Below are 55,832 nucleotides of genomic sequence, written 5' to 3'. Positions count from 1 at the left end.
CGCCTCGACATGCTTGCGGTAGCTGCCGTCCTTCAGCAGGGTCAGCACCAGTTCAGCCGCCAGCCTGCCGCCGCCGAAGGTCGTGGCGATCTTGAGGTCGATGAGCTGCTCGATCCAGTCGCGGGGCGCCGCGATGAAGCCGCATCGCACCGAGGCCGACAGCGTCTTGGAGAAGCTGCCGATCTGGACGACGCGGTTGAGGCCATCGAACGCCGCCAGGCGCGGGGCGGGGCTGTGCTCGAAATCGGCGAAGATGTCGTCCTCGACGATGGTGAGGTCAGCCTGGTCGGCGAGCTTGAGCAGCCGGTGGGCGGTGACCGGCGACAGGATCGCGCCTGTCGGATTGTGGATGCCGGAGTTGGTGATGTAGAGGCGCGGCCGGTGCTCGGCCAGCGCCGCGGCGAACAAGTCGATGTCCGGCCCAGATGGCGTGTAGGGCACGCTGACCACCTTGGCGCGGTGGGCGCGCAGAAGCGCGTGAAAATTGAAATAGCAGGGGTCGTCGACCAGAACGGTGTCGCCGGGCTCGATCAGGAAGCGGCACAGGAGATCGATGGCCTGGGTGCCCGATTCCGTCAGCATGATCTGTTCGGGCGCGGCTTCGATCCCATGCCCTGCCATGCGCCGCGCCAGCAACTGTCGCAGTGGTGCTAGGCCGAGCGGCGTGCCGTAATCGGCAAGCGCGACATCATCGGCGCGCGCCGCCGTGCGCAGCGCCCGGCGCAAGGCGGCCTGCGGCATCCATGCGGCCGGCAACCAGCCGCAGCCAGGTTTCAGCACCTCATCGCCGGCTTCCAGAGACTGGCGCGAGACCCAGAGCGGATCGACCTCGCGGTCGAGCCGGGGGCCGATTTCGGCCAGCGACAAAGGCGCCAACTGACCGGCGGCGTAGAAGCCCGAGCCCGGGCGCGAGCGGATCGTGCCTTCGGCGGCGAGCCGTTCGTAGGCCTCGACGACGGTGGATTTCGAAACCCGCATGGATTTGGCGAAGGCGCGGATCGAGGGCAGCCGCGCGCCCGGCGTCAGGCTGCGCGCGGCGATCCGCTGGCGGATGGTCGCCATGACAGTTTCGACAAGGGTGGTCGCGGCAAGTGTGCGCGCAGCGTCGGTTTCCAGAACGAGTGCGGTCATCTGTATTGCTCAATCGGCCATTACAGTTTTGCAGAATTGTACCGCATTGTCTCTGGCTGCACCATAGGGGTCTGCCCGATACAGGGCGAAAGAAATGAGGCCTGGAATGGACAAGACCGCGAGCGGCTGGGTGAATGGATTCGTCGGGGTGTTGATCTTCAGCGGCTCGCTGCCGGCGACGCGCGTGGCGGTGGCGGAATTCGATCCGACATTCCTGACCTCGGCCCGCGCGGCGATTGCCGGACTGCTTGGCCTGGCGATGCTCATCCTGTTCCGGCAGAAACGTCCGGAGCGCGGGGATCTGCTGTCGCTGGCGATCGTTGCGCTGGGCGTGGTCGTCGGCTTCCCCTTGCTGACGGCGCTGGCGCTCAAGCACGTCACCTCGGCCCATTCCATCATCTTCGTCGGTCTGCTGCCGCTGGCGACAGCAATCTTCGGCGTGCTGCGCGGCGGCGAGCGTCCACGCCCGGCCTTCTGGCTGTTCTCCTGCCTCGGCAGTGCGCTCGTTGGGAGTTTTGCCTTGACGCAGGGCGTCACCGCCTCGCCGGTCGGCGACGCACTGATGCTGGCCGCCATCGTCGTCTGCGGACTTGGCTACGCCGAGGGCGCCGCGCTGTCGCGCAGGCTTGGCGGCTGGCAGGTGATCTGCTGGGCGCTGGCGATCTCGCTGCCGATCATGCTGGTGCTGACCTTTGTAACGCTGCCCCCGTCCTTCGTCGGCATCGGCTCCGGCGCCTGGGCCGGCCTCGCCTATGTCTCGCTGTTCAGCATGCTGATCGGCTTCGTGTTCTGGTATCGCGGCCTGGCCCAAGGCGGCATCGCCGCCGTCGGCCAGCTGCAGCTTCTGCAGCCCTTCTTCGGCCTGGCGCTGGCGGCGACGCTGCTGCACGAGCAGGTCAGCCCGCTGATGATCGCCGTCACCGTCGCCGTGGTGCTTTGCGTCGTCGGCGCCAAGAGATTCGCCAAGCAGGAGTTGCCGAGACGCGCGGCTTCGGCGTGACGCCGGCATCCGCGCCTAGAACTTCGTCACCACGCCGATGCCGATGCCCTCGAAGCCGCCCATCGCCATCAAGGCCGCAGGCGCCTCCTCGAGGCTGATCTTCTTGCCGACCAGAAGTTCCGGCTTCAGCTTGCCGGTGCGGATCATCTCCATCATCGCCGGATAGCGGTAGGCCTGCATGCCGTGGCTGCCGAATATCTCGAGCTCGAAGGCGATCACCTTGTCCATCGGCACCTGCGGCTTGGCATGCTCGGCCAGCATCAGGCCGACCTGAACGTGGCGGCCGCGGCGGCGCAGATTGGCGATCGAATTGAACGAGGTGGTCGGGTGGCCGAGCGCGTCCATCGACATATGCGCGCCGCCATTGGTGATCTGCTTGACCGCCTTGACCACGTTGGGGGTGTTCGAGGCGTTGATCGTCGCCACGGCGCCGATCTTCCTTGCGAAGTCCAGCTTCTCGTCGGTGAGGTCGATGGCGATGACGTTGGCGCCCATCGAGCTGGCGATCATAATCGCCGACAGGCCGACGCCGCCGCAGCCATGCACGGCCACCCATTCGCCCGGCTTGACCCGACCCTGGTCGACGATGGCGCGGAAGGAGGTGACGAAACGGCAGCCGAGGCTGGCGGCGGTGGCGAAGTCCATCTCATCGGGCAGGCGCACGAGATTGGTGTCGGCATGGTCGATAGCGACATATTCGGCGAACGAGCCCCAGCCACTGAAGCCTGGCTGCGTCTGGTGCTCGCAGACCTGGTGGTTGCCCGACGTGCATTCGAAGCATCGGCCGCAGCCAACGGCGAACGGCACGGTGACGCGGTCGCCGGCCTTCCAGCGGGTCACCCGCTTGCCTGCGGCGACGACGATGCCGGCGAGTTCGTGGCCGGGCACATGCGGCAGCGTGATGCCGTCATCATGGCCCATCCAGCCATGCCAGTCGCTGCGGCAAAGCCCGGTCGCCTCGACCTTGATGACGACGCCTTCCGGCGCCGGCTTCGGGTCGGGGACGGTCTGGATCGTCGGCGCCTCGCCGAACTTCTCGAACACGACAGCTTTCATCGGCAACTCCCCATGCTCTACCCGGAATTGTGCGGCTACTCCGCGTCTGCCTGATTCTCCGGCGCCGCCTTGCGGAAAGCCGGCAGCGCCATGCAGGCGGCGTGGATGCGCGAGATCACCGGATAGGGCGCCATGTCGACGCCGAAGCGGGCGTTGTTGGTGACCTGGGCGGCGAGACAGATGTCGGCAAGGCCGGGCGTGTCGCCGTGACAGAAGGTGCCGGTCTCGGGCGATGAAGCGAGAATCGTCTCAAGCGGCTGGAACCCTTCGTTCACCCAGTGCCGGAACCAGTTGACGACATCCTGGTCGCCGGCGCCGAACAGCGTGCGCAGCGAGGTGAGCACGCGCAGATTGTTCACCGGATGGATGTCGCAGGCGATCATCTGCGCCAGCATTCTCGCGCGAGCTCGCCCAAGCGCATCCGCAGGCAACAGCGGCGGCTCGGGCACGGTCTCGTCGAGATATTCGATGATCGCCAGCGACTGCGTCAAAAGCCGGCCGCCGGCGAGAACCAGCGCCGGCACCAGCCCTTGCGGATTGACCGCGCGGTAGGCGGCTTCGAGGTGCTCGCCATGGCGCAGATGATGCGGCACGTAATCGTAGGTGAGGCCCTTCATCTCCAGCGCGATGCGCACCCGGTAGGAGGTGGAGGAGCGGTAGTAATTGTGGAGGATCAGGTCGCTCATCGCATCACGCTGCCGGCTGGCCGATGGTGATTTCGATGGCGCCGATGCCGTCGACGCCGCCGGTCATCGTTTCGCCCGGCCCGACCGCGCCGACGCCGGCCGGCGTGCCGGTGAAGATCAGGTCGCCCGGTTCCAGTTCGACCGCCTCGCTGCAGATCGAGACGATGTCTGCGAGCGGCCAGATCAGCTCGGCAAGGTCGGCATCCTGCCGGACCTTGCCGTCGACGGCGAGCCAGATGCGGCCCTTCGCGGGGTGGCCGGACTTCTGCGCCGGGACCAGCGCGCCGCACGGGGCGGAACGGTCGAAGGCCTTCGACCAGTCCCAGGGCCGCGCCGCCTTCTTGGCCTGGTCCTGCAGGTCGCGCCGGGTGAGGTCGATGCCGACGGCATAGCCCCAGACATGAGCAAGCGCCTCGTCGCGGGGAATGCGGAATCCTGCCTTGCCGATCGCCGCGACCAGCTCGATCTCGTGATGCAGGTTCGCGGTCAGCGGCGGGTAGGGGATGGTGGCGCCGCTGTCGACCACCGCGTCGGCCGGCTTGGTGAAGAAGAAGGGCGGATCGCGCTCGTCATTGCCGAGTTCCCTTGCATGCGCCGCATAGTTGCGGCCGACGCAGAAGATGCGGCGCACCGCGAAGCGTTCTTGCGAGCCCCCGACGGCAACGGACGGGGTCGCGGGCAAAGGAAGGACGAATTCCGTCATGCGTTTCTCTCAATCGTATCTCTGGTCGGCACATTCGGCCGATTTGCGCGACCCGGCAAGGGATGCGCGATGGCAAGGCGCTGGTCATACCGGCGCTTGCCGGCTGAATTTCAGCGGAACAAGGCCGCGCCGACGTTCAAAAAACCGTCGCGGCCAAAAGAAACAGCGCTGTGGGCCATTCGGCGGCATGTCGTTTACTTTCGTTTCCGGTTATGGCGTCACCTGGGCACTGCAATCGACGGCAAGAATGGCGATGTATTGTTTGCCAATAATCTGGCCATGGTTGCGGGATTATCCTATTCTGGGCGCAAGTGAAGCGACCTCATCATGACCGCAGTCAACGATCGCGCCCGGTTTCTGATCATCGACGACCATCCGCTGTTCCGCGAGGCGCTGCACAGCGCCGTGCAGATGGCCTATCCGGATGTCGATACGGTCGAGGCGCGCTCGATCGCCGAGGCGCTCGACCTGCTGGCCGGCCCGAAGCCGTTCGACCTCGCGCTGCTCGACCTCAGCATGCCCGACGTTCACGGGTTCGACGGGTTGCTGCAGCTCAGGACCCGCCATCCGCGCCTGCCGGTGGTGATCGTCTCCGGCTATGAGGAGCCGCGCATCATTTCCGAGGCGCTGTCCTACGGCGCGGCCGGCTTCATCCCGAAATCGGCGCGCAAGAGCGACCTCGCCGCCGCCATCCGCTCGGTGATGGACGGCGCGATCTATGTGCCGGAGACCTACGAGATCCAGCCGCCCGACGCCGACAGCATCGACCGCGCCGACATGGTGCAGCGGCTGGCGCGGCTGACGCCGCAGCAACTGAGGGTGCTGCAGATGCTGCGCCAGGGCATGCTCAACAAGCAGATCGCTTATGAGCTGCAGGTCGGCGAGACCACGGTCAAGGCGCATGTCTCGGAGATCCTGCGCAAGCTGAACGTCTACAGCCGCACGCAAGCGGTGATCGAGGTGTCGAAGCTCGATAATGCGGAGCTGTTTCGGGATCAGGCGGGGTTTTGAGGTTTGCAATCACCCTGCAGGTGATGACGCCGAGCGAGCACGAAAAAGTGCACCGTCACCGTAATTCATTTCCGACAGACCAACAGCCCCTAAAACGATATCGACGAAACGACTGCTCTCACTTCATAGTTCTTCATTCATAATCTCGCTTTCTTCACCAAGGCCGACATAGGTCACGAAAGCAAAATCGTTCCCATTCGACAAGTACCAAGCAGACAACGTTTCATCCGCTTTCTGAGACAATACGCCAACACTCATTGTATTTGCGAATTTCTCCTCCGAAATATGATTGGTGTCTATGAGGTTGTTGTGGCAAAATTCGATCATGAACGATCTAAGAACCTCGAAACCCGCGTTAGGTTTTTCCCCGCTCCGATATTTGGCGATAGAGAATTGAAGAGCGCCGACACCCGATGCCTTGGCTAAGGTAGGGGGCCACGCTCCAGGAACGTCGTCGGTTATGTCTTCCCATCCGGCAGCCAGGTCGAATGTGATGCCATGGAATTGTACTATCATTGCGATTTCTGGATCACTCCTGACCTACCTGCTTAAGCTCGCGGCCGTCGACAAAAAGCCGAACAAATCCCCCATCAGGGGGCCAAAGGCAAAGATGGGTTCCGGCTTCTTCGATTTCGTTCCGGCCCGCGAAAGCGGGTTCGCCGAAGAATCGAAACTCCGCTTCTGTTGATGGATCGATCAGATACTGATGTGCCCAAGGTTCCACGACGATCCGGATCGGACTGTCGGTACGGTTCCTGTACGAGATGGTCTGGGTGAGATGCATCAGCACCAGCTTCAAGCCAGCAGATGCGCCAGCAGAGCCCGCAGTTGCGCCGGCTTCAGCGGTTTGCGCATCAGTTCGATGCCGTCGGCGCGGGCGGCCTTGGCGACGACGTCCGACCCGTCGGCGGTAACGATCAGCGCCGGCACCGGGCGGCCGAGATAGTCGCGGACTTCGGCGATGGTCGCGGTGCCGAGGTCGCCGCCGTCGAGATGCTGGTCGGCAATGACGATGTCGGGCACCCAGTCGGTGTCGCCAAGCATATCCAGCGCATCGTCGGTCGAGGTCGCGGCGCGCACCTGGCATTGCCAGCGCTCGAGCAGGAAGGTCATCGCCTGCAGTACGTCGGCATCGTTTTCGACCAGCAGCACCTTGGTGCCGAACAGGCCGTAGCCGCGCGGCCGCTCCAGATCGGCGGTGCTGGCGGTCGTATCGGCCGCGGCGCCGATGCCGACCGGAACGTCGATGTGGAAGATGGTGCCGCGGCCGAGCTTCGACGAGAACGTCACCGGATGGCCAAGGGCGGCGGCCATGCGGCGCACGATGGCGAGGCCCAGTCCCAGCCCGCCGCCGGACAGCCCGGTGTCGGTGAGCGCCGTGCTGCCACGATGGAATTCCTCGAACACCGCCTCGCGCTGATCGTCGGCAATGCCGCAGCCGGTGTCGGCGACATCGATGCGGATAATATCGCCGCGATGCCTGGTGCCGACGAGCACGCCGCCGGAGCGGGTGTAGCGCAGCGCGTTGGACAGGATGTTCTGCAGGATGCGGCGCAGTAGCGTGCGGTCGGAGCGCACCAGCGCGTTCACCGGCCGGAACTTCAGCGTCAGCCCCTTCAGCTCGGCCACCGGCAGGAAGTCCGAACGCAGCGAGGAGAACAGCGCCTCCAGGCTGACATCGCCGATCTCGGGCTGCACCACTCCGGCGTCGAGCTTGGAGATGTCGAGCAGCGTGCGCAGCAGGTCCTCCATCGTCTCCAGCGAACGCTCGACCTGGCGCACCAGCTTCTTGCCTTCCTCGCTGGTCTGCACCTCGGCCAGCGCCGAGACGGAGAGGTGGGCGGCGTTCAGCGGCTGCAGCACGTCGTGGCTGGCGGCCGCCAGGAACCTGGTCTTGGAAAGGTTCGCCAGTTCGGCGGTTTCCTTGGCCGCGATCAGGTCGATGTTGGTCTGCTCGAGCCGGCGCAGGGTCGAGTGCAGTTCGTCGGTGCGCGTGCGCACCCGGTTCTCCAGCGAGATCGCGGTCTGGAACAGCGAGAAGGCATTGCCCTGCTGGTCCATCGAGCGCTCGACACGGCTGACCAGCGCGGCGTTGATCTTCTTCAGCTTTTCGAGGTCGTTGATATCCCGGAGCGGCATGGGGCGGCCCGCGCTATTCGGCCGCCAGGCGATCGCCGAAGGCGATGCCGGTGAAGGTCTGGTTGAGATGCATCGAGCGATACTGTTCGCCATAGGTGCCGAAGCCGATGACGTTGTTGACCCGGTAGAGCTCCGAAATATCCCGGAAGACTTGGCGGTTGCGCGCGTCGAGCCGCCGCAGCACGCAGTCGAAACCGAGGATCATGTCGATGCCGCCCAGCCGCTCCCGGACATCGCTGAGCGCGGCGCGTGTCGCCTCCACCATGTTCTTCGGCTGGGCGATCGAGAGCACGACGCCGTCGTCGATGGCGCAGAAGAAGGAGAGCGAGCCGTCGGCATGCATCCTCTGGATCGAGCGGCAGTAATATTCGCCGCCCACCTTCACCACCACCGGATGCGAGGCAAAGCTCAGCGGCGTCAGCGTATGCGGCAGGATCCCGACCGAGGCGGCATATTCCTCGGCGGCGTTGACGGCGTTGAATTCGCGCACGATGCGGTGATCGGGATCGGAAGCGGTCACCACCAGCTTCTCGTCGGTGGGAATGAAATTGTCGGTCTTGAAGACGTGGAAGGGGATTTCGGTGGCGATCAGCATGATGATGGCGCTGTCGGAGGCGACCTTGCCGTTCGAGATCAGCGTGGTGGTCTCGAATTTGAGGTCGTCGCCGGCCGAGCCGCCAATCAGCGGAATGTCATCCAGCCCCCAATGGATGGCCGACGTCACGGCCTCCTCGGCATAGGACAGCCCGTCGATGAAGCACAGCGCGAAGGTATCCTTGGCCCGTCCATGTCCGACGCGGCCGCGCAGCGAGCGCCTGAGCGCCGCGACCTCGCCGGTGATCCTGTCCATGCCCGACGAGGAGAGATTGTCGACCATGATGCTGGCCGTGGCGAACGAGGCGGACGGCAGGAGCAGGGCAAGGATGTGGCCGTCCTCGAGCCCCTGCGGCGTGATTTCGCCGGCGGTCGAGCAGCCGGCATAGGCAAGCGCCGGCGCGTGCTCGGTCAGCGCTTGCGACAGCGCCGCCGCATCGACCAGACTTTGGGAGAAGAACAGCAGCGCGAAACCAGCGTCGATCGCCGCCGCTTCCGCCGCGATTGCCCGGGCGAAGGCATTGGCGTCGGGCTCATCCGTGGTGAGCGCCGAGAGGCCGCATGCATAGCGCGTCCGCGAACTGGCCAGCTGCCTTCTCCTGCATTTCCTCCGACGTTGTCTTGTGCGCGTCGGGCGAGCGGCGTTGAAGGCATTGTTGTCTTCACGGCGGCGCTTTGGCAATGGTCCGCCCCCATACGGCGTGACCGAAAGTACAATATGCGACTTTTCGGGCGAACTGCATTCTCGCCCCGTGGAGGGCCCAAGCTATTTTTTTCCCGCTTTTGTGCGGCACGTGAACGGGCGAACAGCCAGGCGCCGGGAGGAAAACGGCGCCAGGACGACCAAGGTAAAATACCCAGGGAGGTTTCATGTCGGACATATCGTTGACGGTGAACGGCAGGCGCGTCAGTGGCGCCGCCGAGGACCGTACGCTTCTGGTTCACTTCTTGCGCGAGAATCTCGGCCTCACCGGGACGCATGTCGGCTGCGACACCTCGCAATGCGGCGCTTGCGTCGTGCACGTCGACGGCAAGGCGGTGAAGTCCTGCACGATGCTGGCGGCGCAGGCCTCAGGGTCCAGCGTGGTGACCATCGAAGGGCTCGCCAACGGCGCCGACCTGCATCCGGTGCAGGCCGCGTTCAAGGAGCATCACGGGCTGCAATGCGGCTTCTGCACGCCGGGCATGATCATGACCGCGACCGACATGATCGCGCGTCATCCGGAAGGCCTCGACGAGGCGACGGTGCGGGCCGAGCTCGAAGGCAATATCTGCCGCTGCACCGGCTACCACAACATCGTGAAGGCGATCCTCGCCGCCTCGAAGGCGATGGCGAAGGGGTCGAAGGGCAAGACGAAACGGGCTGCTTGATAGGGGAGTAAGGGAATAGGGGAGTAAGGGAATAAGCCAATTGGCTCTTAATTCCCTAGTCCCTTACTTCCCTACTGACCTATTCCCCTAAATTCCGGAGGAATTTCATATGGGCATTGAAGGTGTTGGCGCCCGCGTGGCGCGCAAGGAGGACAAGCGGTTCCTCACCGGCGCCGGCCGCTATGTCGACGACATGGTGGTTCCTGGCATGAAGCATGCAGCGTTCGTGCGCAGCCCGCACGCGCATGCGCAGATCAGGAAGATCGACGTCAAGAAGGCACAGGCCATGCCTGGCGTCATCGGTGTGCTGACCGGCAAGGAGCTCAAGGCCGACGGCATCGGCAATCTGATCTGCGGCTGGATGATCCATTCCAAGGACGGCTCGCCGATGAAGATGGGCGCATGGTCGCCGCTGGCCGTCGACAAGGTCCGCTATGTCGGCGACGCGGTCGTAATCGTGGTTGCCGAAACCAAGGGCCAGGCGCGCGACGCAGCCGAGGCTGTCGAGATCACCTACAAGGAACTGAAGGCGGTGGTCGACGCGACCAAGGCGCTGGAGAAGGGCGCGCCGCAGATCCATGCCGAAGCCGAGAACAACCTGATCTTCGACTGGGAGATCGGCGACGCCAAGGCGGTCGACGCGGCGATCAAGGGCGCGGCGCACGTCACCCGGATGAAGATCGTCAACAACCGGCTGGTGCCCAACGCGATGGAGCCCAGGGCAGCGCTTGGCCACTACGACAAGGCCGAGGATCATTACACCTGCTGGACGACATCGCAGAACCCGCATGTCGCGCGGCTGGTGATGAGCGCCTTCTACAACATCGCGCCGGAGAACAAGCTGCGCGTCATCGCGCCCGATGTCGGCGGCGGTTTCGGCTCGAAGATCTACATCTATCCGGAAGAGATCGTCTGCCTGTGGGCCTCGAAGAAGACCGGCGTGCCGGTGAAATGGGTCGCCGACCGCACCGAGAGCTTCCTTTCGGATGCGCATGGCCGCGACCATGTCTCGACGGTGGAGATGGCCTTCGACAGCAACAACCGGATCACCGGGCTGAAGGTCGACACGATCGCCAATCTCGGCGCCTACATGTCGCTGTTCTCGTCCTGCGTGCCGACCTATCTCTACGCCACGCTGCTGTCGGGCCAATACGACATGCCGGCGATCCACGCCAACGTTCGCACCGTCTACACCAACACCGCGCCCGTCGATGCCTATCGCGGGGCAGGGCGGCCGGAAGCGACCTATCTGCTGGAGCGCACGATGGAGACCGCCGCGCGCGAGCTCGGCGTGTCGCCGGCGGAGCTTCGGCGGACGAACTTCATCAAGTCGTTCCCGCACCAGACGCCGGTCATCATGAACTATGACGCCGGCGACTATGGCGCCTCGCTCGACGCGGCGATGAAGGCATCGGACTACGCCGGCTTTGCCAAGCGCAAGGCCGCCGCCTCAAAGCAAGGCAAGCTCCGCGGCATCGGCATGAGCTGCTACATCGAGGCCTGCGGCATCGCGCCGTCGGCGGCGGTCGGCTCGCTCGGCGCCGGCGTCGGCCTTTGGGAATCGGCCGAGGTACGCGTCAACGCCGTCGGCACGATCGAGGTGCTGACCGGTTCGCACAGCCATGGCCAGGGCCACGAGACGACCTTCGCGCAACTGGTCAACCAGCGCTTCGGCGTGCCGATCGACAGCGTGTCGATCGTGCATGGCGACACCGACAAGGTGCAGATGGGCATGGGCACCTACGGCTCGCGCTCGGGCGCGGTCGGTATGTCGGCGATCTCCAAGGCGCTCGACAAGGTCGAGGCCAAGGCCAAGAAGATCGCCGCGCATCTGCTCGAGGCCGACGAGAGCGACATCGTCATCGAGAACGGCGCCCTGAAGGTTGCCGGCACCGACAAGAACGTGCCGTGGTTCCAGATGGCTCTGGCGGCCTACACCGCCCACAATCTGCCGGCCGGCATGGAGCCGGGCCTGAAGGAGACGGCGTTCTACGATCCGGCCAACTTCACCTTCCCGGCCGGCTGCTACATCTGCGAGGTCGAGATCGATCCGGAGACCGGCTCGACCGAGATCATCCAGTTCGTCGCCGCCGACGATTTCGGCAACATCATCAACCCGATGATCGTCGAGGGGCAGGTGCATGGCGGCATCGCCCAGGGCGTCGGCCAGGCGCTGCTGGAAGGCGCCTATTACGACGCCAGCGGCCAATTGCTGACGGCAAGCTACATGGATTATACGATGCCCCGCGCGGGCGACCTGCCGTCGTTCAAGGTCTCGACCTCGAACACGCCATGCCCGAGCAATCCGCTCGGCATCAAGGGCTGCGGCGAGGCCGGCGCCATCGGTTCGCCGCCGGCGGTGATCAACGCCATCACCGATGCCATCGGCATTGCCGACATCGCCATGCCGGCATCGCCGTCCACGGTGTGGACCGCGATCCGCGCGAAGACCAAGCACTGAGGGAGGGAGCAAGCATGTATTCGGTCAACTACCACCGTGCCGCCTCGGTTGCCGAGGCCGCCAAGCTTTTGAAAAGCGGCGAAGCGAAGCTCCTGTCGGGCGGCATGACGCTGATCCCCGCCATGAAGACGCGGCTGGCCGCGCCCTCGGACCTCGTCGACGTGTCCCGGCTGAAGGAACTGCAAGGCGTCAAGGTGTCGGGCAAGACAGTGACCATCGGCGCCGCCACCACGCACCACGACGTCGCCAATGACCAGAAGCTGAGGAAGGCCTGCCCGGCGCTGGCCCATATGGCCTCGCTGATCGGCGACCCGGCGGTGCGCCACAAGGGCACGATCGGCGGGTCGATCGCCAACAACGATCCGGCGGCCGACTATCCGGCGGCACTGCTGGCGCTGGGGGCGACGATCGTCACCAACAAGCGCGAGATATCAGCCGATAAGTTCTTCAAGGGCCTGTTCGAGACGGCGCTGAAGGATGGCGAGATCATCACGGCCGTCAGCTTCACCGCGCCGGCCAAGGCGGCCTACGAAAAGTTCCGCAATCCGGCGTCGCGCTATGCGATCGTCGGCGTGTTCGTCACCAAGGGCAAGGACGGGGTCCGCGCCGCCGTGACCGGTGCCGGCGACGATGGCGTCTTTCGCTCTAAGGAGATCGAGGCGGCGTTGGCGAAAAATTTCGCGGCGTCGGCCCTCGACGGCGTGAAGGTGCCGGCGAAGAACCTGATGAGCGACATCCACGCCTCGGCGGATTACCGGGCCAATCTGATCGCGGTCATGGCCAAGCGTGCAGTCGCCGCCGCCGGCTGACGCTTGCAGTTCGCATGAAGAGAGAAGGGGCCGTTATGGCCCCTTTTTTCGCTACCGCCTGATCAGGCCGCCTGGCGATTTTTCCGTTCGGACAGGTAACGGCGCAGGCCGGCTTCGCCGCGCGGCGTCGTCCAGCGGTGGTTCCAGGCAAAGGCCTGCCTGAGCAGCGGCGCCAGAAACTTCAGGATCGGCCTCAGCACCGTGACCTGCCAGATCAGGTTGACCCGAGTGCCATTTCCCGATGGCGACAGTTCCGCCCGCCACAGGCCGTCGAAATCGCCGAAGGTCTTGACCACCACGAGCCGGCCGGGTTCGAGTTCGGCCGCCGCGATGATGAAGTTCAGTTCGTAGGGCAGGGCGCCGCGCGCCCGGGCCTTTGCCCGCGAGCCGACCACGCCCTTGCCCTTCTTGTCGAGCGGCACGACCTGCTTGTAGACGTCGCCCCACCAGAGCGGCAGCAGTTCGGCGTCGGAGAGCACATCCCACACCTCTTGCGGCGTCGCCTCTGGAATGTCCCAGCTCTCGTCGAAGCGGAAGACGTTGCTCGGCATGGCGGTTCGCCCCCGGTGGCGCAGACGGCCACTTTAGCGACGGCTTGTTTGTTGCGCCAGTGCCGCGCGCCGGCGCTCAGGCAAGTTGCCTGAGGTAGTAGCGCACGGCCTTCTTGCCGCCATGGATGACCGCGTCGCCGACCTCGGCGAATCCCAGCGCCGCATGGAAGGCGTCCGATGCCGGATTGGGAGGATCGGCATTCACCTCGCAGGTGACGATCGCCTGGCCGGAGCGCGCGACGTGCTCGAACAGATCCTCGTAGAGCCGGCGAGCATGGCCACGGCCGCGCGCGGCTGCCGCGACGACAACCCGGTCGACATAGATGAAGCGCTGGTAGCGTTCGCGGAACCAGAGGAAGTTCGGGCTGTCGTAGTCGGCGTCCTGGTCGAAGGTCATGATGAAGGCCTCGAGCGCGCCAATGCGGCGCGCATAGAAGGCCTCGCCGAGCAGGAAGGAGAGCCGCTCGGCTTCCAGCCAGGACAGTTCCGCCGCATGCTCGTTGTTGAGCGCGAGGATGGCGGGCTCGTCCCCGGGCGAAACGCGGTCGATCGGCGAGCGTCCTTCGGTCATCGCATCTTCCCAGGAATCAGGCCCTGACGGCCGCGATGGTCGCCGCCACCAATGCCCCGTCGGTCACCGTGGTGCGGTACTCGCGGTCGAGGTCGCTGCCGCCCATGCCGACGCGCGGGTTGCGGTAGCGCATGGCGCTCGGCACATCGGCAAGGGCCGCGAAATGCATTTCCTTCAGCCCGGTCCTGGCGAGCACCTCGGCGATATTGTCGGGATCGAGCCCGCCGCAGCCGAGGATGATGATGCGCTCGCCGGACTGTTGGACGAGCGCGGCCAGAAGCTCGGCGCCCTCCAGAGCGGTGTCGCGCTGGCCGCTGGTCAGCACGCGGCCGACCCCGCAGCGGACCAGCGCCTCGAGCGCCTCGGCCGGGTCGCGCGTCATGTCGAAGGCGCGATGGCAGGTGACGTTGAGCGGGCCAGCCGCGCGCACCAATTCGCCCATGCGGGCCTCGTCGATGGTGCCGTCGGCATTCAGGCAGCCGACGACGACGCCGGCGACGCCGAGACCGGCAAGCGCGCTGACATCGGCAAGCATCGAGCGGTACTCGGCCTCGCCGTAGAGGAAATCGCCGCCGCGCGGCCTGACGATGACGTGGAACGGAACGGTGGCGAGCTCAAGCGCCGCGCGCACCGTGCCGAGGCTCGGCGTGATGCCGCCTTCGACCAGGCTGGCGCAGAGTTCGACCCGGTCGGCGCCGGCGGCCTGCGCGGCAAGCAGCCCGTCAATGCCTTCGACACAGAGTTCGATCAGGGGTGGCTGAGGATTCTTGCTCAAGGTGCGGTCCGTCCATGATTTTTCGGCGACAGCCCTAGCATCGGGTCTGCTGCCGTGAAAGCGGCAATGATCGGTCCAGCGGGCGACGGGCGACCGGCATTCGCCAAGGCGTGCTTGACAATTCAATAACTAGCGAGTTATGAGTTAATTCATAGCCGACGGGTTATAGATCGAGACAGGCGATGTGGCCCAAAGGCCGTCCAGCCTGCGGCGGTGTCGGCGAACCAAAAAGCCCTGGGGAAGCCAGGACCTCCGGAAGCTGAGCGCCCGGGGCTTGTAAGGACACGACCGAAGGAGGCCATTGTGCAAGCACGACTGAAGAACCCCGTAATGCTCATCCCCGGCGCGTTGCAGGCGCTGCTGGCGCTGGACAAGTCGACCGAGGCGGCCGACGTGCCTTATGTGACGCGCAAGCTTGTCCACCTGCGCGCCAGCCAGATCAACGGCTGCAGCGTCTGCGTCGACATGCATGCGCGCGAGTTGAAGAAGGCCGGCGAGAAGGACGAGCGCATCTTTGCCGTGTCGGCCTGGCGGCAAACGCCTTATTTCACGGAGCCGGAACGCGCCGCGCTTGCGCTGGCCGAAGCCACGACGCGGCTGAGCGATCGGGCCGACCCGGTGCCGGACCCGATCTGGGACGAAGCCGCCCGGCATTATGACGAAAAGCAACTGGCCGCACTGGTGGTGCAGATCGCCCTGATCAACGCTTTCAACCGCCTCAACGCCGCCACCGAGCAACCTGTCGGCGCCTGGGGATGAGGGCGATTACTGGCGCAGCACCGTGTTCTTGGCGCCCTGCTCGACCTGGTCGATGACCAGCAGTTTCACCGGGCCGTCGCCGAGATTGGTGGCCTGGTGCCACTGGCCGATCATCTCAACGATGAAATCGCCGGTCTTGTAGGTATTGCTGTTGCCGGTTTCGACATTCGTCACCTTGAGCGTTCCGGCCTCGACATAGGCGTAGCGGGGAAACGGGTGCTTGTGGATCGGCAAGGTCGCGCCCACGGCGATCTCGAAGCTCGAGACGATGACCTCGACATTCTTCTGCGGCAGCGTGATGGGCTGGCCGGACGCCGTTTGCGTGCGATCGGCGAGCGGCGTCACGACGACAGGGTTTGCGCCGCTGTCCAGAGCGTTGGCGGCGGTTGCGGACAGCGCGACGGTTAGCAGCAGCGCCGATGCCAGGACGATTCGCATGGTTCCTCCTCAGGGTTTGCCGGACCATGGCGCGGCGGGCGTGCGGGCGCAAGATTCGTTGCCATCGGCGGCCTTATCAGTGAGAGGGCCAGCACAGCCTGTTGCGGCCGCAGCGGTGAGGAGTGCGAGAAATGCGGGAAGGCCGCTCAGCCGCCGCTTCGGCTCATTCTGATGAGCCCTTTCAACGCTTCATGAGGTCACGGCTGAACCTGACCTCGTGGCCGTACGAGCCGCTCGGCAGGTCGGCGGCGGCCTGGCGGAAACTGTCTTCTATCCGTGTTGTATAACGGCCTTCATTCTGAAGCCTGTCCCACAGGACAAAGCAGACCGCCAAGGCGATGACAATGAGTACCGGTCGCATCGGAAAATCTCCCTCAAGAAGTTCCCGACAAAGCGGCTGTATGATGAGCCTGCTTCAGGCGAAATACAAGAGATTGCTAATATATGGTTGCCAGCGCTTGGCGTGTACGCCTCTCGGTGGCGCCGCGACTTGGTGATGATCAGCTGGCCGCGCTAGCCAATGATGGCCAAGCCAATGGCAATGCCCAACCCGATGGCAATGCCCATCAGGAGCTTGCCGGCGAGATTGAGGGCGATGGCGCGGACGTTGGCGCGCACATCACTATGGGGCTGTGCCACAGCCCTTGTCAGGTCATCGAAAGTCGCTTCCACGGTTGCCACCCTGCGATCTTTTCAGGGTAAGCCTAAATCATATCCTCGGTTATGTGAATCCCCCTTTTGTTCTAGGCAGCAAGCCACAGAAGGCGCCGGGAGGCGCATCTCCGCCGCAGGCCGAACCCGCTTAGCGCGCGCTCGCCCGGCGCGCGGTGGCCGGCCCGGGACCGCGCATATAGTGGAGCTCCGGCCGGTAGCGCGGATGAACGAACTCGCGAAAAGCCGATGCCAACCGAATGAGGGCTAGCCCAAGGGCGGTGACCGAGAGCACCGCAAGAGGGCCGAACATAAGTTTGTGCGACATCATTGTCCCAACCTCAGATGCCGGTGTCGATATGGAACAGGTCTTTTCGGCCGGCATGACTGAAATTGTGGCAGCAAGAACCGTGCCACCCTTGCCCGGCGCACGATTTGCCGCCTGGGCCGACGCACGCCGGCGTCTCGGAATGGGTCATTTGCTGCTGGCACCACAATTGCACTGCCAGCAATGCCGGGTTGTTGGGACCGGCAATAGGGGCGTTTGGGGGCCTCGCCGCTCCGCGAATGGAGCGGCGAGGTTTCTGCTTTTCCGGCCGTGCCTTCGGGCGACGCGACATGTTCCGGCCGGTTGCTGGTGTCGATCGGCACTAGGAATTCGAAGTCGTTGAGCCCGTCCCCACCATCGAGCCGCCAGGCGGCGGCGTCGCCAGTCCGTAGGCCCCTCACGCCCGGCGGCTCAGAGTGGCCGGCGCTTTCGGTCGGAGCCATCGGAACAAAGAGCGCGTCTGTCTGGTTTCGGGTGAGGGAGAGAAACCTGATGCCAGATCAAACCAAAGAGCGGCCCCCGCCGAAACCCGACCACAAGAAGCCACCGGTGCATCCCCGCCACAAGGATTCATCATCGCCCGAGCCCGATCATGTCGACCCACCGCCGCGAGATGTGCGTGAGGCACCGTCACCAAATCCAAACGGGAACAAGAATGGTTGACCGGACCAGGCGATGAACGGCTGGAGCGGTTGCGGCCTTTGGATATGGACGCATCCGTGGCTGCCTAGCCGGACTGGCTGCGCAGCTTTCGCCTAAGTCTTTGAAAAAACTTGGCTCCCCGGGCCGGATTCGAACCAGCGACCAACCGGTTAACAGCCGGTTGCTCTACCACTGAGCTACCGGGGAACAGAGGCTCTTGTGTGAGTGGCGCAGCCTATAGCAAACCCGTTTCGGCTTTGCAAAGAAGCATTTCACATTTTTTTCCGCCATTTTGTGCATGGCGCTTTCTGGCAATCGACGGCCGGGCTCCTCATATGAGCGGTTCCGCAAGGAACGTAGGGCGGCGAAAGGCGTTGCGGCCTTGGGCGGCCGATGTCTTAATCGATGGGAACCGAGATCGAATGACTGCAGCAGGCGACGACGCACCGGCACGGAAAATCACGGTCTTCGGCCGTGAGTTCACCATGCCGCGCTCGCGCGGGCTCAGGATCGCCATCGGCGTCGTGCTGATTCTCGGCGGCATTCTCGGCTTCTTGCCCATCCTGGGCTTCTGGATGATTCCAATCGGATTGCTCGTGCTTTCCTACGAATTCGCCATGGTGCGCCGCCACCGGCGCCGCTTCGTCGTATGGTGGGAACGCCGGCGCCGTCCGGATTGATTTGGCCGGGCGCTTTGCCGGCCTTTCGCAGATCCCCTGGAGGCCTCGCCCGGAATCGGACCTGGCGTGAAAAAGCGTTGCGGCGCTTCACGCCGCCGCGGCGCAAGCCGGGTGGCTCCGTCACAGGCGAAGGCTGCGCGCTCATGAAAACCGATCGGAAACGGTGTCCGCTGCTCGCATGAGGAAAGCGCCGGGAATGGCGCGCGGGCGCTTGACGGCCTTTCACCGCCAACATATTGAGTCCGCTCGGAACGCCGGGAGCAACGAGGCCTCGTGGCGGAGTGGTTACGCAGAGGACTGCAAATCCTTGCACCCCGGTTCGATTCCGGGCGAGGCCTCCAGTTGCCTGGGCTCCCTAGGGGAGCAGGCGTTCCGGTCGGATTGGACCGCGGTCGTGGCGCGGCAGGCGGGCCTTGTTGGGCGGATTGGTTGGAACGATGAGCGCTGATTTCTCCGAACGCCGCGTCAAGATGGTCGATGGCCAGGTCCGCACCACCGACGTGACCAGCGCGCCGTTGATCGATGCCATGCTTTCGGTGCCGCGCGAGAGCTTTGTCGGCGCCGGCCAGCGCGATCTTGCCTATATCGATGAGGACATTCGCATCTCCAGCGGCGCCAACGGCAGCGGCGCGCGCTATCTGATGGAGCCTTCGCCGCTGGCCAAGCTCTTGCAACTGGCCGAGATCGGCGCCGGCGATTCGGTGCTCGATGTCGGCTGCGGCACCGGCTATTCGGCCGCTCTTCTGTCGCGGCTGGCCCGCTCCGTGATTGCGCTGGAAAGCGATTCGGCGCTGGCGGAAATCGCCGGATCGACGCTCTCGTCGCTGGCCTGCGACAACGTGACCGTGGTCACCGGGCCGTTGGCGCAGGGGCATGCCGCCAAGGCGCCCTACAATGCGATCTTCGTCGGCGGCAGCGTCGAGGAAGTGCCGGCCGCGCTGCTCGACCAGCTTGCGGAGGAAGGCCGTCTCGTCGCCGTGGAAGGGCAGGGCAATTCGGGCGTGGCCAGGCTCTTTTTCAAAGCAGGGGGGGTTGTAACGGGCAGACGCGCGTTTAATGCGGCAATTAAGCCACTACCTGGCTTTGAACGTACCCACGCATTTGAATTCTGAGCGTTTTTGCCTTGCAGTGAACGCGCTGTCGTGATCGCTTGCATTTGAACAATCGTTGCTGATCGCATAACCATGTATTCTCGGGGGCAGTCAGCGGGGGAACGATAGAAGCGCGGCGCCGGCTGCTCATGGATGAGCGACTGTCGTGGCGCGGTTCCCATGCAAACGAATGAGGGATATTACGTGCCGTCCGTACGCAAGACTGTTCTAGCCGCCATCCTGGTTTCCGCGACAGCGCTTTCGCCGCTGGCCGCCTCGGCGGAAACCATCACCGGCGCGCTTGCCAAGGCCTACCAGAACAATTCGCAGCTGAATTCCGCCCGCGCCGGTGTGCGCGTCACCGACGAGGGCGTGGCCATCGCCAAGTCCGGCTGGCGCCCGACCGTTACCGGTTCCGGCAGCATCGACTATTCGAGCAGCCATCTGAACGGCACCAACCAGAGTGTGCGCCTGACCACCGGCAATTTCGGCGTGCAGATCGACCAGACGCTGTTCGACGGGTTCCAGACCAGGAACAACGTCGCGGCCGCGGAAGCCCAGGTCCGGGCCTCGGTCGAAAGCCTGCGCAACACCGAGGAAAACATCCTGTTCAACGCGGCAAGCGCCTATATGGATGTCATCCGCGACCGCCAGGTGGCGGTGCTCACCGAACAGAACCTGCAGTTCCTGACCGAGCAGGCGCGCGCCGCGCGCTCGCGCTTCGAGGTCGGCGAAGGCACGCGCACCGACGTAGCCCAGGCCGATGCCTCGCGCTCGACCGCCGTGGCGCAGCTCAGCGCCGCCCGCGCCCAGGCGCTGGCCAGTGCGGCGACCTATCACCAGATCGTCGGCGACGAGCCCGGCAAGCTCAAGGCCGCGGCGCCGCTGGCCAGGCTTTTGCCGTCCAGCCTCGACGCGGCGATCGTCATCGCCTCGGCCGAGCATCCGGCTATCCTTGCCACCGCGCACCTGGTCGACGCGGCGGCGTTCGCGGTGAAGTCGCAGGAAGGCGCGCTGCTGCCGCAGCTTTCCGCCAATGCCGGCGTTTCCAGCGCCTATCGCAACACCGTGCCCGGTGCCCTGAGCACGTCGGACGGCACCACCAATTCGGCCAGCATCGGCGCGACGCTGACCATCCCGATCTATTCGGGCGGCCGCACCTCGGCACTGGTGCGACAGAAGAAGGAATCGCTGAGCCAGGCCCGAATCGAGGTCGATGTCAGCCGCGATCAGGTGCGCCAGGCCGTGACCTCGGCGTGGACGCAGTACACAGCTGCGCAGCAAAGCGTCGCCGCCAACAGGCAGGTCATCGCCGCAGCCCAACTGGCGCTTAACGGCGTCATCGAGGAGCGCAATGTCGGCCAGCGCACCACGCTCGACGTGCTGAACGCGCAGAACGCCGTCATCAGCGCCAAGATCAACCTTGCCAGTTCGGAGCGCGACGTGGTGGTGGCGAGCTATGCCATCCTGTCGGCGACCGGCCGGCTGTCGGTCGATCGCCTCGCGCTCAACGTGACGAAGTACAAGCCGGAAGAGCACTACAACGCCGTCAAGGACAAGTGGTACGGGCTGCGCACGCCCGACGGGCGCTAAAGCGTCCGCTGCAATCAAGGTTCGGCTCGACAAGACGCCGCGTGTCCAAAGGATGCGCGGCGTTTGGCATTGTCGGGCCCGATGCTCCTTCCGCCTCTGCCGCGGCCGTCCGAGAGCCTGAGGCATAAGCTAATCTGTTGAAATCCAACATCTCCCCAGAATGGGGATTCTCGGACGGCGATCCGTCGGCTACCCTGTTGCCATGATTCGGATCCGGCTTTTGCCGGGGCGAAAATCTGGAATGGGTCACAAGGGCGGCGGATGTGACAATGGCGACGGCAAGCAGCGCGCAGCGCGAACCTTCCATGGAAGAGATACTGGCTTCCATCAGGAGGATCATCGAAGACAGCGACACCGGGCGCAAGCAGCCGGGTGACGCGAACGAATTGCGCCAGGATCTCCAGCCCGCGCCGGCGGCGGTCGTGCCGGCTCCGGATGTGGATGCCTTCCGTGCCGAACTCAATGCCGGGACCGAAGCCCGCAAGCCGGTCTCGCTGGCGGAGGTGCAGGCGCAACTGGCGGCCGAACCGGTCATCGCCCGCATGGAAACGCATACGCGCGTGGATGCCGCTCCGGCGGTCGAGCTGAAGGCGCCGGTGACGCTCGCGGAGGTGAGCGCCAGGATCGCAGCCGAGCCGGGCCCAGCCGCCTCGGAGAAAGTTGTCGAAACCAGCGATACGATCGTTGCCGACTGGCGGCGCGAGATCGCCGCCGTCGGCGAGACGGCGAAGGCTGTGAGCCGGCCGGAGCGGGTCGAGCCGCGCGCGCCGGCAGTTGAACCTGAGCTCGAGATAGAAGAGGACGAGCTGGCGGACGAAGCCAGTTTCGAGCCGGCCGCCGCACATGTTGCGACGGCGCCGCAGCCCGCGGCCGAAGCGCCGCCCGCACGCACGGCGATCCTTTCCGAGCATGTCGGCCGCCAGGTCGCCGCTGCCTTTGGCGAGCTCTCCGATGCCTTTGCCAGCCGCAGCAAGAAAAGCTTCGACGAGATGGCCGAGGACATGTTGCGGCCGATGCTGCAGGATTGGCTGGACAACAACCTGCCGACGCTGGTCGAGCGCCTGGTGCGCGAGGAAATTGAGCGCGTGGCGCGCGGCGCGCAGTAGCTTTCGTAGATCAGGTCAAACAAAATGAAAGCGCCGCCTTCGGGCGGCGCTTTTTTGCCGTTGCTCAGCCGGTGGCGAAGCAGATCAGGTTGCCGTCGGGATCGCTGACGATGAACGTGCGGGCACCCCATGGCTCCGTCCGCAGCGTCTGATGAAATCTGGCGCCTGGTATTCAAGAAAACAACGGCTTGATCGCGTATCTTGTGGTGTTCGAGCGTTGGCATGGGCGCACTACGGGGTTGAGATGGCGTAGGCGGGCAATGCCCCTCCGGGCAACAGCCGATGCGCCTACAGCAGCGTGGCCAAGCTACGGGGGGGTGCCGTCCGGGACCCAAGAGCCACGCCGCTGCTCGGCTCCGGGAGTTGCCTTGATCTGTCCTGCCACTATCTAGCAGCAGTGCCGTCGGCCACGCGCCTGCGGTTGACTTGCCCACAGCCTTCCGATTTACACCGGACCCAACAAATCCCGACAGCCCGGACCGCTCCCCATGCTCGAAAAAACCTACGACGCCAAAACCGTCGAGCCGAAGATCGCCAAAATCTGGGAAGAGGCCGATGCCTTCCGCGCCGGCGCGGGCGCGGAGGAGGGGGCGGAGGCCTTCACTATCGTCATCCCGCCGCCGAACGTCACCGGCTCGCTGCATATGGGCCATGCGCTCAACAACACGCTGCAGGACATACTGGTGCGCTTCGAGCGCATGCGCGGCAAGAACGTGCTGTGGCAACCGGGCATGGACCATGCCGGCATCGCCACGCAGATGGTGGTCGAGCGCCAGCTGATGGAAAAGCAGATCCACCGCCGCGATCTTTCGCGCGAGGACTTCATCGAGAAGGTCTGGGAGTGGAAGGCCCAATCCGGCGGCGCGATCTTCAATCAGCTGAAGCGGCTCGGCGCCTCGGCCGACTGGAGCCGAGAGCGCTTCACCATGGACGAGGGCCTGTCCAGGGCGGTGCTGGAAGTGTTCGTGACGCTCTACAAGGAAGGGCTGATCTACAAGGACAAGCGCCTTGTGAACTGGGACCCGAAGCTCCTCACCGCGATCTCCGACCTGGAGGTCGAGCAACACGAGGTCAACGGCAATCTCTGGCACTTCCGCTATCCGGTCGAGGGGGCTGTCTTCGATCCGGAAGACCCCAAGACGTTCATCACGGTCGCCACGACGCGTCCCGAGACGATGCTTGGCGATACGGCGGTGGCGGTGCACCCGGACGACGAACGCTTCCGTCATCTGGTCGGCAAGAACGTCATCCTGCCGATCGTCGGCCGCAGGATCCCCGTCGTGGCGGACGAATATTCCGATCCGGAAAAGGGCTCGGGCGCGGTCAAGATCACGCCGGCGCACGACTTCAACGACTTCGAGGTCGGCAAGCGCCACAAGCTGCCGGCGATCAACATCCTCACCGTCGAGGCGGCGATCACCCTCAAGGACAATGAGGATTTCCTCGCCGGCCTCGAAGTGACGCCGGAACGCCAGGCCGTCTGGGACGAGCTCAATGGCCTCGACCGCTTCGCCGCGCGCAAGAGGATCGTCGAGCTGATGGAGGCCGGCGGCTTCCTCGACAAGATCGAGGCGCATCGCCATACGGTGCCGCATGGCGACCGCGGCGGCGTGCCGATCGAGCCGTTCCTGACCGACCAGTGGTATGTCAACACGATCGAACTGGCGAAGCCGGCGATCGCCTCGGTGCGCGAGGGCCGCATCAACTTCGTGCCGAAGAACTGGGAAAAGACCTACTTCGACTGGATGGAAAACATCCAGCCCTGGTGCATCTCGCGCCAGCTCTGGTGGGGCCACCAGATCCCGGCGTGGTACGGGCCGGATGGACGCGTCTTCGTCGAGAAGACCGAGGAAGAGGCGCTGGCCGCGGCGATCGAATACTACCTGGCGCTGGAGGGGCCGTGGAAGGCATGGGTCGAGGACAAGCTGGAGAATTTCAAGCCGGGCGAGATCCTGACCCGCGACGAGGACGTGCTCGACACCTGGTTCTCTTCCGCGCTGTGGCCGTTCTCGACGCTGGGCTGGCCGGACCAGACGCCGGAGCTCAAGACCTACTACCAGACCGACGTGCTGGTGACCGGCTTCGACATCATCTTCTTCTGGGTCGCCCGGATGATGATGATGGGCCTGCACTTCATGGACGAGGAGCCGTTCCACACGGTCTATGTCCATGCGCTGGTGCGCGACAAGAACGGGCAGAAGATGTCGAAGTCGAAAGGCAACGTCATCGATCCGCTCGAGCTCATCGACGAATACGGCGCCGATGCGCTGCGCTTCACGCTTGCCGTGATGGCCGCGCAGGGGCGCGACGTGAAGCTCGATCCGGCGCGCATCGCCGGCTACCGCAATTTCGGCACCAAGCTCTGGAACGCGACGCGCTTCGCCGAGATGAACGAGGTGGCCCGCAATGACGATTTCTGGCTGAACGACGCCAAGCTCGCGGTCAACCGCTGGATCCTCACCGAGCTGACGCGGGCGGCGCGCGACATCACCGACGGCATTTCCACATACCGCTTCAACGAGGCGGCGGGTGCCGCCTACCGGTTCGTCTGGAACCTGTTCTGCGACTGGTACCTGGAACTCCTGAAGCCTGTATTCATGGGCACGGACGAGGCGGCCAAGGCCGAGAGCCGCGCCTGCGTCGCCTTCGTGCTCGACGAGATCTACAAGCTCCTGCATCCGATGATGCCGTTCATGACCGAGGAGCTGTGGGCGCAGACCGCCGGCGAGAGCCAGGAGCGCGCTTCGCTGCTTTGCCACGCCGCCTGGCCGTCGCCGGACTTCGAGGACGCGGACGCGGCCGCCGACATCAACTGGCTGGTCGATCTCGTCTCCGGCATCCGCTCGGTGCGCTCGGAAATGAACGTGCCGCCGGCGGCGATCGCGCCGTTGATGGTGATCGGCGCCAACACGCCGACGCAAGAGCGGCTGGAGCGCCACGCCCAGGCCATCAAGCGGCTGGCGCGCGTCGGCGACATCGCGCTGGTCGACGCGCCGCCGAAGGGCTCGGCGCAGATGGTGCTCAACGAGGCGACGGTGTGCCTGCCGCTCGGCAGCCTGATCGACCTCGCGGCGGAAGCGGCGCGGCTGCAGAAGGAACTGGCCAAGGTGACCGAGGAGATCGCCCGCCTGCACAAGAAGCTGTCGAACGAGAAATTCGTCGCCAATGCGCCGGAAGAAGTGGTCGAGGCCGAACGCGAAAAACTGGCCGAATACCGCGAGGCGCAGGAGAAGCTTTCGGTGGCGTTGACGCGGGTCCGCGACGCCGGCTGAAGTCAAGATTCGCCTCTACTTGGAGGCAGGTTTCCGGTAGCTCAATTGCCTCGAAAATGGCCATGCCGTTGGGTTAATTTTGACGTAAACGGAAAGTTTTAGCCCCATTGTTGCCATAATGTAACAATGGGGCCAAATGGCCCCGAAAGACCTTGTTTTTGAGCTTTTTGTGACAGGTTTCACAGATTTTTTCCGCCGAGTTGCCTTGGCAAAGCCATTTTTCGGCTAGGCGGCGGCATGCGCCGATAAGCCCGAAAGGCGGTCGGCCAAGGTGTACATGTACGCCTTCCGAATTCATTGTTGCGCCGTTAACCCGAATTGGTTCTAGCTTGATCCACTAGTATTTCGGGGAGGACATCCATGATCAATTTGCGTTTGAAAGCACTGCTGGGGGCGGGGTGCTTTTCGCTGGCCGCGATCGGTTCCGCGCCTGCCGGCGGCCTGGAACGCGGCGGTTACGACATCGACCTGCTGTTCGATCCAGCGCAGGTCACCGGCGAGGCTTCCGCCACCTATGTGATGCCGCAACGAGACCTGAAGAATGTGGTGGATATCGACCCGACAAATGGTCCGCTTAATTTGTTGGGCGCGCCCAACTCCGCCCGCGATACCGAAAGCTATTGGGTGCCAAGCGCCGGCATCAAGATCGGCATGGGCCCTGTCGATTGCCTCGGCGACTACGGCCAACCGATCGGAGCGTTCAGCAATCCCGGCGCCAATTGGGCCGGTGCGAACGGCAATATCATAACCAAGGTAAAGAGCGAAGCGCTGGGCGCAACCTGCTCGTACAAGATGGACCTTGGAAAAGGTCAGTTTCGGGTTCTTGGCGGCGTATTTCACGAGGATGTTTCGGGCTTCAAGGAGCAGTTGGTTGCTCCTCTCCCGGCATTCTTGGGCACGGGCGTAGGACGCCTCGATCTCGAGGGAGATGGCTGGGGATGGCGTGCCGGTGTTGCCTATGAGATTCCGGAAATCGCTCTGCGCGCCAGCCTGGTCTACAATTCGGCGGTGAAGCTCGACAATCTCGCCGGAACGCTCGACCTGACCCAGGTTTCCAGCATCATCGATCCGACAAATCCGCTGCTGGGTACCGTAACCAATGTCTATGGCTCCTCTGAAGTGCCGGACTCGGTGGAACTGAAGCTGCAGTCTGGTATCGCGCCAGGATGGCTCGCCTTCGGCTCCGTCAAGTGGATGAACTGGAGCCAATTGCAGAGCATCCCGTTCTGCCCGACTGCGACGAAGGGCGCGTTTGCCTGCACCACCACCAGCGTGGTTCGCGCGACGTCATTGGATCTGCTCTACAGGGACGGATGGACGGTCTCCGGCGGTATCGGCCACAAGTTCAACGATCAGTGGAGCGGTGCGGCAGTTCTTACCTGGGATCGTGGTACCACCACCGGCCTCAGCGCCCAGACCGACACCTGGACTATCAGCGGCGGCGTGGCGTACACGCCGACCCAGAACATCGAGCTCCGTTTCGGTGGCGCGTTGGGTGTGCTCACCAGCGGGTCGATACATCCGGTCGTCGGCAGCGACGGCGTCACCTACGGCACCGACTATACCGCCGACTTCGGCAACGACCTTGTTTCCGCCCTCTCCACCTCGTTTAAGGTGAAGTGGTAAGCCATTCAGACTGGACACAAAAAGGCCGGGCGTTGCCCGGCCTTTTTTGTTGATGCCCTCAGGCGTGCGGGCGTCGCCGTAACCGCACCAATCTCGCCGCGGTGCAGATTCGCCGCACATCCCGCGCCCCTCACAATTGTGACGTTTTAGCAACACTTTATGAACAACCCCGGCGCTACAGTTCCGGCCAGGGGGATTGCCCATTTCCCGCCATAAACCCGGCGCACCTCGAAATGGTCTCGGGACACGCGCCAAAAGGCTCGGCGATGGGGCAGGCCGCACCGCCCGCGGCAAGGACGAGTATGGACGCCAGAGCTATCTCCAAGGCCAAGCTGCCCAGCCGCTACGTGACCGTGGGTCCGGCGCGCGCGCCGCATCGCTCGTACCTCTACGCCATGGGATTGTCTGCGGCCGAGATCGCGCAGCCGCTGGTCGGCGTCGCCAGCTGCTGGAACGAGGCGGCACCTTGCAACATCTCGCTGATGCGCCAGGCGCAGGTGGTCAAGAAGGGCGTCGCCGCCGCCAACGGCACGCCGCGCGAGTTCTGCACCATCACCGTCACCGACGGCATCGCCATGGGCCACCAGGGCATGAAATCGTCGCTTGTGTCGCGCGAGGTGATCGCCGATTCCGTCGAACTCACCATGCGCGGCCATTGCTACGACGCGCTGGTCGGTCTTGCCGGCTGCGACAAGTCGCTGCCCGGCATGATGATGGCCATGGTGCGCCTCAACGTGCCGTCGATCTTCATCTATGGGGGCTCGATCCTTCCCGGCAGCTATCGCGGCCGGCAGATCACCGTGCAGGATGTGTTCGAGGCGGTCGGCCAGCATTCGGTCGGCACGATCTCCGACGCCGAACTGCTCGAGATCGAACAGGCGGCCTGTCCGTCGGCCGGCTCGTGCGGCGCCCAGTTCACCGCCAACACGATGGCCACCGTCGCCGAGGCGATCGGCCTGGCGCTGCCCTATTCCTGCGGCGCGCCGGCACCATACGAGATGCGCGACCGCTTCAACTACGCCTCCGGCGAAAAGGTCATGGAGCTGATCGCGAAGAACATCCGGCCGCGCGACATCGTCACGCTGAAGTCGCTGGAGAACGCCGCGACCGTGGTGTCCGCCACCGGCGGCTCGACCAATGCCGCGCTGCACCTGCCGGCGATCGCGCATGAGGCCGGGATCAAGTTCGACCTCTTCGACGTCGCCGCGATCTTCGAGAAGACGCCTTACATCGCCGATCTCAAGCCCGGCGGCAAATATGTCGCCAAGGACATGTTCGAGGCCGGCGGCATTCCGCTGCTGATGAAGACGCTGCTCGACCATGGCTATCTGCACGGCGATTGCATGACGGTGACCGGCCGTACTTTGGCCGAAAACATGCAGCATGTTGCCTGGAATGACAGCCAGGATGTGGTCCGTCCCGCCAACCGGCCAATCACCAAGACAGGCGGTGTGGTGGGTTTGAAGGGCAACCTTGCCCCCGAAGGCGCGATCGTGAAGGTCGCGGGCATGTCGGAACTGAAATTCTCGGGTCCGGCGCGTTGCTTCGATTCGGAAGAGGAGTGCTTCGAAGCGGTCACGCAGCGCAATTACAAGGAAGGCGAGGTTCTCGTCATCCGCTACGAGGGTCCGCGCGGCGGTCCGGGCATGCGGGAAATGCTGTCGACGACGGCGGCTCTCTACGGCCAGGGCATGGGCGGCAAGGTGGCGCTGATCACCGACGGACGGTTCTCAGGCGCGACGCGCGGCTTCTGCATCGGCCATGTCGGGCCGGAGGCGGCTGTCGGCGGCCCGATCGGGCTCATCAGGGGCGGTGACGTGATCTCGATCGATGCGGTCAACGGCACGATCGAGGTGGCGCTGTCCGACGCCGAACTGGCGGCGAGGAAGAAGACGTGGAAGGCGCGCAAGACCGACTATCAGTCGGGCGCGATCTGGAAATATGCGCAGACGGTCGGATCGGCCCGCGACGGCGCGGTGACGCATCCGGGCGGTGCGAAAGAAACACATTGCTATGCGGATATCTGAGGTGTTGAGGTCGTCTGTCTTTTCGGCACTGGTCGTGTTCGCCACTTTTGGCGCGACCTTCGGCGCCGTGGGCCAGGCCGTGGCCTTCGACGACAAGGTGTTCGACGACAAGACCGGCGTGAAGCCCCAATCCAGCCCGTGGGCGGTGTTCCAGTTCGGCTTTTCCGCCTACAAGAACGGCCACAAGGACCAGGCGGTCGAGGCCTACAAATATGCCGCCGAGAACGGCCAGATCGGCGCTACCTGGAAGCTTGCGCGCATGTATGCCGAAGGCGACGGCGTGGCGCGCGACGACTACGCGGCCTTCAAGTTCTTTTCGGAGATCGTCGATCAGGACGTCGAGCCGGGATCGCCGGAGGAGAGCTATGTCTCCGACGCGCTGGTGGCGCTCGGCGACTATCTGCGCAAGGGTATACCCGGCAGCCCGGTCACCGAGAACGAGGTGGCCGCGCAGGAATACTACATGCGCGCCGCCGCCAACTACCGCAATCCGAACGCCCAGTTCGAGATCGGGCAGATGTTCCTGAAGGGCGAGGGCGGCGTCAAGGCAAGCGTCAAGCAGGCCGGGCGCTGGCTCCAACTGGCGGCCGAGAAGGGCCATGCCGGCGCGCAGGCGACGCTCGGCAACCTCCTGTTCCAGAGCGGCAAGGTGGTGCGCGGCCTGGCGATGATGACGGCCGCACTCGAACGTGCCGCACCGGCCGACCAGCCGTGGATCCGCAGCATGCAGGAAGAGGCCTTCGCCGCCGCCGGCGAAGCCGACCGCCGCACGGCCATCTCGCTCGCCGACGACATCCTGACGAAGGGCGGCGGCGACCAGTAAGCCGCGCCGCTGCCAAGTCACTCCAGGTAAATCAGTTCTCGGTCGGTTCCGTCGGCACCATGCTTGGCGCGGGCGTCGAGATCGGCGTGGTCATGACCGGCGGGGTCGTGCCCGGGCAGTCGTCATGGATCTTGGTCCACGAGGTGTTGTTGAGCACCATGTCGCAGCGGGCAAGGTGGCTTTCGCCGGCAATCGTCAGGCAGGCGGTCTCACCAATCTTGAACGATTTGCCGTTGGCAAGGCATGCCTGGGCGGCAAGCACCGGTGCCGGCGCGATCAACGCCAACACAAGGCCAGCCGAGCAAAGAACAAACCGGATCGCCATCGAACCCCCGCAGCAAGTCGCATCAAACGCGCAATTTGTGGCGATATCAGGGTTTTGCGGAGATTTGCGTGAGTAGCCCTCAGGCGGGCTGCAGCGCCAGCTCGATCGCCACCGGCACGTGGTCGGATGGCTTCTCCCAGGCGCGGACATGCTTTTCGACCGAGGCCGAGGAAAAACGGTTGGCGGCTTCGGGCGACAAAAGCAGGTGGTCGATGCGGATGCCGTTGTTCTTCTGCCAGGCGCCGGCCTGATAGTCCCAGAACGTGTAGACATCGGACGAATCGGTGACGGCGCGCACCGCTTCGGTGAAGCCGAGGTTCTTCAGCCGGCGGAAGGCCTGCCGCGTCTGCGGCTGGAACAGCGCGTCGCGCAGCCAGTTCTCCGGGAACCGGGCGTCGGCGGCTTCGGGGATGACGTTGTAGTCGCCGGCCAGCACCAGCGCCTCTTCGAGCCGCAGCCGCTCCTGCGCCCACCTCTCCAGCCGCGCCATCCACGACAGCTTGTAGGAGAACTTCTTCTCGTCGTCGATCGGATTGCCGTTCGGCAGATAGAGCGAGGCGACGCGCAGCGCGCCCCTGTCGGTCGAGAACACGCCCTCGATGAAGCGCGCCTGCTCGTCCTCGTCATCACCGGGCAAGCCCTTGATAACTTCATCGAAGCGCAGTTTCGACAGGAGGGCGACGCCGTTGAAGCCCTTCTGGCCATGGGTCTCGACATTGTAGCCGAGCGCCTCGACCTCGGCGCGCGGGAACTGTTCGTCGACCGATTTGATCTCCTGCAGGCAGACGATGTCGGGCGCGCTTTCGGTCAGCCAGTGGGTGAGGTTGCCGATGCGGGCGCGAACGCCGTTGATATTCCAGGTGACGATTTTCATGGATTGCCCTTGGGATCTTCGGACGGGAGGCGTTCGACGAGGCCGATCGTATTGCCTGCCGGGTCCTTTAGGAAGGCCATCCACTCGCTTTCCCCCGCCGGACCGAACTGGCCTTCGGTGTCGCGATGGACTAGTGCCGGCGGCGCGGTGAAGGGAATGCCCGCGGCCTTCGCCTGCGCATGGAAGGCTTCGAGGCCGGTAATGTCGAGATAGACGATGCCCGCCGGCACGCCATCGGTGAAGAACAGGCGCACGTCGCCGGCCATGATGAAGGCGATGCCCGGCGGATCGTAGCGCGCATGCACGCCCATGCCGAGCACGTCACGCCAGAAGGCGAGCGTGATGTCGAGATCGCGGCCGGCCGAGAGCGCGACCTGACGAACCGCCCCGACGGCAGGCATCCGATTTCAGCTAAACAGAAAAACTGGTGCCGCAGCCGCAGGAGGCGACGGCGTTCGGATTCCTGATCTGGAACGACTGGCCCATCAGGTCGTCGACGAAGTCGATCACCGAGCCGCCCATATAGACCAGCGACAGGTCGTCGATCAGCACGGTGGCGCCGTCCTTCTCGATGGCGACGTCGTCGTCGTTGCGTGTGTCGACGAGGTCGAACTTGTAGGAAAAGCCGGAGCAGCCGCCGCCTTCGACCGAGACGCGCAGCGCCGTCTTGCCTGGCTCGCCGGACACGATCCTGGCGATCCGCTTGGCGGCGGCGTCGGTCATCTCGACCTTCATGGCAGTCTTGGCATCGGCGCCCATGGCGTCACCTTGCTTTCGGTTTCATATGATAGGTATGAAGCGGGCGGGGCCAAGTCAACTGGTGGGTGAATGGACGAGCGGCAGGGCAAGGATGCTCTCGGCGACATAGGGTTCGGCTACCGGCCGCGCGCCGCCTATGCCAGCGATCCCGCGCGCTCGCGCGGGCGGCTGTTCGAGGAGGCCGAAAGCCCGACCCGTACGCCGTTCCAGCGCGATCGCGACCGCATCATCCATTCGACTGCCTTCCGCCGCCTGAAGCACAAGACGCAGGTGTTCGTCGCGCATGAGGGCGACCACTACCGCACCAGGCTGACGCATTCGATCGAGGTTGCGCAGATTGCGCGCGCTCTGGCGCGGGCGCTGCGCGGCGACGAGGATCTGGCCGAAGCCGTGGCCCTGGTGCACGACTTCGGCCACACGCCCTTCGGCCATACCGGCGAGGAGGCGTTGAATGAGAAGATGGCTGCCTGGGGTGGCTTCGACCACAATGCGCAGTCGCTGCGCGTGGTGACGCGGCTTGAGCGGCGTTATGCCGAGTTCGACGGGCTGAACCTCACCTGGGAAACGCTGGAGGGGCTGGTCAAGCACAATGGGCCGCTGACGGATGCCAAAGGGCAGGGGCTGAAGGGCCCGGTGCCGCAGGCGATCCGCGACTATTCGGAGCTGCATGATCTCGAACTCGACCGGTTTGCCGGCATCGAGGCGCAGTGCGCGGCGATCGCCGACGATATCGCCTACAACACCCATGACATCGATGACGGTCTGCGGTCGGGCTTCCTGACGCTGGACATGCTGGAGGACGTCACCTTGCCGGGCTCGATCCTGGCGAGCGTGCGGGAGCGCTATCCGGCGCTCGACGCCGTGCGCACCGGCCATGAACTGATGCGCCGCCAGATCACCATGATGGTCGAGGACGTGATTGCCTCCACCCACGCCAATCTCGAGCGCCTGAAGCCGGCAAGCGCCGACGACGTGCGGGCGGCGGGCGAGACGATGGTGACCTTCTCCGCCGGCATGGCCGCGACCGAGAAGGAATTGAAGGCCTTCCTCTACAAGCATCTTTACCGGCACAGCGAGGTCATGCGCGTGCGTGCCGACGCCGAAGGGATCGTCAGGGATCTGTTCGATGCCTATTTCGCCGATCCGCGCGCCATGCCCGACGGCTGGCGCGAAGGCCTCGATAGGGCGCAGGATCGCATCAAGGCGCGCAGCGTCGCCGATTTCCTGGCGGGCATGACCGATACCTACGCCCTGAAGGAACACCGTCGCTTGTTTGACCACACGCCCGATTTGAGCTAGGGCGAGCGCGATTTTGCCGGCCAACGAGCCGGATTCCCTAGCACAGCCGCCAGAGCCAGACCCAATGAACATCTTCGCCGATTTCAACGCGCGAGTCATAAAAGCCGTAGAAGCGCTTGACCTGAAAGACAAGGACGGCGCGCCGCTCGACCTGTCGCGCATCGCCGTCGAGCCACCGCGCGATGCCAGCCATGGCGATCTCGCCACCAACGCCGCGATGGTGCTTGCCAAGCCGACCGGGCAGAACCCGCGCGCGCTTGCCGAAAGGCTGGCCGAGGCGTTGCGTGGCGACGCCGACGTCGCGGCGGCCGATGTCGCCGGTCCGGGCTTCGTCAATCTCAGGCTGCATGACGGGTTCTGGCAGGCGCACCTGGCGGCGCTGCTCGGCGAGGGCCGCAACTATGGCCGCTCGACCATCGGCGGCGGCCGCAAGGCCAATGTCGAATATGTTTCGGCCAACCCGACCGGCCCGATGCATGTCGGCCATTGCCGGGGCGCGGTGGTGGGCGACACGCTCGCCAATCTGATGGCCTTCGCCGGCTACGACGTGACCAAGGAATATGTCATCAACGACGCCGGCTCGCAGATCGACGTGCTCGGCCGCTCGGCTTTGCTCCGCTACCGCGAGGCGCTCGGCGAGGCGATCGGCGAGATACCGGCCGGGCTCTATCCGGGCGACTATCTCATTCCGGTCGGCCAGGCGCTGGTAAAGGAGTTTGGCGGCAAGCTTTTGCAGATGCCGGAAGACGAGGCGCTCGCCATCGTCAAGAACCGCACCATCGATGCCATGATGGCGATGATCCGCGAGGATCTGGCGCTGCTCAACGTGCACCACGACGTGTTCTTCTCCGAGCGCACGCTGCATGCCGACAATGCCAGGAAGATCCGCTCGGCAATCGCCGACCTGACGCTGAAGGGGCATATCTACAAGGGCAAGCTGCCGCCGCCCAAGGGCGAGAAGCCGGACGACTGGGAAGATCGCGAGCAGACCTTGTTCCGCTCGACCGCCGTCGGCGACGACATGGACCGGGCGCTGGTCAAGTCGGACGGCTCCTTCACCTATTTCGCCGCTGATGTCGCCTATCTCAAGGACAAGGTCGACCGCGGCTTCGTCGACCTGATCTATGTCCTGGGAGCCGACCATGGCGGCTACGTCAAGCGGCTTGAGGCGCTGGCGCGCGCGGTCGCGGGCGACGAGGTGAAGCTCACCGTCCTGCTCTGCCAGTTGGTCAAGCTGTTCCGCGACGGCGAGCCGGTCCGCATGTCGAAACGGTCCGGCGATTTCGTCACGCTGCGCGAGGTCGTCGAAGAGGTTGGCCGCGACCCGATCCGCTTCATGATGCTTTACCGCAAGAACGACGCGCCGCTCGATTTCGACTTCGCCAAGGTGACCGAGCAGTCGAAGGACAATCCGGTGTTCTACGTGCAATACGCCTCGGCGCGCTGCCACTCGGTGTTCCGGCAGGCGAGCGAGCAGTTGGGCGAGGCCAATTTCGACCGCAATCGGCTGACGGCGTCGGTGGCTTCGCTCTCCGACGAGGGCGAAATCGGCCTGATCCGGAAGCTGGCTGAATATCCAAGGCTGATTGAGTCCGCGGCCCTTGCATTGGAGCCGCACAGGCTGGCATTCTACCTCTACGATCTGGCTTCCAGCTTCCATGGGCACTGGAACCGGGGGACGGATAATCCTGACTTACGTTTTGTTAAGGTTAACGACCGACAATTGACGTATGCCAGACTGGGGCTGGTGCAGGCTGTTTCGGACGTTTTGACGTCCGGCCTGACGCTGATTGGGGCCGAAGCGCCCACCGAGATGCGTTAGGTTTGACTAAAAAGCCTGTCACCTTTTGCCCACATTGCGCTGGTAAGGGCCAACCCTGCGCGACGTCCATGGCGTCCGACTGTGTGCGAGTTCGGGAACAATAATGGCAGACAGAACCCCGCTGAAAGTAGCCGATCACAACGACATCGCTGACGACGATCCGTTTGCGGAACTGACCAGGATCATGGGTTTCGACCCGCGCCAGCCGGTAAAGCCGCAGGTGCCTGTCCAGAAGGCTGCGCCCGCCAATCAGCCTGCCGCGGGCAGCGATTTCGACATCGACCTCGAGAAGGAGCTGATGGGCGAGTTCGGCGCCGAGGAAAGTGCCGCCGTCGCGCAGCCGCCAGAGCCGGCTTTCGAAACCGCAGCCTCCGTTGCGCTGGACGACGAGCTTGCGGCGTCGCTCGACCAGGACTTCGTGTTCGACGATATCGCGGACCATCACTTCGGCGCCCCGGCGCAAGCGGCCGCCGAGCCGCAGGCCGATGCGGAGCTCCAGGTCGAAGCGGAGTCGCAATTCGAAGCGGCCTTCGACGATGATTTCGGCCAGGCGGTCGCCAGTTCGCTCGAAGACGTCTCGCCGCTCGATGACGATCTGCCGATGGACGACGAGCTTGCCGCGTCGCTCGATCGCGAATTCCCGGGCGCCAATGAGGCGGTGGAGGCGGTCGACCACAACGTCGTCGAAGCTGCCGCGCCAGTGGCCGAAGCCGCTTTCGATGACGATCTCGAACATTCGGTTTCTCTGTCGCTCGAGGACGAGCTGACGCTAGACGGACATGGCCCTGCGGAGGATCATGCCGCGCCGGCCGTTGCTGCCGAATATGCAGCGCCTGTGCAGGCGGCTGCCGACCAGGCGATCCCCGAGGAGGACTTTTCCGGTCATTTCGACGAGGCGATGGCCGATGTCGACACGGATTTCGAAGCGCAGGCCGAAGAGCCGGCTGAAGCCACGCAGGCCGAAGAGCCGGCTGAAGCCGATGAGATGCCGGCCGTCGAAGCCCTCGCCGAGGCCGCCTATGCCGCTGACGATGCCGATCTGCGGGCTTTTGAGGACGAATTCGAAATCGATCACGCGCCGGTCGACGAGCCGGTGGCTGCCGAAGCGCCTGCCGAGGCCGCTTACGTCACCGATGCCAATGACGATGCTCCCGAATTCGTCGCGCAGGAAGCGTTCGACGACAATTTCGAGCTTGATATCGACGATGCGCCGACCGCCGAGGATCAACAGCCGGCAGCCGAAGCCGCTGCCGAGGAAATCGCTCCGATTGCGCCCGCCGTCGTCGCGGTCGAGCCGCCGAAGCCCGCCGCCGAAGAGCGGAGCCTCGAGGACGAACTCAACGCTCTCCTCGGCGCCATGAGCGCGCGGCCGGTTCCCGTCGCCAGGGAAGCCGAGCCCGTGCGTCAGCCGGTGATCGAGCCTCCCGCTCCCCAGCAACTGGCTGATGACCTCGATTGGAATCTCGACGGGCAGGAGCCAGCGTCCGGCGAGGATGCAGCGCCCTCCGCCGACATTGATTTCGACGACGACGCGTTCGATGCCGCCTTTGCCAGGGGTATCGGGGGCGATCAGGAGCCGAGCCATCCCGTGGCGTCGGCTTCCCCTTCGCAGGACTGGCTGCGCTCGGCACCGCCTGAGCCGGCGCGTTCCTGGAGCCGCGTGACACCGGTGGCAGCGGCCGCGCAGGCGACGTTCGCGGCCCAGCCGACGGCATCGGCGGCGCCGGTCTCGGCCGAGCCGTCATACCGGCAGGAGCCGGTCGTGGAGGAGGTTCCGGCCTATGCCGAGCCAGAGCCCGCGCCGCAGGACCAGCCGCAAGCCTATGACGAGATGCCCGACGTCGAAACCATCGACGTGCCGGAGCGTGTGGTGGCGCTTGCCGACGATCTCGATATTCCCGAGCTCAACTTCGAGGAAGAAAAGCCGGCGGCGCCAGCTTTTGACGATCTCGACGCGGAGTTCGCCGGCCTGCTGAACGACATGAACGCGGTCGATGTGGCGCCTGCGCCCGCACGCGCCGCCGCCTATGAGGACGACAGCTACGGCGCCGGGTTCAAGCCGGGCCACGATCACGGCGACGCGCGCGCCTATGCGGCGGCGAAGCCGGCTGAAATGCCGGCTGCCTCAGCGCCGGTTTCCCAGGCCGCCGCGACGGGCGGCTTCGACATTGACGATCTGCCGGGCAGCCGGCCGCTCGCGCAGGCCGACGATTTCGCGGTCGATGAGCTCGACTACGACCCCGAACTGGACCAAGAGATGGCGGTGCCGGGCCTTGCCGAGCGTGAGGCCGCCAGGCCGCGCGGCCGTGGCGTGCTGATCGCCGCCGTCGTCGGCGCCGTGGCCCTGGCCGGTGGTCTTGGCGCCTTTGCCTTGTCGTTTGGCGGCAAGGGCGGCAGCGAGGCGCCGGTTATCGTCAAGGCCGACAACGCGCCGATCAAGGTCAAGCCGGAGAATCCGGGCGGCACGGTGGTGCCGAACCAGGACAACAAGGTCTATGACGCGGTGGTCAAGGGTACCAAGCCGGCCGAGCCGGTGCAGGAAAAGCTGGTCACCAACACCGAAGAGCCGGTCGATGTGAAAGCCAAGGAGCCGGAGAGCCGCGTCGTCGATCTTTCGCCCGCCGATGCTGCGCCGGGCATGGACGATGTGGGCAATGCCGCCGCGACCGCGATGCCGGGCGTGGATGCGCAGGCCGGCGCGGATGCGGCGCCGGCGCCGAAATCCGAGGATCGCATAGCCCAGGTCCTGCAGGAAGCCGACAAAGGGACCAACCCGGAAGTCGTCGCTGTCGCGCCGCGCAAGGTCAGGACCATGATGGTCAAGCCCGATGGCTCGCTGGTTGCGCGAGAGGATCCTGCACCCGAGGCTGCTCCGCAGGTCGCTGCCGCCGAACCGGCCGATCCGGCGCCTCAGCATGTCGCCCCCGCGGCGCAGGCCGGTGCCGAGCAGACCGGCACCGTGGCGCCGGCGACCGATCAGGCAAGCGATCAGCCGACCGACGAGGTCGCCAGCGCCGACCAGTCCGATGCCGCTCAGCCGCTCAAGCCGGCGGCGCCGAAGCCCGAGGCCAAGGCTGAAGCCAAGACGCAGACCACCCACAGGCAGTCGGCCGACACGCCGGCCACTGTTCCGGTGGCGCCGCAGCGTCCGTCCGACCAGCCGGTCGACGTCGTCGGCGAGGTGAAGCCCGACCAGGTCGCCTCGATATCGCCGAGCGCGGCAGCGGCGGGCGGCGGTTCGTGGTCGATGCAGATCGCCTCGCAGCCGACGGTTGAAAGCGCGCAGTCCACCTACCAGGACCTGCAGCGCCGCTACGGCAGCGTGCTGTCGGGTCGCACCGCCAACATCGTCAAGGCCGAGATCGCGGGCAAGGGCACCTTCTACCGCGTCCGCGTGCCGGCGCAGTCGCGCAACGACGCGATCGCCCTGTGCACCAGCTACAAGGCGGCCGGCGGCAACTGCTTCGTGTCGCGCTGAGCCTGGCTGCAATCAATCAAACCGGCGCGGCCGCAGGGCTGCGCCGGTTTTTTGTGGACCGGGATCGGGCCTTCAGCCGCATGTTGGGCGGGGAGATTCCCTTTGTCCGCGCGAAGCCCTAAGCTTCCACGTATGACCGAATCAAAATCCATGATCCTCGGCTGCGCCGGGAAATCGCTCACCCCCGAGGAAATCCGTTTCTATCGCGGCGAACGACCGTGGGGGTTCATCCTGTTTGCCCGCAATGTCGGCGAGACCGAGCAGATCCGCGATCTGGTCGCCTCGATGCGCGACGCCGTCGGGCGCGCGGACGCGCCGGTGTTCATCGACCAGGAAGGCGGCCGGGTGCAACGCCTGCGGCCGCCATTGGCGCCGAACTATCCCGCGGGCGGCGCGCTCGGCGCGCTGTGGCGCAACGACCGCGAGGCTGGCCGCCGCGCCGCATGGCTGATGGCGCGGCTGCATGCCTTCGACCTGCTTCGCCATGGCATCACCGCCGATTGCCTGCCGGTGCTCGACGTGCCGGTGGAAGGCGCCAGCGACGTCATCGGCGCGCGCGCCTACGGCAAGGAGCCGGGCCCCGTCATCGAGCTTGGTCGCGCCGCCGCCGAGGGACTGATGTCGGGCGGCGTGCTGCCGGTGATGAAGCACATTCCGGGGCACGGGCGGGCCTTCGCCGACACACATTTCGAACTGCCGACGGTCGATACGCCGCTCAGCGAGCTGCGCAGCCATGATTTCGCTCCGTTCAAGGCGCTCAACCAATTGCCGATGGCGATGACGGCGCATGTCGTCTACAGCGCCGTCGATCCGAACAACCCGGCGACGACCTCGGCAAAGGTGGTCAACGACATTATCCGCAGCGAGATCGGCTTCGACGGGCTGTTGATGAGCGACGACACCTCGATGAAGGCACTTTCTGGGGATTTCCCGGCAAAGGCGGCGGCGATCCTTGCGGCGGGCTGCGATCTGGTCCTTCACTGCAACGGGGTTTTCGAGGAAATGTCGGGCATCGCGTCACGCACCACGGCGCTTACCGGCAAGCCACTCGAGCGCGCCGAGCGGGCGCTGACCTATATAAAGGATCGCGACCGCGCGAACGAAACCGAGATACGCGCCGAGTTTGCCACCTATTTCGACGCGGTGGCCTGACAGAGGAAAGAGACAGAGGCAGTGGCGGAAACATTGGACAGCAAGGCCGCGAAGGCCGCACCGATGGACCGTCTGTGGGCCGAGAACGACGATTCGCGCGTTACCGGCGACCCCTCGCTGGTCGTCGACGTCGCCGGCTTCGAGGGGCCGCTCGATCTGCTCCTGCATCTGGCGCGCAACCAGAAGGTCGATCTGGCGCGCATATCGATCCTAGCGCTGGCCGAGCAGTATCTGACCTTCGTCGAGCAGGTGAGGGCGCTGAGGCTGGAGCTTGCCGCCGACTATCTGGTGATGGCGGCGTGGTTGGCCTTCCTGAAGTCGAAGCTTCTGATCCCGAAGCAGCCGGGCGAAGAGGGCGAGAGCGGCGAGGAACTGGCTGCGGTGCTGCAGTTCCGGCTGAAGCGGCTGGAGGCGATGCGCGATGCATCCGCCAGGCTGGTCAACCGCAACCGGCTCGGCCGCGACGTGTTCGCGCGCGGCATGCCGGAAATGGTCATCATCGAGAAGCGCAACGCGTACTCCGCCTCGCTCTACGATCTGCTCACCGCCTATGCGCAGCAGCGCCAGAAGCAGGCGATCAACAATGTGACGATCGCCAGGCGTGGCGTGTGGTCGCTCAAGGATGCGCGCGACATCCTGAACAGGCTGGTCGGCACGCTCAGCGACTGGACGGCGCTGGACAGTTTCCTGATCGAGTATCTCGCCGCTCCGGAAGAGCGGCGCACGGCGGTCGCCAGCTCCTTTGCCGCGACGCTCGAACTGGTGCGTGAAGGCAAATTGGACTTGCGGCAGGAGCAGGTGTTCGCGCCGATCTATCTGCGCGGCCGCGCCCAAGGCATAAAGGCAGTCGAGGTGGTAGCATGAGCGAACGCGCCAACGCTTCGGTCATTCCGTTCAAGGTCGAGGACGAGGCCGAGGAAACTGCGGTCGAGCAGGCTTCGGTCGAGAATCCGGCCGAGCGGCTCGCTCTGGCGGAAGCCGTACGCATGGCCGAGGCGATCGTCTTCGCCAGCGCCGAGCCGGTCAGCGAAAAGCAGCTTGCCGCGCGTCTGCCCGACGGCATCAACATCGCCGCTGCGATGGCCGACCTGCAGCAGATCTATGCCAGGCGCGGCGTCAATCTGGTGCGTGTCGGCGATGCCTGGGCCTTCCGCACCGCCGGCGACCTGGCGTTCCTGATGAGCCGCGACACAGTCCAGCAAAGGAAGCTGTCCCGCGCGGCGCTCGAGGTTCTGGCGATCATCGCCTACCACCAGCCGGTGACGCGTGCCGAAATCGAGGACATCAGGGGCGTCGAAACCTCGAAGGGCACGCTCGACACGCTGATGGAGACGGAATGGATCAGGATGCGCGGCCGTCGCCGCACGCCCGGCCGCCCCGTCACCTACGGTACGACGGACGCCTTCCTCGACCATTTCGCGCTGGAGGAGATCCGTGATCTTCCAGGCATGGAGGAACTGAAAGGCGCCGGGCTGCTTTCGACCCGCATGCCGTCGAATTTCTCGGTGCCGCTGCCGCCGGCCGACCCCGACGCGCTGGCCGAGGACGAGGATGCATTGACCGACATCGACCTCGAGGAACTCGGTCTTCTAACGCCGCGCGTCACGGAAGATTGACCCGCCTGCCGCTGTCAAAAGCAGCGTTGCGAGGGTAGATGCGCCGATTGGTAGCGGGCGGCATTACCGAAAATGCGTGACATCCGCCGCGCTGTCATAAACTTTGTCGCGGTTGTGTTTGAATCCCAACGCGAAAGCGCATAGATCATCGCCAGGGAAAACATTCGAGAGAGAGTAGCTATGGGTTCGTTTTCGATTTGGCACTGGATGATCGTCCTGGTGATCGTGCTGCTGGTGTTCGGCCGCGGCAAGATTCCGGAGCTGATGGGCGACATGGCCAAGGGCATCAAGAGCTTCAAGAAGGGCATGGCCGACGACGACACCGCCGACGACAAGCGCACCGTCGAGCATCGCGCGGACGAGACCGTTTCGACGGTGAAGGAAAAGGCCAGCAAGAGCTGAGCCCGAGGTTCTAGTCGGAACAGATTGCCATGTTTGAAGTCGGCTGGACCGAGATGCTGGTGATCGCGGTCGTCATGATCGTGGTCGTCGGGCCGAAGGATTTGCCCAATATGCTGCGCACCTTCGGCCGCACGACGGCAAAGCTGCGTGCCATGGCCGGCGACTTCCAGAAGCAGTTCAACGAGGCGCTGAAGGAAGCCGAACTCGACGACGTCAAGAAGTCGGTGGACGAGCTCAGGGGCCTCAGCCCGGTCGCCGAGATCCGCAAGCAGCTCAATCCGTTCGAACAGGCGGCGGCCGATGTCCGCTCCGGCGTCGATGCCGCGATGAAGCCGAAGCCTGCCGTCGATCCGGCCACGCCGGCCGCTTCGACGCCGCAGGCCAGCGAGCCGCTGAAGAACGGCGCGACGGTATTGCCTGGCGTCGAGGCACCGGAAGCGACGCCGGCGGTGCCCATCTTCCCGGCGATGACCGACGATGCCGTTGTGGCGCCGGCAGTTGCCGCTGCAACGGCGGCGCCGCAGAAGGTGGACGCCAAGAAGCCGGCCGCGGCGAAGACTGCCAAGGCACCCGCAACCGTGGCGAAGGCTGCAAAGGCGCAGGCAAAGCCGACGCCAGTGAAAGCCGCCAAGCCAGCCGCACCAGCAAAGACATCGAAGCCGGCAGCTAGCAAGGCGGCGAATAAGTCTGAAGTGAAGGCGGCGCCAGTGACGAAGCCGGCGACGGCGAAGCCCTCGCCCAAGAAGACGGCGCCGGCGACGAAGTCCGCGCCGGCGACGAAGCCCGCGCCTAAGAAGACGGCGGGAGCCGCCAAGTGAGCGTCACGGATCAGGAACGAGACGAAATCGAGAAATCGTCGGCGCCATTGATCGAGCATCTGATCGAGCTGCGCCGGCGGCTGATCTGGTCGCTGGGCGGCTTCTTCGTCGCTTTCCTCGTCTGCTTCTTCTTCGCCAAGCGGCTGTTCAACCTCCTGGTCGTGCCGTTCAAATGGGCGACGCAGTGGGCCGGGCTCGACCCGCACAAGGTCGAGCTGATCTATACGGCGCCGCAGGAGTTCTTCTTCACGCAGGTCAAGCTCGCCATGTTCGGCGGCATGGTCATCGCCTTCCCGCTGATCGCCACGCAGATCTACAAATTCATCGCGCCCGGCCTCTACAAGAACGAGCGCAACGCCTTCCTGCCGTTCCTGATCGCCTCGCCGATCCTGTTCCTGATGGGCGCCTCGCTGGTCTATTTCTTCTTTACGCCGATGGTGATGTGGTTCTTCCTCGCCATGCAGCAGACCGGCACCAACGACCAGGTGCAGATCTCGCTGCTGCCGAAAGTCTCGGAATATCTCAGCCTGATCATGACGCTGATCTTCTCCTTCGGCCTGGTGTTCCAGCTGCCGGTGGTGACCAGCCTGATGACCAGGGTCGGCATGCTGTCGTCGAAGGCGCTGGCCGAGAAGCGCAAATGGGCGATCGTCATCGCCTTCGTCGTTGCCGCCGTGCTGACGCCGCCAGATCCGATGAGCCAGATCGGCCTGGCCATCCCGACCATCCTGCTCTACGAGGTCGCCATCTGGTCGGCCCGGCTGATCGAACGCAGCCAGGAGCGGGACCGTCTGGCGCGCGAGAAGCAGGAGGCAGACGAGACCGTGGCCGACAAGACGCCCGACGAGCCCTCGGCGCCGGCGGCATCGTAACGCGGCGGTGGCGGAAAACCGTAACCGCCGCCCGGCCCATCTTGCATCGATCGTGGATGCGGTTTACGCCCTCGAGCCTTAGCTCAGGAGCGTTCAGACCATGCTTGACATCAAATGGATTCGCGACAACCCGAAGGCCCTTGCCGAGGCGCTGGTCAAGCGCTCGTGGTCGGCGGCCGAGGCGCAGTCCACCGTCGACGGCCTGATCGCCAGCGACGAGGCGCGGCGCGAGCATCTGACCGAACTGCAGGTCAAGCAGGAACGCCGCAACGCCGCCTCGAAGGAGATCGGCAACGCCATGCGTTCGGGCGATGCAGCCCTGGCCGAGAAGCTCAAGGCCGAAGTCGGCGAGATCAAGGCCTTCATCCAGAACGGCGAGGCGCGCGAGCGCGAGCTCGACAAGGCGCTGAACGATGCGCTGGCGGTGCTGCCCAACGTGCCGCTGGATGAGGTTCCGGTCGGCAAGGACGAGCACGACAATGTGGTGAAGCGCATTGTCGGCGAGGTGCCTGCGCGCCCGAACTGGGTGAAGGAGCATTTCGAGGTCGGCGAAGCGCTGGGCATGATGGATTTCGAGCGGGCGGCGAAGCTGTCGGGCTCGCGCTTCACGGTGCTTAAGAGCCAGCTGGCGCGGATGGAGCGCGCGCTCGGCCAGTTCATGCTCGATCTGCACACGACCGAGCATGGCTATGAGGAAATCATCCCGCCGCTGATGGTCAAGGACGATGTCCTCTTCGGCACCAACCAATTGCCGAAGTTCGAGCTCGACCTGTTTTTCACGCCGCATGGCGACGGCAGGCTGGGCTTGATCCCGACCGCTGAGGTGCCGCTCACCAACCTGGTGCGCGAAGAAATCACCGCGCATGAAAAGCTGCCGCTGCGCTACACGGCGCTGACGCCGTGCTTCCGCTCGGAAGCGGGCTCGGCCGGGCGCGACACGCGCGGCATGCTGCGCCAGCACCAGTTCTACAAGGTGGAACTGGTCTCGATCACCGACCAGGAAAGCTCGATTGCCGAGCACGAACGGATGACGGCCTGCGCCGAAGAGGTGCTGAAGCGGCTGGAGCTGCCGTTCCGCACCATGACGCTGTGCACCGGCGACATGGGCTTCGGCGCGCGCAAGACCTATGACATCGAGGTCTGGCTGCCCGGCCAGAACGCCTATCGCGAGATTTCGTCCTGTTCGGTCTGCGGCGATTTCCAGGCAAGGCGCATGGATGCCCGCTACAAGGACAAGGACGGCAAGGGCAACCGTTTCGTCCACACGCTGAACGGTTCGGGCACCGCTGTCGGCCGCGCTCTCATCGCCGTCATCGAAAACTACCAGAATGAGGATGGCAGCGTAACCATTCCTGAAGCGCTTCGGCCTTACATGGGTGGTCTGACCAAGATCGAATCGAAGTAATGCGCATTCTCTTGACCAATGACGACGGCATCCATGCCGAGGGCCTGGCGTCGCTCGAACGCATCGCGCGCACGCTGTCGGACGACGTCTGGGTGGTGGCGCCGGAGCAGGATCAATCCGGCTACGCGCATTCGCTGTCGATCTCCGAGCCGCTGCGGCTGCGCAAGATCGGCGACAAGCACTACGCCGTGCGCGGCACGCCGACCGATTGCGTCATCATGGGTGTCAAGAAGATCCTGCCGGGCATGCCCGACCTCATCCTGTCCGGCGTCAATTCCGGCGCCAACATCGCCGACGACGTCACCTATTCCGGCACGGTCGCCGGCGCCATGGAGGGCGCATTGCTCGGCGTGCGCTCGATCGCGGTCAGCCAGGCCTATTCCTATGCCGGCGAGGACCGCGTCGTTCCCTACGAGACCACCGAGGCGCTGGCGCCGGTGCTGCTGAAAAAGCTGGTGGCGATGCCATTGCCGGACGGCGTGCTGCTCAACGTCAATTTTCCGAATTGCGCGCCCGACGAGATCGAGGGCACCGTCGTAACCTCGCAGGGCAAGCTGGTGCACAGCCTGTGGGTGGACGAGCGCCGCGACGGGCGCGGCCTGCCTTATTACTGGCTGCGCTTCGGCCGCGAGCCGGTCGAAGGCAAGAAGGGCACCGATCTCCATGCCATGCGCAACCGACTGGTGTCGGTGACGCCGCTGCAGCTCGACCTTACAGCTCATGAAATTCGCGACCAACTGACCAAGGCGCTCGCATGAACCAGCCGATTTCAGTCGACGACCGCGAAGGTTTTGCCGCCTTCCTGCTGCGCCTGCGCGGCCGGGGGTCGGCGCCGAAGCCGCTGATTGCCGCCTTCGAGGCGACGCCGCGCCGTGGCTTCCTGTCCGGACAGTTCCATTCGCTCGCCTGGTCGGACGGCATGCTGCCGATCGAATGCGGCGAGGCGATCGAGGGCGCCGACCTGCAGGCCGCGGTGCTCGCGGCGCTTGGCATCGAGCCCGGCAACCGCGTGCTGGAGATCGGCACCGGGACTGGCTACACGGCGGCGGTGATGTCGCGGCTGGCGTCGCGCATCGTCACCATCGACCGTTACAAGACGCTGACCGAGCAGGCCAAACAGCGCTTCGAGGCGCTCGGCATCGGCAATGTCATCGTCCGCCAGGCGGATGGCTCCAACGGATTGCCGAATGAAGGGCCGTTCGACCGCATCGTTGCCTGGGCGGCCTTCGACAACCTGCCGCGTTTCCTGCTCGACCAGTTGTCGAGCGGCGGTGTGGTCATCGCGCCGATCGGCCCGGAGGAGGGCGAGCAGGTGCTGGCAAAGCTCACCAAAGTCGGCAGCCGCTTCGAGCGCGAGGACATCGGTATCGTCAGGCTGCAGCCGATCCTGCGCAGCGTCGCCGCCGTCATCTGACACTCTTCGAATATTTTAAGAAAATTTTCGCCGGATTCTAAGGGGTTAACCGGCCAGTAACATTAACGCGCTTTAATCATGACCAGTTTGTACCGGGTCTGTGCGGGTTAGTGCGATGCAATTCAGTGTTTTGAAGGCAAACGGACGCAATCTGGCGCGTGGCTGCGCCGTCCTCATGATTGCAGGCGCCGCCGCGGGGTGCAGCTCCCAGGTCGCCCGCTTCAACGGTGTCGACGACGTCTTCACCTCCTCGACCAACAATCAACGCGCCATCATCGATAAACAGGACGCCGCCCAACCCTATCCGGGCGACACCGCGATGGCGCCGGCGCCGGTCGATGGCAGCCACACCCAGTCGGTGAGCCGCTCCAGCCTGGAGCCGGTTTCCGTGCAGCAGCTGCCGCCGCCGGTGTCACAGCCGGCCCAGGCGCCCGCCGCGAAGCCGATGCGCACCGCTTCGGCCCCGGTCCTGGCGCCGCCCGCCAAGCATGTCGACAGGACGACCACAGGCACCGTCGCCCCGGCGGCGAAGCCGTTCAAGGAGGCGCAGCCCGACTCGAAGATGGCGGCCGCCGGCACGCCGCACGCCACCGAGATCGTGGTCCGGGACGGCGAGACCATCTCCGGCCTGGCGCAGCGCTACAAGGTGCCGGCCGACGTGATCATGAAGGTCAACGGTCTGAGTGCGACCAAGGGCCTGAAGACAGGCCAGAAGCTGGTCATTCCCGCCTATGCCTATTCGAGCAAGGAGCCGGCGCAGAAACTCGCCGACACCAAGCCCGCGAATGCGCCGAAGCCCGCCAGCGCGCCCGAGAAGATCGCCGTGCTGCCGCAGCAGCCCAAGCTCAAGGACGGCAAGTCGGCCGCGCCGGTCGACGCTTCTGCCGCCGCCAGCGGATTGAAGGACGCCAAGCCCGCGACGCAGGTCGCCTCCGCCAAGCCGACTGGCGCCGGCGGCACCTACACGGTCCAGCAGGGCGACTCGCTGTCGTCCATCGCCAGGAAGACCGGTGTCGGCGTCGTGGCGCTGAAGCAGGCGAACGGCATGCAGGACGGCCTGCTCAAGATCGGCCAGACGCTGAAGGTTCCGGCCGGCGGCACGGCGACTGTCGCCGCCGCGAAGCCGGTCAAGGTCGACCCGGTGACGACGGCCACCACGCAGCCGGCGGCGAAGCCGACCGAGACGCTCGCCTCCTACACGCCGCCGAAGAAGGACGCCAAGGTCATCCAGCAGGCCGAGGACGACGACGCGGTGGCGCCGGATGCCACCGGCATCGGCAAGATGCGCTGGCCGGTGCGCGGCCGCGTGATCTCCAATTTTGGCGGCGGCAAGGACGGCGTCGACATCGCGGTCCCCGAGGGAACGCCGGTGAAGGCGGCCGAGAACGGCGTCGTCATCTATGCCGGCGACGGGCTGAAGGAATTCGGCAACACCGTCCTGGTGCGGCACGAGAACGGTCTGGTCACCGTCTACGGCCATGCCAGCTCGATCGAGGTGCAGCGCGGCCAGAAGGTCAAGCGCGGCCAGGAGATCGCGCTGTCGGGCATGAGCGGCACCACCGACTCGCCGAAGCTGCACTTCGAGGTGCGCAAGAACTCCGCCCCGGTCGATCCGTCGGGCTATCTCGAATAGAAGAAGAACAATTGCGGGCCGTCTGAGACCTCCAGTCCAGCCCGCCGGCTCAGCCCGCTCCGCAAGGGGCGGGCTTTTTCAGTCGCTGCCGGCACCGCTTTGGCAAACGTCCAGCGCCGCGGCAGACGGGTGGCGAACTCAAGCTTGCGTTGATCCGGTGAAGAAGCCTTCCAGTTCCGCGAAGCCCATCGCTTTCTCGGAAAACCGGAAGGTGCCCGCGGATTTCATCTCCCGCACGGCGTGGACGAACTTGCCATAGGCGAGCCGCGCCAGCGCCGAGCCGACGCTGATCCGCTTGACGCCAGCATCCGCCAATTCGGCCACGCCAAACGTGGCGCCGGGCATGCCCATGACGACATTGACCGGTTTCGTCACGGCGCCGCAGACGGTGCGGATCATGCCGAGGTCGTGGAGGCCGGGCGCATAGAGCACATCGGCGCCGGCCTTCTCGAAAGCCTGCAGCCTTCTGATGGTGTCATCCAGATCGGGGCGGCCCCAGAGGAAGTTCTCGCAGCGCGCCGTCAGGACGAAATCATCCGGCAGGGCGCGGCGCGCCTGTGCGGCCGCCTCGATCCGCTCGACCGCCAGCGCGAATTCATAGATCGGATCGTCATGCCTGCCGGTATGGTCTTCGAGAGAACATCCGGCCAGGCCGATGCCGGCCGCGGCCTCGATCGTCTCGGCAGCACTTTGCGGACTGTCACCGAAGCCCTTTTCGAGATCGGCGGAGACGGGCAGTGGCGTTGCCGCCACGATGGACCGACAGTGACTTAGCGTATCTTCTCGCGAGACCTGTCCTTCGGCGACGCCAAGGGAGAACGCCATGCCGGCACTGGTGGTGGCGAGGGCCCGAAAACCCATGGCCGCCAGAATCCGTGCCGTGCCTATGTCCCAGGGATTGGGAATGATGAACGTACCTGGTTCCTGATGAAGCCTGCGAAACGCCGCGCCCTTGCTATCCAATGCGTTCTCCTTCGGGCCTTCGAGTCACCGAAGGAAGATGACACAACGATCGGAACAAATAAAGAACAAGCGCTGCTTGGTCGTAACGTCAGCAGGCCTCATGCCTGCTTTCGGATGACAGCTCTCAGTCCGTCAGCGGCTTGCCGAGACGTCCCGCCAGATCCTGTGTGAACTGCCAGGCGACGCGGCCGGAGCGGCTGCCGCGCGTCGTCGCCCATTCCAGCGCCTCGGCGCGCAGCGTCTCGGGGTCGATGGCCAGGCCGTGATGGCGGACATAGCCGTCGATCATGTCGAGATATTCGTCCTGCGAGCATTTGTGGAAGCCGAGCCAGAGGCCGAAACGGTCGGACAGCGAGACCTTCTCCTCGACCGCTTCAGAGGGATTGATGGCGGTCGAGCGCTCATTGTCGATCATGTCGCGCGGCAACAGATGCCGCCGGTTCGAGGTGGCGTAGAAGATGACATTGGTCGGACGGCCTTCGACGCCGCCTTCCAGTGCCGCCTTCAGCGACTTGTAGGACGTGTCGTCATGGTCGAAGGAGAGGTCGTCGCAAAACAGGATGAAGCGGAAGGGGGCGGCCTTGAGCAATCCCATCAGCTTGGGCAGCGTGTCGATGTCCTCGCGGTGGATCTCGATCAGCTTGAGCGGCCGATCGAGCTTGTCGGAGGCATTGACCGCTGCGTGCACCGCCTTGACCAGCGACGATTTGCCCATGCCGCGCGCACCCCACAACAGCACATTGTTGGCGGCAAAGCCCGAGGCGAAGCGCTCGGTGTTGTCGACAAGGATGTCTCGGACGCGATCGACGCCGCGGATCAGCCCGATGTCGACGCGGTTGACCTTGCGCACCGGCTCCAGATAGCCGGGATCGGCCTGCCAGACGAAGCAATCGGCCCCGGCAAGGTCTGTTTGCGGCACCGGCGGCCGGGCAAGCCGGGTGACCGCTTCGATCAGGCGGTCGAGCTTCTGGTTCAGGGCGTCGAGGGTGCTGTCGGTCATGTCTTGTCTTTTGATCTGGCGTTCGGGATCTGGCAGGCGGAAATCCGCTCTTTCGCGGCGGGATAAGAACCGCTTCCAACCTTTTGCCGGAGCATGATCTTTTCCGCGGACCGCACCCGGCATTCGGCGATCATGCTCTAACACGCGCCAACCGGCCGGAAAAGCAGCGGATTCGCCCGGCGGCGCAGTTGCATTGGCAACTTTACCGACTATATTCCGGCCAAATTTCGCGGGGCCGCCTTGTGGCGGTTTTTCACCATTCAGGAGTTTCTTGATGTTCGTTACACCGGCATACGCCCAGGGCGTCGGCGCCTCGCCAGACATGTTCATCAGCATTTTGCCGTTTGTCCTGATTTTCGTGATCATGTATTTTCTGATCATCCGGCCGCAGCGCGCGCAGCTGAAGAAGCGCCAGGAAATGCTCTCGGCGGTGCGGCGTGGCGATACGGTCGTGACCGGCGGCGGTTTCGTCGGCAAGGTGACCAAGGTGATCGACGACAACGAACTGGAGATCGACCTCGGCGGCGGCACCAAGGTGACGGCGCTGCGCTCGACGATCTCGGACGTGCGCGTCAAGGGCGAGCCGGTGGCGAACCAGAACGCCAAGAAATAACCGAATTGAAGGCGGAACGCTGCCGCTTGTACGCCTGAACGGATAAGAACGAATGCTCTATTTTTCGCGCCTGAAGATGATCCTGATCTGGCTGGCCGTGGCCGCCACCGTGGTCCTCGCCGCGCCCAATCTCTTCCCCGCCAGCACGTTGGCGCAATTGCCCAGCTGGGTGCCGAAGCGGCAGATGACGCTCGGCCTCGACCTGCAGGGCGGTTCGCACATCCTGCTTCAAATGAACCAGAACGACCTGATCAAGGATCGGCTGGAGACCTCGCGCGACGAGATCAGGACGCTGCTGCGCGACGCCAACCCCAAGATCAATTACACCGGCCTTTCCGGATCGGGCCGCACGGTGCAGGTCCGCATCACCGATCCCAGCCAGCTTGACGCCGCCAAGAAGGTGCTGAAGCCGCTGACCGACCCGGTGGCGGCGGGTCTCTTCACCGGCGGATCCGTCCAGGAGATGACGCTGGACGATTCCGAGCCCGGCCTGCTCAAGTTCACGGTGACCGACGCGGGCATCAAATACCGCACCTCGACGGCGCTGACGCAGTCGATCGAGGTCGTCGAGCGGCGCGTCAACGAGCTCGGCACGACCGAGCCGATCGTGCAGCGGCAGGGCGACGACCGCATCCTGGTCCAGGTGCCCGGCCTGCAGGATCCGCAAAGATTGAAGGAAATCCTCGGCCAGACCGCCAAGCTGACGTTCCAGATGGTCGACCAGTCGATGCCGGTCCAGGACGCGCTCAACGGCCGTCCGCCGGCAGGCTCCTCGATCCTCTATTCGCAGGACGATCCGCCGGTACCCTATCTGATCGAGAACCGCGTCATCGTGTCGGGCGAGAACCTGGTCGATGCGCAGGCGACCTACAATTCGCAGAACAACGAGCCGGTCGTTTCCTTCCGCTTCGATTCCAAGGGCGCCACCCGCTTCGGCCAGGCGACGGCGCAAAATGTCGGCAAGCTGTTTGCCATCATCCTCGACAACCAGGTGATCTCGGCGCCGCAGATCCGCGAGCCGATCCTCGGCGGCACCGGCCAGATCTCCGGCAATTTCACCGCCCAGAGCGCCAACGACCTCGCCGTGCTGCTGCGCGCCGGCGCGCTGCCGGCGACGCTGACGGTGATCGAGGAGCGCACGGTGGGTCCGGGCCTGGGGCAGGACTCCATTCATGCCGGCAAGGTCGCCGGCATCATCGGCTCGATCCTCGTGGTCGCCTTCATGTTCGTCGCCTACGGCTTCCTCGGCTTCCTGGCCAACATCGCGCTTGCGGTGCATGTGGCGATGATCGTCGGGCTGTTGTCGCTGCTTGGCGCGACGCTGACCCTGCCTGGTATCGCGGGTATCGTGCTGACCATCGGCATGGCGGTGGACTCCAACGTGCTGATCTATGAGCGCATCCGAGAGGAGCGGCGGGCCGGCCGCTCGGTCATCCAGGCGATCGACACCGGCTTTACCAAGGCGCTGGCGACCATCGTCGATTCCAACGTGACGTCGCTGATCGCGACCGTGGTGCTGTTCTATCTCGGCACCGGGCCGGTGAAGGGCTTTGCCATCACCTATGCCATCGGCATCCTGACCACGGTCTTCACCGCCTTCACCTTCACCCGGCTGCTGGTGTCGATCTGGCTGCGCCGCGCGCGGCCGAAGGAACTGCCGCGCGCTCCGGTGACCTTCATTCCGCCCGGCACGAAGATCCCGTTCATGGGCATCCGCCGCTGGACATTCGCGCTCTCCAGCCTGCTGTCGATCCTGTCTGTCGTGCTGTTCATGACCGTCGACATCAACTACGGCATCGACTTCAAGGGCGGCTCGCTGATCGAGGTGCAGTCCAAGAGCGGCAATGCCGATCTCGCCGACATCCGCGGCAGGCTGACGGAACTCAACATCGGCGAAGTGCAGGTGCAGCAGTTCGGCGAGCCGAACGACGTGCTGATCCGCGTCGGCACCCAGGAGGGTGGCGAGAACGCCGAGCAGACCGTCATCGACAAGGTGCGCGGCGAGCTGCAGGACCAGTATGATTTCCGCCGCGTCGAAGTGGTGGGACCGACGGTTTCGGGCGAGCTCGCCAAGCAGGGCACGATCGCCATGCTGATCGCGCTGCTCGGCATCCTGGTCTATGTCTGGTTCCGCTTCGAATGGCAGTTCGCGGTCGGCGCCATCATCGCGACCGTGCACGACGTGGTGATGACCATCGGCTTCTTCGTCATCACCGGACTGGAATTCAACCAGTCGTCGCTGGCGGCAATCCTGACCATCATCGGATATTCGCTGAACGACACCATCGTCGTCTACGACCGCGTCCGCGAGGATCTTCGGAAATACAAGAAGATGCCGCTGCCGCAGCTGTTGAACAACGCCATCAACGAGACGCTGTCGAGAACGACGCTGACCTCGGTGACGACGATCCTGGCGCTGCTCGCGCTGGTGCTGTTCGGCGGCGAGGTGATCCGCTCGTTCACCATGGCGATGCTGTTCGGCGTGGTGTTCGGCACCTATTCGTCGATCTTCATCGCCGCGCCGCTGCTGATCCTGTTCAAGTTGCGGCCGCAGGCCACGTCCGCCGACGAGGAGAAGCCGGTGAACGGCAAGGCCGTGGCGACCTGACGCCGCGGCCGTGGCCAAGGGCATCGTCATCCGCGAGGCGCATTTCCCCGGCCGGGCGCCGATCGAGGCCTATGGCAATGGCGGCTTCCGCTTCGCCGATATGTCGCATCGCGGCTCGCTGCTCTGCCTGCCGTCCGGCATCCATGGCTGGGAGCCGGCCGATCCGCTGGCGTTGACGGTGGCGGACTTCAGCAAGCTGCTCGCCGAGGCCGGCAAGGTCGAGATCGTGCTGGTCGGCACCGGCAAGGATCTGCGGCCGCTGCCTGCGGCGCTGCGCGCGGCATTGAAGGAAGCCGGCATCGCCGCCGATCCGATGTCGACCGGCGCGGCGGTGCGGACCTACAATGTCCTGCTCGCCGAAGACCGCGCCGTGGCCGCGGCGCTGATTGCCGTCGACTGACGTGGCCGATACCGCCAACATCGTCATGGATGCGGTGCGCGCTTCCGACCATGACCGTTATCTCAGCGCGCTCTACGCGCCCGCCGACAAGCGCGACGCGCTGTTTTCGCTCTATGCCTTCAATGCAGAGATCGCGTCCGTTCGCGACCGTATCCACGAGCCGTTGCCCGGCGAGGTACGGCTGCAATGGTGGCGCGATGTCATCGCGGCAGAGAACGATGCGGAGACCGGCCATCCGATCGCCGATGCGCTGAGGGCGACGATAGCGGCCAACCGCCTGCCGAAGCCGGCCTTCGACAACATGCTCGAAGCGCGCATCTTCGATCTCTATGACGACGCGATGCCGTCGCGCACCGACCTCGAAGGCTATTGCGGCGAGACCGCCGCTGCGCTCATACAGCTTGCGGCAATGGTGCTCGATCCCCAGGAGGCGCCGCGCTTCGCCGAATTGGCTGGGAGGGCGGGCTGCGCCCAGGCGATCACGGGCCTTCTGCTGCTGTTGCCGCTGCATCGTCGACGCGGCCAATGCTTCGTGCCGGCGGATATCCTTGCGGCGGCTGGCTCTTCATCGGAAGAGTTCGTCAAAGCGGACGGCGGCCCCGGCGCGCAGCGCGCGGTGGCGGCGGTGATCGCGCTGGCGCGCGAGCATCTCAGTGCTTTCGAGCGCGGCGCCGCCGCGCTGCCGGCTTCGCTGCGCCCGGCCTTCCTGCCGCTGGTGCTGACGCGCGCCTATCTCGGCAAGATGGAAGGGCGCTCGCCGCTCGATGGCGCTGCGCGGCTTTCGGCTTTGCGCCGGCACTGGCTGCTGCTGCGTCGCGCCTCGAAAGGCTGGCCGGCCATTTGACGTAAACGTCAATCGTGCTAGGTGTTCTGCCGGTCGGACTCGCGTCGAAGAAGCGCAAGCCGCCGGAGGAGATGCCATTCCATGAGCCTGCCCGTGCTGGTCGCCCTTGTCGTGTTCGGCATCGCGCTGTCGGTCGCGGCCGTGCATTTCACTGGCGGCACCACGACCGCGACGCTTGCCGGCACGGATCAGGCGCTGCAGCGTTTTGCCGAGGATTTTCCCGATGAAAAGCCGGCGGCGGTGCGTCTGACGGCGGACCGCCGGGCGGCATTCCTCGAACTCGGGCCGGCGCGCGCCGGTATCGTCAGCAGCATCGGCGATTGCTTCCTGACGCGCATCGTCACGCCGCGCGACATCCTGGCCCTGACCGTCGACGATCCGCTTTCGATCTCCATCAGGCCAAACGACTTCACCTGGCAGGGCGGCCGGTTCGCCTTTGCCGATGAGGCCGACGCCAGAGCTGTGGCGGCTGCATTGCAGGACCATGATCGGACCCGGGAGGCCGCGTGATGGACGACTACAATTTTCCGCAGGTCACCCAGCTCGCCATCCCGTTCTTCGTCGCCGCCATCCTGATCGAGCTCTGGCTGGTGCGCACAGGCCGCGCCAAGGGATCATTCGAGACGCGCGACACGCTGACCAGCCTGATGATGGGCACCGGCAACGTCGTTGCAGGGCTGCTGCTCGGTGTTGTGTCCTACTGGGCGCTGCTGTGGCTTTGGCAGTTCCGCTTCTTCAATCTCGGCCTGTCGGTCTGGGTGTTCCTCGCCGCCTTCCTGCTCGACGATTTGCGCTACTATGTCTACCACCGCATCGCGCACCGGGTGCGCTGGGTGTGGGCCGAGCATGTCAATCACCATTCCAGCCAGCACTACAATCTCTCGACGGCGCTGAGGCAAAGCTGGACCGGGCTTTTCACCTTCATGTTCGTGCTGCAGGCGCCGCTGGTGCTGCTCGGCTTCCATCCGGCGGTGATCGCCTTCGTCTTCGGCTTCAACCTCGTCTGGCAGTTCTGGATCCACACCGAGACGATCGGCAAGATGTGGGGCTGGTTCGAATTCATCTTCAACACGCCCTCGCATCACCGCGTCCACCACGCCACCAATCCGCGCTATCTCGATGCCAATTATGCCGGCACGCTGATCATCTGGGACCGGATGTTCGGCACCTTCGTCAAGGAGCTGGAGGAGGACCCGCCGCGCTTTGGCATCGTCAAGAACATCGGCACCTTCAACCCGCTGAAAGTGGCGTTCCACGAATGGATCGGCATGTTCAAGGATGCGCTGGCGCCGGGCCTGACGCTCGCGCAGCGGCTGAGTTATCTCATCCAGCCGCCGGGCTGGAGCCATGACGGCTCGCGCGATACGTCCGAGACGCTGAAGGCAGCTTACGTGCGGAGGAATCCGGGAGAGGCGGGGAAGCCGGGGTTGCCTAGTTGTGAGCTTTCGGGAGGTTGTCCATTCGGACCGGACCGGGGAGACTGGAGTTACCAAGCTTCAGCACTCACCGGAGGGTCCGAATGAACATCCATAAGAATGCCCGTCTCACACCGCTGCGTCGAGAGGAGATGGCGCTGTCGGTGATAGAAGGCGCTTTCTCCAAAGCCCATGCGGCGCGTGTCTACGGCGTGTCGGCCAAGAT

Annotated in this window: 55 protein-coding genes, 2 tRNA genes and 1 pseudogene (1 of these 58 running past the window's edge); 36 read left to right on the top strand and 22 right to left on the bottom strand. The window is 64.8% G+C overall.

The features are described from left to right. Nucleotides 1–1,131 carry the 5' portion of a PLP-dependent aminotransferase family protein gene (locus EN786_RS29560; protein ID WP_127311990.1) on the bottom strand. It extends 288 nt beyond the left edge of the window, so only the first 1,131 of its 1,419 coding nucleotides appear in the window; it begins with the start codon at nucleotides 1,129–1,131; the stop codon falls past the left edge of the window. A gap of 106 nt (nucleotides 1,132–1,237) precedes the next feature. Between EN786_RS29560 and EN786_RS29555 the strand changes: the two genes are divergently transcribed. Continuing rightward, a complete protein-coding gene (locus EN786_RS29555; protein ID WP_135909179.1) occupies nucleotides 1,238–2,131 on the top strand; it encodes a DMT family transporter in 894 nt (297 codons plus the stop codon). Nucleotides 2,132–2,146: 15 nt separating this feature from the next. Here the strand turns inward: EN786_RS29555 and EN786_RS29550 are convergent, their stop codons facing one another. The 3 genes from EN786_RS29550 to EN786_RS29540 are packed head-to-tail and all read right to left on the bottom strand — an operon-like array spanning nucleotide 2,147 to nucleotide 4,576. Next, nucleotides 2,147–3,187, bottom strand: coding sequence for a zinc-dependent alcohol dehydrogenase family protein (locus EN786_RS29550; RefSeq protein WP_127312162.1), 1,041 nt, complete (start codon nucleotides 3,185–3,187; stop codon nucleotides 2,147–2,149). 35 nt (nucleotides 3,188–3,222) lie between these two features. Next, complete coding sequence (gene maiA / locus EN786_RS29545; RefSeq protein ID WP_127312161.1) at nucleotides 3,223–3,873, bottom strand: maleylacetoacetate isomerase; 651 nt, start codon at nucleotides 3,871–3,873, stop codon at nucleotides 3,223–3,225. Between the two features lie 4 nt (nucleotides 3,874–3,877). After that, nucleotides 3,878–4,576: a fumarylacetoacetate hydrolase family protein gene (locus tag EN786_RS29540; protein WP_127285944.1), complete on the bottom strand. Its 699-nt coding sequence runs from the start codon at nucleotides 4,574–4,576 to the stop codon at nucleotides 3,878–3,880. 69 nt (nucleotides 4,577–4,645) lie between these two features. Here EN786_RS29540 and EN786_RS29535 point away from each other — a divergent pair, with 69 nt between their 5' ends. Both EN786_RS29535 and EN786_RS29530 read left to right on the top strand, forming a co-directional pair. Then, nucleotides 4,646–4,891, top strand: coding sequence for a hypothetical protein (locus EN786_RS29535; protein ID WP_127285945.1), 246 nt, complete (start codon nucleotides 4,646–4,648; stop codon nucleotides 4,889–4,891). 12 nt (nucleotides 4,892–4,903) lie between these two features. Beyond that, entirely contained in the window at nucleotides 4,904–5,587 is a 684-nt protein-coding gene (locus EN786_RS29530; RefSeq protein ID WP_127285946.1) for a response regulator transcription factor, read from the top strand. A gap of 123 nt (nucleotides 5,588–5,710) precedes the next feature. On the opposite strand, the gene EN786_RS29525 is transcribed toward EN786_RS29530, so the two are convergent. The 4 genes from EN786_RS29525 to EN786_RS29510 are packed head-to-tail and all read right to left on the bottom strand — an operon-like array spanning nucleotide 5,711 to nucleotide 8,909. Continuing rightward, a complete protein-coding gene (locus EN786_RS29525; RefSeq protein WP_127285947.1) occupies nucleotides 5,711–6,103 on the bottom strand; it encodes a hypothetical protein in 393 nt (130 codons plus the stop codon). A gap of 13 nt (nucleotides 6,104–6,116) precedes the next feature. Next, nucleotides 6,117–6,386, bottom strand: coding sequence for a hypothetical protein (locus tag EN786_RS29520; protein ID WP_127285948.1), 270 nt, complete (start codon nucleotides 6,384–6,386; stop codon nucleotides 6,117–6,119). Then, nucleotides 6,383–7,726, bottom strand: a complete 1,344-nt coding sequence (locus tag EN786_RS29515; RefSeq protein ID WP_127285949.1) for a hybrid sensor histidine kinase/response regulator — start codon at nucleotides 7,724–7,726, stop codon at nucleotides 6,383–6,385. The genes EN786_RS29520 and EN786_RS29515 overlap by 4 nt, the downstream gene beginning before the upstream one ends. Nucleotides 7,727–7,739: 13 nt before the next feature. Continuing rightward, nucleotides 7,740–8,909 carry an FIST signal transduction protein gene (locus EN786_RS29510; protein ID WP_127311219.1) on the bottom strand — a complete coding sequence of 390 codons (1,170 nt, stop codon included), beginning with the start codon at nucleotides 8,907–8,909 and terminating at the stop codon, nucleotides 7,740–7,742. Nucleotides 8,910–9,190: 281 nt separating this feature from the next. On the opposite strand from EN786_RS29510, the gene EN786_RS29505 reads away from it, so the two are divergent. From EN786_RS29505 to EN786_RS29495, 3 genes are all read left to right on the top strand, one after another. Then, on the top strand, nucleotides 9,191–9,691 hold the full coding sequence (locus tag EN786_RS29505; protein WP_127285950.1) for a (2Fe-2S)-binding protein: 501 nt from the start codon (nucleotides 9,191–9,193) through the stop codon (nucleotides 9,689–9,691). A gap of 109 nt (nucleotides 9,692–9,800) precedes the next feature. Then, nucleotides 9,801–12,152: a xanthine dehydrogenase family protein molybdopterin-binding subunit gene (locus EN786_RS29500; RefSeq protein ID WP_135909177.1), complete on the top strand. Its 2,352-nt coding sequence runs from the start codon at nucleotides 9,801–9,803 to the stop codon at nucleotides 12,150–12,152. 14 nt (nucleotides 12,153–12,166) lie between these two features. Then, nucleotides 12,167–12,961 carry a xanthine dehydrogenase family protein subunit M gene (locus EN786_RS29495; RefSeq protein WP_127393493.1) on the top strand — a complete coding sequence of 265 codons (795 nt, stop codon included), beginning with the start codon at nucleotides 12,167–12,169 and terminating at the stop codon, nucleotides 12,959–12,961. A 62-nt stretch (nucleotides 12,962–13,023) separates the two neighbouring features. Here EN786_RS29495 and EN786_RS29490 read toward each other — a convergent pair whose 3' ends face one another. The 3 genes from EN786_RS29490 to EN786_RS29480 form a co-directional block, all read right to left on the bottom strand. Continuing rightward, on the bottom strand, nucleotides 13,024–13,512 hold the full coding sequence (locus EN786_RS29490; RefSeq protein WP_127285356.1) for an SRPBCC family protein: 489 nt from the start codon (nucleotides 13,510–13,512) through the stop codon (nucleotides 13,024–13,026). A gap of 76 nt (nucleotides 13,513–13,588) precedes the next feature. Beyond that, nucleotides 13,589–14,083, bottom strand: a complete 495-nt coding sequence (locus EN786_RS29485) for a GNAT family N-acetyltransferase (protein ID WP_127285357.1) — start codon at nucleotides 14,081–14,083, stop codon at nucleotides 13,589–13,591. A 16-nt stretch (nucleotides 14,084–14,099) separates the two neighbouring features. Further along, nucleotides 14,100–14,858, bottom strand: coding sequence for a copper homeostasis protein CutC (locus tag EN786_RS29480; protein WP_127285358.1), 759 nt, complete (start codon nucleotides 14,856–14,858; stop codon nucleotides 14,100–14,102). 303 nt (nucleotides 14,859–15,161) lie between these two features. Between EN786_RS29480 and EN786_RS29475 the strand changes: the two genes are divergently transcribed. Then, nucleotides 15,162–15,617 carry a carboxymuconolactone decarboxylase family protein gene (locus EN786_RS29475; RefSeq protein ID WP_127285359.1) on the top strand — a complete coding sequence of 152 codons (456 nt, stop codon included), beginning with the start codon at nucleotides 15,162–15,164 and terminating at the stop codon, nucleotides 15,615–15,617. Nucleotides 15,618–15,623: 6 nt separating this feature from the next. Here EN786_RS29475 and EN786_RS29470 read toward each other — a convergent pair whose 3' ends face one another. The 4 genes from EN786_RS29470 to EN786_RS29460 all read right to left on the bottom strand — a co-directional run bounded on the left by EN786_RS29470 (nucleotide 15,624) and on the right by EN786_RS29460 (nucleotide 17,883). Beyond that, nucleotides 15,624–16,055 (bottom strand): cupin domain-containing protein, encoded by a 432-nt coding sequence (locus tag EN786_RS29470; RefSeq protein ID WP_127311797.1) that lies wholly within the window; start codon nucleotides 16,053–16,055, stop codon nucleotides 15,624–15,626. 181 nt (nucleotides 16,056–16,236) lie between these two features. Continuing rightward, nucleotides 16,237–16,416 (bottom strand): hypothetical protein, encoded by a 180-nt coding sequence (locus EN786_RS29465; RefSeq protein WP_127285361.1) that lies wholly within the window; start codon nucleotides 16,414–16,416, stop codon nucleotides 16,237–16,239. Nucleotides 16,417–16,568: 152 nt separating this feature from the next. Further along, nucleotides 16,569–16,727 (bottom strand): hypothetical protein, encoded by a 159-nt coding sequence (locus EN786_RS37890; RefSeq protein WP_187331286.1) that lies wholly within the window; start codon nucleotides 16,725–16,727, stop codon nucleotides 16,569–16,571. A gap of 1,081 nt (nucleotides 16,728–17,808) precedes the next feature. Further along, nucleotides 17,809–17,883: transfer RNA gene (locus EN786_RS29460), tRNA-Asn, on the bottom strand. A 215-nt stretch (nucleotides 17,884–18,098) separates the two neighbouring features. Here EN786_RS29460 and EN786_RS29455 point away from each other — a divergent pair. From EN786_RS29455 to EN786_RS29435, 5 genes are all read left to right on the top strand, one after another. Further along, nucleotides 18,099–18,356, top strand: coding sequence for a hypothetical protein (locus tag EN786_RS29455; protein ID WP_127311795.1), 258 nt, complete (start codon nucleotides 18,099–18,101; stop codon nucleotides 18,354–18,356). A gap of 267 nt (nucleotides 18,357–18,623) precedes the next feature. Next, nucleotides 18,624–18,697: transfer RNA gene (locus EN786_RS29450), tRNA-Cys, on the top strand. Between the two features lie 96 nt (nucleotides 18,698–18,793). Next, entirely contained in the window at nucleotides 18,794–19,468 is a 675-nt protein-coding gene (locus EN786_RS29445) for a protein-L-isoaspartate O-methyltransferase (protein ID WP_127283798.1), read from the top strand. A 183-nt stretch (nucleotides 19,469–19,651) separates the two neighbouring features. Further along, nucleotides 19,652–21,040, top strand: a complete 1,389-nt coding sequence (locus EN786_RS29440) for a TolC family outer membrane protein (RefSeq protein ID WP_127283802.1) — start codon at nucleotides 19,652–19,654, stop codon at nucleotides 21,038–21,040. Nucleotides 21,041–21,309: 269 nt separating this feature from the next. Then, the gene (locus EN786_RS29435) at nucleotides 21,310–22,146 is read left to right on the top strand and encodes a PopZ family protein (RefSeq protein ID WP_127283797.1); all 837 of its coding nucleotides are present in this window, start codon (nucleotides 21,310–21,312) and stop codon (nucleotides 22,144–22,146) included. Between the two features lie 64 nt (nucleotides 22,147–22,210). Here the strand turns inward: EN786_RS29435 and EN786_RS38805 are convergent. Then, nucleotides 22,211–22,303, bottom strand: a pseudogene (locus tag EN786_RS38805) (VOC family protein); the annotation flags it as partial. Nucleotides 22,304–22,634: 331 nt separating this feature from the next. Between EN786_RS38805 and EN786_RS29425 the strand changes: the two are divergent. The 4 genes from EN786_RS29425 to EN786_RS29410 all read left to right on the top strand — a co-directional run bounded on the left by EN786_RS29425 (nucleotide 22,635) and on the right by EN786_RS29410 (nucleotide 29,894). Beyond that, entirely contained in the window at nucleotides 22,635–25,418 is a 2,784-nt protein-coding gene (locus EN786_RS29425) for a valine--tRNA ligase (protein ID WP_127309965.1), read from the top strand. Nucleotides 25,419–25,778: 360 nt separating this feature from the next. Continuing rightward, nucleotides 25,779–27,044 carry an OmpP1/FadL family transporter gene (locus tag EN786_RS29420; RefSeq protein ID WP_127309966.1) on the top strand — a complete coding sequence of 422 codons (1,266 nt, stop codon included), beginning with the start codon at nucleotides 25,779–25,781 and terminating at the stop codon, nucleotides 27,042–27,044. A 302-nt stretch (nucleotides 27,045–27,346) separates the two neighbouring features. Beyond that, on the top strand, nucleotides 27,347–29,071 hold the full coding sequence (gene ilvD, locus EN786_RS29415) for a dihydroxy-acid dehydratase (RefSeq protein ID WP_127309967.1): 1,725 nt from the start codon (nucleotides 27,347–27,349) through the stop codon (nucleotides 29,069–29,071). Next, nucleotides 29,058–29,894 carry a tetratricopeptide repeat protein gene (locus EN786_RS29410; protein WP_127283793.1) on the top strand — a complete coding sequence of 279 codons (837 nt, stop codon included), beginning with the start codon at nucleotides 29,058–29,060 and terminating at the stop codon, nucleotides 29,892–29,894. Before ilvD ends, EN786_RS29410 begins: the two co-directional genes overlap by 14 nt. Nucleotides 29,895–29,925: 31 nt before the next feature. Here EN786_RS29410 and EN786_RS29405 read toward each other — a convergent pair whose 3' ends face one another. The 4 genes from EN786_RS29405 to erpA form a co-directional block, all read right to left on the bottom strand. Beyond that, nucleotides 29,926–30,219 (bottom strand): hypothetical protein, encoded by a 294-nt coding sequence (locus EN786_RS29405; RefSeq protein ID WP_127283792.1) that lies wholly within the window; start codon nucleotides 30,217–30,219, stop codon nucleotides 29,926–29,928. 79 nt (nucleotides 30,220–30,298) lie between these two features. Beyond that, complete coding sequence (xth, locus tag EN786_RS29400) at nucleotides 30,299–31,093, bottom strand: exodeoxyribonuclease III (RefSeq protein ID WP_127283791.1); 795 nt, start codon at nucleotides 31,091–31,093, stop codon at nucleotides 30,299–30,301. Further along, nucleotides 31,090–31,494, bottom strand: coding sequence for a VOC family protein (locus EN786_RS29395; RefSeq protein WP_127283790.1), 405 nt, complete (start codon nucleotides 31,492–31,494; stop codon nucleotides 31,090–31,092). The genes xth and EN786_RS29395 overlap by 4 nt, the downstream gene beginning before the upstream one ends. A 10-nt stretch (nucleotides 31,495–31,504) precedes the next feature. Further along, a complete protein-coding gene (erpA, locus tag EN786_RS29390) occupies nucleotides 31,505–31,852 on the bottom strand; it encodes an iron-sulfur cluster insertion protein ErpA (protein ID WP_126054194.1) in 348 nt (115 codons plus the stop codon). Nucleotides 31,853–31,921: 69 nt separating this feature from the next. On the opposite strand from erpA, the gene EN786_RS29385 reads away from it, so the two are divergent. The 13 genes from EN786_RS29385 to EN786_RS29325 all read left to right on the top strand — a co-directional run bounded on the left by EN786_RS29385 (nucleotide 31,922) and on the right by EN786_RS29325 (nucleotide 47,763). Then, complete coding sequence (locus EN786_RS29385; protein ID WP_127283789.1) at nucleotides 31,922–33,151, top strand: deoxyguanosinetriphosphate triphosphohydrolase; 1,230 nt, start codon at nucleotides 31,922–31,924, stop codon at nucleotides 33,149–33,151. A 64-nt stretch (nucleotides 33,152–33,215) separates the two neighbouring features. Further along, nucleotides 33,216–34,973 (top strand): arginine--tRNA ligase, encoded by a 1,758-nt coding sequence (argS, locus tag EN786_RS29380; RefSeq protein ID WP_127283788.1) that lies wholly within the window; start codon nucleotides 33,216–33,218, stop codon nucleotides 34,971–34,973. A 103-nt stretch (nucleotides 34,974–35,076) separates the two neighbouring features. Continuing rightward, complete coding sequence (locus EN786_RS29375) at nucleotides 35,077–38,451, top strand: SPOR domain-containing protein (RefSeq protein ID WP_135909175.1); 3,375 nt, start codon at nucleotides 35,077–35,079, stop codon at nucleotides 38,449–38,451. 132 nt (nucleotides 38,452–38,583) lie between these two features. After that, nucleotides 38,584–39,603, top strand: a complete 1,020-nt coding sequence (nagZ, locus tag EN786_RS29370) for a beta-N-acetylhexosaminidase (RefSeq protein ID WP_127311786.1) — start codon at nucleotides 38,584–38,586, stop codon at nucleotides 39,601–39,603. 63 nt (nucleotides 39,604–39,666) lie between these two features. Then, entirely contained in the window at nucleotides 39,667–40,467 is an 801-nt protein-coding gene (locus EN786_RS29365; RefSeq protein ID WP_127286573.1) for a ScpA family protein, read from the top strand. Continuing rightward, nucleotides 40,464–41,219 (top strand): SMC-Scp complex subunit ScpB, encoded by a 756-nt coding sequence (scpB, locus tag EN786_RS29360; protein WP_127286569.1) that lies wholly within the window; start codon nucleotides 40,464–40,466, stop codon nucleotides 41,217–41,219. Before EN786_RS29365 ends, scpB begins: the two co-directional genes overlap by 4 nt. A gap of 180 nt (nucleotides 41,220–41,399) precedes the next feature. Beyond that, nucleotides 41,400–41,621: a twin-arginine translocase TatA/TatE family subunit gene (locus EN786_RS29355; RefSeq protein WP_127286570.1), complete on the top strand. Its 222-nt coding sequence runs from the start codon at nucleotides 41,400–41,402 to the stop codon at nucleotides 41,619–41,621. Between the two features lie 29 nt (nucleotides 41,622–41,650). Then, complete coding sequence (gene tatB, locus EN786_RS29350; protein WP_135909173.1) at nucleotides 41,651–42,439, top strand: Sec-independent protein translocase protein TatB; 789 nt, start codon at nucleotides 41,651–41,653, stop codon at nucleotides 42,437–42,439. Beyond that, nucleotides 42,436–43,311, top strand: coding sequence for a twin-arginine translocase subunit TatC (gene tatC, locus EN786_RS29345; RefSeq protein ID WP_127285296.1), 876 nt, complete (start codon nucleotides 42,436–42,438; stop codon nucleotides 43,309–43,311). Before tatB ends, tatC begins: the two co-directional genes overlap by 4 nt. 100 nt (nucleotides 43,312–43,411) lie before the next feature. Further along, nucleotides 43,412–44,716 (top strand): serine--tRNA ligase, encoded by a 1,305-nt coding sequence (serS, locus tag EN786_RS29340; RefSeq protein WP_127311168.1) that lies wholly within the window; start codon nucleotides 43,412–43,414, stop codon nucleotides 44,714–44,716. Beyond that, a complete protein-coding gene (gene surE, locus EN786_RS29335; protein ID WP_127311167.1) occupies nucleotides 44,716–45,474 on the top strand; it encodes a 5'/3'-nucleotidase SurE in 759 nt (252 codons plus the stop codon). Before serS ends, surE begins: the two co-directional genes overlap by 1 nt. Further along, nucleotides 45,471–46,130, top strand: a complete 660-nt coding sequence (locus EN786_RS29330) for a protein-L-isoaspartate(D-aspartate) O-methyltransferase (RefSeq protein WP_127311166.1) — start codon at nucleotides 45,471–45,473, stop codon at nucleotides 46,128–46,130. Before surE ends, EN786_RS29330 begins: the two co-directional genes overlap by 4 nt. A gap of 115 nt (nucleotides 46,131–46,245) precedes the next feature. Further along, a complete protein-coding gene (locus EN786_RS29325; RefSeq protein WP_127311165.1) occupies nucleotides 46,246–47,763 on the top strand; it encodes a peptidoglycan DD-metalloendopeptidase family protein in 1,518 nt (505 codons plus the stop codon). A gap of 138 nt (nucleotides 47,764–47,901) precedes the next feature. Here the strand turns inward: EN786_RS29325 and EN786_RS29320 are convergent, their stop codons facing one another. Next, nucleotides 47,902–48,726 (bottom strand): isocitrate lyase/phosphoenolpyruvate mutase family protein, encoded by an 825-nt coding sequence (locus tag EN786_RS29320; RefSeq protein WP_127285292.1) that lies wholly within the window; start codon nucleotides 48,724–48,726, stop codon nucleotides 47,902–47,904. A 124-nt stretch (nucleotides 48,727–48,850) separates the two neighbouring features. Then, complete coding sequence (locus EN786_RS29315) at nucleotides 48,851–49,726, bottom strand: ATP-binding protein (RefSeq protein WP_127285291.1); 876 nt, start codon at nucleotides 49,724–49,726, stop codon at nucleotides 48,851–48,853. A 274-nt stretch (nucleotides 49,727–50,000) separates the two neighbouring features. Between EN786_RS29315 and yajC the strand changes: the two genes are divergently transcribed. The 7 genes from yajC to EN786_RS29280 all read left to right on the top strand — a co-directional run. Next, complete coding sequence (gene yajC, locus EN786_RS29310; protein WP_041004168.1) at nucleotides 50,001–50,339, top strand: preprotein translocase subunit YajC; 339 nt, start codon at nucleotides 50,001–50,003, stop codon at nucleotides 50,337–50,339. Nucleotides 50,340–50,391: 52 nt separating this feature from the next. Next, nucleotides 50,392–52,947 (top strand): protein translocase subunit SecDF, encoded by a 2,556-nt coding sequence (gene secDF / locus EN786_RS29305; RefSeq protein ID WP_127392845.1) that lies wholly within the window; start codon nucleotides 50,392–50,394, stop codon nucleotides 52,945–52,947. Nucleotides 52,948–52,957: 10 nt separating this feature from the next. Beyond that, nucleotides 52,958–53,347: an Mth938-like domain-containing protein gene (locus EN786_RS29300; RefSeq protein ID WP_127309816.1), complete on the top strand. Its 390-nt coding sequence runs from the start codon at nucleotides 52,958–52,960 to the stop codon at nucleotides 53,345–53,347. A 25-nt stretch (nucleotides 53,348–53,372) separates the two neighbouring features. Then, nucleotides 53,373–54,191 (top strand): phytoene/squalene synthase family protein, encoded by an 819-nt coding sequence (locus tag EN786_RS29295; protein ID WP_127285297.1) that lies wholly within the window; start codon nucleotides 53,373–53,375, stop codon nucleotides 54,189–54,191. A gap of 81 nt (nucleotides 54,192–54,272) precedes the next feature. Continuing rightward, nucleotides 54,273–54,701, top strand: a complete 429-nt coding sequence (locus EN786_RS29290) for a hypothetical protein (RefSeq protein WP_127309817.1) — start codon at nucleotides 54,273–54,275, stop codon at nucleotides 54,699–54,701. Continuing rightward, complete coding sequence (locus EN786_RS29285) at nucleotides 54,701–55,714, top strand: sterol desaturase family protein (RefSeq protein ID WP_246688768.1); 1,014 nt, start codon at nucleotides 54,701–54,703, stop codon at nucleotides 55,712–55,714. The genes EN786_RS29290 and EN786_RS29285 overlap by 1 nt, the downstream gene beginning before the upstream one ends. Further along, the coding region (locus EN786_RS29280) for a leucine zipper domain-containing protein (RefSeq protein ID WP_245474027.1) at nucleotides 55,711–55,832 on the top strand (122 nt) is incomplete at its 3' end. The genes EN786_RS29285 and EN786_RS29280, both read left to right, overlap by 4 nt.

Source organism: Mesorhizobium sp. M4B.F.Ca.ET.143.01.1.1 (genome assembly GCF_004792275.1).
GTDB lineage: Bacteria > Pseudomonadota > Alphaproteobacteria > Rhizobiales > Rhizobiaceae > Mesorhizobium > Mesorhizobium abyssinicae.
The sequence above is the reverse complement of the archived record's forward strand: the minus strand, read 5'-3'. Positions and strand labels throughout refer to the sequence as shown.

Bases quoted from the DNA above. Each gene is read 5' to 3' on its own strand.
- EN786_RS29555 (WP_135909179.1), top strand. From the start codon at position 1,238: ATGGACAAGACCGCGAGCGGCTGGGTGAATGGATTCGTCGGGGTGTTG.
- EN786_RS29550 (WP_127312162.1), bottom strand. From the start codon at position 3,187: ATGAAAGCTGTCGTGTTCGAGAAGTTCGGCGAGGCGCCGACGATCCAG.
- maiA (WP_127312161.1), bottom strand. From the start codon at position 3,873: ATGAGCGACCTGATCCTCCACAATTACTACCGCTCCTCCACCTCCTAC.
- EN786_RS29540 (WP_127285944.1), bottom strand. From the start codon at position 4,576: ATGACGGAATTCGTCCTTCCTTTGCCCGCGACCCCGTCCGTTGCCGTC.
- EN786_RS29535 (WP_127285945.1), top strand. From the start codon at position 4,646: ATGGCAAGGCGCTGGTCATACCGGCGCTTGCCGGCTGAATTTCAGCGG.
- EN786_RS29530 (WP_127285946.1), top strand. From the start codon at position 4,904: ATGACCGCAGTCAACGATCGCGCCCGGTTTCTGATCATCGACGACCAT.
- EN786_RS29525 (WP_127285947.1), bottom strand. From the start codon at position 6,103: ATGATAGTACAATTCCATGGCATCACATTCGACCTGGCTGCCGGATGG.
- EN786_RS29515 (WP_127285949.1), bottom strand. From the start codon at position 7,726: ATGCCGCTCCGGGATATCAACGACCTCGAAAAGCTGAAGAAGATCAAC.
- EN786_RS29505 (WP_127285950.1), top strand. From the start codon at position 9,191: ATGTCGGACATATCGTTGACGGTGAACGGCAGGCGCGTCAGTGGCGCC.
- EN786_RS29500 (WP_135909177.1), top strand. From the start codon at position 9,801: ATGGGCATTGAAGGTGTTGGCGCCCGCGTGGCGCGCAAGGAGGACAAG.
- EN786_RS29495 (WP_127393493.1), top strand. From the start codon at position 12,167: ATGTATTCGGTCAACTACCACCGTGCCGCCTCGGTTGCCGAGGCCGCC.
- EN786_RS29490 (WP_127285356.1), bottom strand. From the start codon at position 13,512: ATGCCGAGCAACGTCTTCCGCTTCGACGAGAGCTGGGACATTCCAGAG.
- EN786_RS29485 (WP_127285357.1), bottom strand. From the start codon at position 14,083: ATGACCGAAGGACGCTCGCCGATCGACCGCGTTTCGCCCGGGGACGAG.
- EN786_RS29470 (WP_127311797.1), bottom strand. From the start codon at position 16,055: ATGCGAATCGTCCTGGCATCGGCGCTGCTGCTAACCGTCGCGCTGTCC.
- EN786_RS29465 (WP_127285361.1), bottom strand. From the start codon at position 16,416: ATGCGACCGGTACTCATTGTCATCGCCTTGGCGGTCTGCTTTGTCCTG.
- EN786_RS29455 (WP_127311795.1), top strand. From the start codon at position 18,099: ATGACTGCAGCAGGCGACGACGCACCGGCACGGAAAATCACGGTCTTC.
- EN786_RS29445 (WP_127283798.1), top strand. From the start codon at position 18,794: ATGAGCGCTGATTTCTCCGAACGCCGCGTCAAGATGGTCGATGGCCAG.
- EN786_RS29435 (WP_127283797.1), top strand. From the start codon at position 21,310: ATGGCGACGGCAAGCAGCGCGCAGCGCGAACCTTCCATGGAAGAGATA.
- EN786_RS29425 (WP_127309965.1), top strand. From the start codon at position 22,635: ATGCTCGAAAAAACCTACGACGCCAAAACCGTCGAGCCGAAGATCGCC.
- EN786_RS29420 (WP_127309966.1), top strand. From the start codon at position 25,779: ATGATCAATTTGCGTTTGAAAGCACTGCTGGGGGCGGGGTGCTTTTCG.
- ilvD (WP_127309967.1), top strand. From the start codon at position 27,347: ATGGACGCCAGAGCTATCTCCAAGGCCAAGCTGCCCAGCCGCTACGTG.
- EN786_RS29410 (WP_127283793.1), top strand. From the start codon at position 29,058: ATGCGGATATCTGAGGTGTTGAGGTCGTCTGTCTTTTCGGCACTGGTC.
- EN786_RS29405 (WP_127283792.1), bottom strand. From the start codon at position 30,219: ATGGCGATCCGGTTTGTTCTTTGCTCGGCTGGCCTTGTGTTGGCGTTG.
- xth (WP_127283791.1), bottom strand. From the start codon at position 31,093: ATGAAAATCGTCACCTGGAATATCAACGGCGTTCGCGCCCGCATCGGC.
- EN786_RS29395 (WP_127283790.1), bottom strand. From the start codon at position 31,494: ATGCCTGCCGTCGGGGCGGTTCGTCAGGTCGCGCTCTCGGCCGGCCGC.
- erpA (WP_126054194.1), bottom strand. From the start codon at position 31,852: ATGGGCGCCGATGCCAAGACTGCCATGAAGGTCGAGATGACCGACGCC.
- EN786_RS29385 (WP_127283789.1), top strand. From the start codon at position 31,922: ATGGACGAGCGGCAGGGCAAGGATGCTCTCGGCGACATAGGGTTCGGC.
- argS (WP_127283788.1), top strand. From the start codon at position 33,216: ATGAACATCTTCGCCGATTTCAACGCGCGAGTCATAAAAGCCGTAGAA.
- EN786_RS29375 (WP_135909175.1), top strand. From the start codon at position 35,077: ATGGCAGACAGAACCCCGCTGAAAGTAGCCGATCACAACGACATCGCT.
- nagZ (WP_127311786.1), top strand. From the start codon at position 38,584: ATGACCGAATCAAAATCCATGATCCTCGGCTGCGCCGGGAAATCGCTC.
- EN786_RS29365 (WP_127286573.1), top strand. From the start codon at position 39,667: ATGGACCGTCTGTGGGCCGAGAACGACGATTCGCGCGTTACCGGCGAC.
- scpB (WP_127286569.1), top strand. From the start codon at position 40,464: ATGAGCGAACGCGCCAACGCTTCGGTCATTCCGTTCAAGGTCGAGGAC.
- EN786_RS29355 (WP_127286570.1), top strand. From the start codon at position 41,400: ATGGGTTCGTTTTCGATTTGGCACTGGATGATCGTCCTGGTGATCGTG.
- tatB (WP_135909173.1), top strand. From the start codon at position 41,651: ATGTTTGAAGTCGGCTGGACCGAGATGCTGGTGATCGCGGTCGTCATG.
- serS (WP_127311168.1), top strand. From the start codon at position 43,412: ATGCTTGACATCAAATGGATTCGCGACAACCCGAAGGCCCTTGCCGAG.
- surE (WP_127311167.1), top strand. From the start codon at position 44,716: ATGCGCATTCTCTTGACCAATGACGACGGCATCCATGCCGAGGGCCTG.
- EN786_RS29330 (WP_127311166.1), top strand. From the start codon at position 45,471: ATGAACCAGCCGATTTCAGTCGACGACCGCGAAGGTTTTGCCGCCTTC.
- EN786_RS29325 (WP_127311165.1), top strand. From the start codon at position 46,246: ATGCAATTCAGTGTTTTGAAGGCAAACGGACGCAATCTGGCGCGTGGC.
- EN786_RS29315 (WP_127285291.1), bottom strand. From the start codon at position 49,726: ATGACCGACAGCACCCTCGACGCCCTGAACCAGAAGCTCGACCGCCTG.
- yajC (WP_041004168.1), top strand. From the start codon at position 50,001: ATGTTCGTTACACCGGCATACGCCCAGGGCGTCGGCGCCTCGCCAGAC.
- secDF (WP_127392845.1), top strand. From the start codon at position 50,392: ATGCTCTATTTTTCGCGCCTGAAGATGATCCTGATCTGGCTGGCCGTG.
- EN786_RS29295 (WP_127285297.1), top strand. From the start codon at position 53,373: ATGGATGCGGTGCGCGCTTCCGACCATGACCGTTATCTCAGCGCGCTC.
- EN786_RS29290 (WP_127309817.1), top strand. From the start codon at position 54,273: ATGAGCCTGCCCGTGCTGGTCGCCCTTGTCGTGTTCGGCATCGCGCTG.
- EN786_RS29285 (WP_246688768.1), top strand. From the start codon at position 54,701: ATGGACGACTACAATTTTCCGCAGGTCACCCAGCTCGCCATCCCGTTC.